Origin of the sequence: Collinsella sp. AF15-51, from assembly GCF_003462845.1 — a bacterium.
GTDB lineage: Bacteria > Actinomycetota > Coriobacteriia > Coriobacteriales > Coriobacteriaceae > Collinsella.
Genome location: NZ_QRYG01000004.1, coordinates 57,672 through 115,342, shown reverse-complemented (window position 1 = coordinate 115,342; position 57,671 = coordinate 57,672). Strand labels below are relative to the sequence as shown.

The 57,671-nt window shown below is 61.0% G+C and carries 54 protein-coding genes and 1 tRNA gene (2 of these 55 cut by a window edge); 48 read left to right on the top strand and 7 right to left on the bottom strand.

Going from position 1 to position 57,671, the window contains the following annotated elements:
• The 3 genes in view from aroB to aroF are tightly spaced (at most 36 nt apart) and all read right to left on the bottom strand, a layout consistent with a single transcriptional unit that may run on beyond the window.
• Nucleotides 1–95, bottom strand: the start of a protein-coding gene (gene aroB, locus DWW51_RS03680; RefSeq protein WP_117773554.1) for a 3-dehydroquinate synthase. 1,012 nt of this gene lie to the left of the window's left edge; 95 of the gene's 1,107 nt are visible here — the first part of the coding sequence; it begins with the start codon at nucleotides 93–95; its stop codon lies beyond the left edge, outside the window.
• A gap of 36 nt (nucleotides 96–131) precedes the next feature.
• Complete coding sequence (locus DWW51_RS03675; RefSeq protein WP_117773553.1) at nucleotides 132–1,046, bottom strand: prephenate dehydrogenase/arogenate dehydrogenase family protein; 915 nt, start codon at nucleotides 1,044–1,046, stop codon at nucleotides 132–134.
• Nucleotides 1,047–1,049: 3 nt separating this feature from the next.
• Nucleotides 1,050–2,072, bottom strand: coding sequence for a 3-deoxy-7-phosphoheptulonate synthase (aroF, locus tag DWW51_RS03670; RefSeq protein WP_117773552.1), 1,023 nt, complete (start codon nucleotides 2,070–2,072; stop codon nucleotides 1,050–1,052).
• A gap of 204 nt (nucleotides 2,073–2,276) precedes the next feature.
• Between aroF and DWW51_RS03665 the strand changes: the two genes are divergently transcribed.
• The 19 genes from DWW51_RS03665 to rsfS all read left to right on the top strand — a co-directional run bounded on the left by DWW51_RS03665 (nucleotide 2,277) and on the right by rsfS (nucleotide 22,203).
• Nucleotides 2,277–2,353, top strand: a tRNA-Arg gene (locus tag DWW51_RS03665).
• Between the two features lie 76 nt (nucleotides 2,354–2,429).
• On the top strand, nucleotides 2,430–5,144 hold the full coding sequence (locus DWW51_RS03660; RefSeq protein WP_117773551.1) for an HAD-IC family P-type ATPase: 2,715 nt from the start codon (nucleotides 2,430–2,432) through the stop codon (nucleotides 5,142–5,144).
• A 158-nt stretch (nucleotides 5,145–5,302) separates the two neighbouring features.
• Nucleotides 5,303–6,445, top strand: a complete 1,143-nt coding sequence (locus DWW51_RS03655) for a zinc ribbon domain-containing protein (RefSeq protein WP_197032157.1) — start codon at nucleotides 5,303–5,305, stop codon at nucleotides 6,443–6,445.
• Nucleotides 6,446–6,552: 107 nt separating this feature from the next.
• Nucleotides 6,553–7,095: a peptidylprolyl isomerase gene (locus tag DWW51_RS03650; RefSeq protein ID WP_117773549.1), complete on the top strand. Its 543-nt coding sequence runs from the start codon at nucleotides 6,553–6,555 to the stop codon at nucleotides 7,093–7,095.
• Nucleotides 7,096–7,106: 11 nt separating this feature from the next.
• The gene (locus DWW51_RS03645; protein WP_231501562.1) at nucleotides 7,107–8,411 is read left to right on the top strand and encodes a tetratricopeptide repeat protein; all 1,305 of its coding nucleotides are present in this window, start codon (nucleotides 7,107–7,109) and stop codon (nucleotides 8,409–8,411) included.
• Between the two features lie 127 nt (nucleotides 8,412–8,538).
• Nucleotides 8,539–9,570, top strand: a complete 1,032-nt coding sequence (locus tag DWW51_RS03640; RefSeq protein ID WP_006236061.1) for a rod shape-determining protein — start codon at nucleotides 8,539–8,541, stop codon at nucleotides 9,568–9,570.
• Nucleotides 9,571–9,648: 78 nt separating this feature from the next.
• Entirely contained in the window at nucleotides 9,649–10,590 is a 942-nt protein-coding gene (gene mreC, locus DWW51_RS03635) for a rod shape-determining protein MreC (protein WP_117773548.1), read from the top strand.
• A gap of 11 nt (nucleotides 10,591–10,601) precedes the next feature.
• Nucleotides 10,602–11,168, top strand: a complete 567-nt coding sequence (locus DWW51_RS03630; protein WP_117635284.1) for a hypothetical protein — start codon at nucleotides 10,602–10,604, stop codon at nucleotides 11,166–11,168.
• Nucleotides 11,169–11,181: 13 nt separating this feature from the next.
• Complete coding sequence (gene mrdA / locus DWW51_RS03625) at nucleotides 11,182–13,251, top strand: penicillin-binding protein 2 (RefSeq protein WP_117773547.1); 2,070 nt, start codon at nucleotides 11,182–11,184, stop codon at nucleotides 13,249–13,251.
• A gap of 9 nt (nucleotides 13,252–13,260) precedes the next feature.
• Nucleotides 13,261–14,487 (top strand): FtsW/RodA/SpoVE family cell cycle protein, encoded by a 1,227-nt coding sequence (locus DWW51_RS03620; RefSeq protein WP_055249988.1) that lies wholly within the window; start codon nucleotides 13,261–13,263, stop codon nucleotides 14,485–14,487.
• Nucleotides 14,488–14,505: 18 nt separating this feature from the next.
• On the top strand, nucleotides 14,506–15,435 hold the full coding sequence (locus tag DWW51_RS03615; protein WP_006236071.1) for a YcjF family protein: 930 nt from the start codon (nucleotides 14,506–14,508) through the stop codon (nucleotides 15,433–15,435).
• 10 nt (nucleotides 15,436–15,445) lie between these two features.
• The gene (locus DWW51_RS03610; RefSeq protein WP_117773546.1) at nucleotides 15,446–17,323 is read left to right on the top strand and encodes a TIGR03960 family B12-binding radical SAM protein; all 1,878 of its coding nucleotides are present in this window, start codon (nucleotides 15,446–15,448) and stop codon (nucleotides 17,321–17,323) included.
• Nucleotides 17,320–18,132, top strand: a complete 813-nt coding sequence (locus tag DWW51_RS03605) for a TIGR03936 family radical SAM-associated protein (RefSeq protein ID WP_117773545.1) — start codon at nucleotides 17,320–17,322, stop codon at nucleotides 18,130–18,132. The genes DWW51_RS03610 and DWW51_RS03605 overlap by 4 nt, the downstream gene beginning before the upstream one ends.
• Before the next feature lie 67 nt (nucleotides 18,133–18,199).
• The gene (rplU, locus tag DWW51_RS03600) at nucleotides 18,200–18,574 is read left to right on the top strand and encodes a 50S ribosomal protein L21 (RefSeq protein ID WP_035138585.1); all 375 of its coding nucleotides are present in this window, start codon (nucleotides 18,200–18,202) and stop codon (nucleotides 18,572–18,574) included.
• Nucleotides 18,575–18,607: 33 nt separating this feature from the next.
• The gene (gene rpmA / locus DWW51_RS03595) at nucleotides 18,608–18,865 is read left to right on the top strand and encodes a 50S ribosomal protein L27 (RefSeq protein WP_006236075.1); all 258 of its coding nucleotides are present in this window, start codon (nucleotides 18,608–18,610) and stop codon (nucleotides 18,863–18,865) included.
• 85 nt (nucleotides 18,866–18,950) lie between these two features.
• Entirely contained in the window at nucleotides 18,951–20,417 is a 1,467-nt protein-coding gene (gene obgE / locus DWW51_RS03590) for a GTPase ObgE (protein WP_197032156.1), read from the top strand.
• A 3-nt stretch (nucleotides 20,418–20,420) separates the two neighbouring features.
• Nucleotides 20,421–21,098, top strand: a complete 678-nt coding sequence (gene nadD / locus DWW51_RS03585) for a nicotinate-nucleotide adenylyltransferase (protein WP_055285119.1) — start codon at nucleotides 20,421–20,423, stop codon at nucleotides 21,096–21,098.
• Between the two features lie 87 nt (nucleotides 21,099–21,185).
• On the top strand, nucleotides 21,186–21,719 hold the full coding sequence (gene yqeK / locus DWW51_RS03580; protein WP_197032158.1) for a bis(5'-nucleosyl)-tetraphosphatase (symmetrical) YqeK: 534 nt from the start codon (nucleotides 21,186–21,188) through the stop codon (nucleotides 21,717–21,719).
• A 28-nt stretch (nucleotides 21,720–21,747) separates the two neighbouring features.
• Nucleotides 21,748–22,203, top strand: a complete 456-nt coding sequence (gene rsfS, locus DWW51_RS03575) for a ribosome silencing factor (protein ID WP_035138582.1) — start codon at nucleotides 21,748–21,750, stop codon at nucleotides 22,201–22,203.
• Between the two features lie 99 nt (nucleotides 22,204–22,302).
• On the opposite strand, the gene dinB is transcribed toward rsfS, so the two are convergent.
• Complete coding sequence (dinB, locus tag DWW51_RS03570) at nucleotides 22,303–23,556, bottom strand: DNA polymerase IV (RefSeq protein WP_197032155.1); 1,254 nt, start codon at nucleotides 23,554–23,556, stop codon at nucleotides 22,303–22,305.
• A gap of 201 nt (nucleotides 23,557–23,757) precedes the next feature.
• Between dinB and rpsP the strand changes: the two genes are divergently transcribed.
• From rpsP to DWW51_RS03440, 26 genes are all read left to right on the top strand, one after another.
• Entirely contained in the window at nucleotides 23,758–24,099 is a 342-nt protein-coding gene (gene rpsP, locus DWW51_RS03565; protein WP_022094749.1) for a 30S ribosomal protein S16, read from the top strand.
• A gap of 42 nt (nucleotides 24,100–24,141) precedes the next feature.
• Nucleotides 24,142–24,387, top strand: coding sequence for a KH domain-containing protein (locus DWW51_RS03560; RefSeq protein WP_171021534.1), 246 nt, complete (start codon nucleotides 24,142–24,144; stop codon nucleotides 24,385–24,387).
• Nucleotides 24,388–24,391: 4 nt separating this feature from the next.
• Nucleotides 24,392–24,913, top strand: coding sequence for a ribosome maturation factor RimM (rimM, locus tag DWW51_RS03555; protein WP_117773541.1), 522 nt, complete (start codon nucleotides 24,392–24,394; stop codon nucleotides 24,911–24,913).
• 10 nt (nucleotides 24,914–24,923) lie between these two features.
• Nucleotides 24,924–25,682, top strand: a complete 759-nt coding sequence (gene trmD / locus DWW51_RS03550) for a tRNA (guanosine(37)-N1)-methyltransferase TrmD (RefSeq protein ID WP_117773540.1) — start codon at nucleotides 24,924–24,926, stop codon at nucleotides 25,680–25,682.
• A gap of 2 nt (nucleotides 25,683–25,684) precedes the next feature.
• A complete protein-coding gene (gene lepB, locus DWW51_RS03545; protein ID WP_117773539.1) occupies nucleotides 25,685–26,248 on the top strand; it encodes a signal peptidase I in 564 nt (187 codons plus the stop codon).
• Between the two features lie 59 nt (nucleotides 26,249–26,307).
• A complete protein-coding gene (locus tag DWW51_RS03540; RefSeq protein ID WP_117773538.1) occupies nucleotides 26,308–27,219 on the top strand; it encodes a glycine--tRNA ligase subunit alpha in 912 nt (303 codons plus the stop codon).
• Between the two features lie 3 nt (nucleotides 27,220–27,222).
• A complete protein-coding gene (gene glyS, locus DWW51_RS03535; RefSeq protein ID WP_117773537.1) occupies nucleotides 27,223–29,319 on the top strand; it encodes a glycine--tRNA ligase subunit beta in 2,097 nt (698 codons plus the stop codon).
• A gap of 34 nt (nucleotides 29,320–29,353) precedes the next feature.
• Nucleotides 29,354–30,229: a pyruvate, water dikinase regulatory protein gene (locus tag DWW51_RS03530; protein ID WP_117773536.1), complete on the top strand. Its 876-nt coding sequence runs from the start codon at nucleotides 29,354–29,356 to the stop codon at nucleotides 30,227–30,229.
• Between the two features lie 346 nt (nucleotides 30,230–30,575).
• Nucleotides 30,576–33,326 (top strand): pyruvate, phosphate dikinase, encoded by a 2,751-nt coding sequence (ppdK, locus tag DWW51_RS03525; protein ID WP_117773535.1) that lies wholly within the window; start codon nucleotides 30,576–30,578, stop codon nucleotides 33,324–33,326.
• Nucleotides 33,327–33,535: 209 nt separating this feature from the next.
• The gene (rplS, locus tag DWW51_RS03520) at nucleotides 33,536–33,877 is read left to right on the top strand and encodes a 50S ribosomal protein L19 (RefSeq protein WP_006236098.1); all 342 of its coding nucleotides are present in this window, start codon (nucleotides 33,536–33,538) and stop codon (nucleotides 33,875–33,877) included.
• Nucleotides 33,878–33,970: 93 nt separating this feature from the next.
• Complete coding sequence (locus DWW51_RS03515; protein ID WP_117773534.1) at nucleotides 33,971–34,759, top strand: ribonuclease HII; 789 nt, start codon at nucleotides 33,971–33,973, stop codon at nucleotides 34,757–34,759.
• 189 nt (nucleotides 34,760–34,948) lie between these two features.
• The gene (locus DWW51_RS03510) at nucleotides 34,949–35,434 is read left to right on the top strand and encodes a YraN family protein (RefSeq protein ID WP_117637238.1); all 486 of its coding nucleotides are present in this window, start codon (nucleotides 34,949–34,951) and stop codon (nucleotides 35,432–35,434) included.
• Nucleotides 35,434–36,957 (top strand): YifB family Mg chelatase-like AAA ATPase, encoded by a 1,524-nt coding sequence (locus DWW51_RS03505; protein ID WP_117736672.1) that lies wholly within the window; start codon nucleotides 35,434–35,436, stop codon nucleotides 36,955–36,957. Before DWW51_RS03510 ends, DWW51_RS03505 begins: the two co-directional genes overlap by 1 nt.
• The gene (locus tag DWW51_RS03500) at nucleotides 36,957–37,889 is read left to right on the top strand and encodes a DNA-processing protein DprA (RefSeq protein ID WP_117773574.1); all 933 of its coding nucleotides are present in this window, start codon (nucleotides 36,957–36,959) and stop codon (nucleotides 37,887–37,889) included. The genes DWW51_RS03505 and DWW51_RS03500 overlap by 1 nt, the downstream gene beginning before the upstream one ends.
• 14 nt (nucleotides 37,890–37,903) lie before the next feature.
• Nucleotides 37,904–39,241 (top strand): methylenetetrahydrofolate--tRNA-(uracil(54)-C(5))-methyltransferase (FADH(2)-oxidizing) TrmFO, encoded by a 1,338-nt coding sequence (trmFO, locus tag DWW51_RS03495; protein ID WP_117773533.1) that lies wholly within the window; start codon nucleotides 37,904–37,906, stop codon nucleotides 39,239–39,241.
• Nucleotides 39,238–40,158 carry a tyrosine recombinase XerC gene (locus DWW51_RS03490; RefSeq protein WP_117773532.1) on the top strand — a complete coding sequence of 307 codons (921 nt, stop codon included), beginning with the start codon at nucleotides 39,238–39,240 and terminating at the stop codon, nucleotides 40,156–40,158. Before trmFO ends, DWW51_RS03490 begins: the two co-directional genes overlap by 4 nt.
• A gap of 219 nt (nucleotides 40,159–40,377) precedes the next feature.
• Nucleotides 40,378–41,106: a 30S ribosomal protein S2 gene (gene rpsB, locus DWW51_RS03485; RefSeq protein ID WP_006236109.1), complete on the top strand. Its 729-nt coding sequence runs from the start codon at nucleotides 40,378–40,380 to the stop codon at nucleotides 41,104–41,106.
• A gap of 45 nt (nucleotides 41,107–41,151) precedes the next feature.
• Complete coding sequence (tsf, locus tag DWW51_RS03480) at nucleotides 41,152–42,021, top strand: translation elongation factor Ts (protein WP_117736675.1); 870 nt, start codon at nucleotides 41,152–41,154, stop codon at nucleotides 42,019–42,021.
• A 117-nt stretch (nucleotides 42,022–42,138) separates the two neighbouring features.
• A complete protein-coding gene (pyrH, locus tag DWW51_RS03475) occupies nucleotides 42,139–42,861 on the top strand; it encodes a UMP kinase (RefSeq protein ID WP_117736676.1) in 723 nt (240 codons plus the stop codon).
• Between the two features lie 2 nt (nucleotides 42,862–42,863).
• Nucleotides 42,864–43,400: a ribosome recycling factor gene (gene frr, locus DWW51_RS03470; protein WP_006236112.1), complete on the top strand. Its 537-nt coding sequence runs from the start codon at nucleotides 42,864–42,866 to the stop codon at nucleotides 43,398–43,400.
• A 1-nt stretch (nucleotide 43,401) separates the two neighbouring features.
• Nucleotides 43,402–44,196: an isoprenyl transferase gene (locus DWW51_RS03465; RefSeq protein ID WP_117637242.1), complete on the top strand. Its 795-nt coding sequence runs from the start codon at nucleotides 43,402–43,404 to the stop codon at nucleotides 44,194–44,196.
• Between the two features lie 2 nt (nucleotides 44,197–44,198).
• On the top strand, nucleotides 44,199–45,113 hold the full coding sequence (locus tag DWW51_RS03460) for a phosphatidate cytidylyltransferase (RefSeq protein ID WP_231501560.1): 915 nt from the start codon (nucleotides 44,199–44,201) through the stop codon (nucleotides 45,111–45,113).
• A complete protein-coding gene (dxr, locus tag DWW51_RS03455) occupies nucleotides 45,113–46,300 on the top strand; it encodes a 1-deoxy-D-xylulose-5-phosphate reductoisomerase (RefSeq protein WP_117564265.1) in 1,188 nt (395 codons plus the stop codon). The genes DWW51_RS03460 and dxr overlap by 1 nt, the downstream gene beginning before the upstream one ends.
• Before the next feature lie 25 nt (nucleotides 46,301–46,325).
• Nucleotides 46,326–47,687, top strand: a complete 1,362-nt coding sequence (locus tag DWW51_RS03450; protein WP_117564266.1) for an RIP metalloprotease — start codon at nucleotides 46,326–46,328, stop codon at nucleotides 47,685–47,687.
• Between the two features lie 13 nt (nucleotides 47,688–47,700).
• On the top strand, nucleotides 47,701–48,783 hold the full coding sequence (ispG, locus tag DWW51_RS03445; RefSeq protein ID WP_117773531.1) for a flavodoxin-dependent (E)-4-hydroxy-3-methylbut-2-enyl-diphosphate synthase: 1,083 nt from the start codon (nucleotides 47,701–47,703) through the stop codon (nucleotides 48,781–48,783).
• The gene (locus DWW51_RS03440) at nucleotides 48,784–50,505 is read left to right on the top strand and encodes a proline--tRNA ligase (RefSeq protein ID WP_231501559.1); all 1,722 of its coding nucleotides are present in this window, start codon (nucleotides 48,784–48,786) and stop codon (nucleotides 50,503–50,505) included. It abuts the gene before it with no gap.
• 176 nt (nucleotides 50,506–50,681) lie between these two features.
• On the opposite strand, the gene DWW51_RS03435 is transcribed toward DWW51_RS03440, so the two are convergent.
• From DWW51_RS03435 to rpmB, 3 genes are all read right to left on the bottom strand, one after another.
• Complete coding sequence (locus DWW51_RS03435; protein ID WP_006236119.1) at nucleotides 50,682–51,446, bottom strand: aminoglycoside phosphotransferase family protein; 765 nt, start codon at nucleotides 51,444–51,446, stop codon at nucleotides 50,682–50,684.
• Between the two features lie 88 nt (nucleotides 51,447–51,534).
• Nucleotides 51,535–54,183 (bottom strand): bifunctional acetaldehyde-CoA/alcohol dehydrogenase, encoded by a 2,649-nt coding sequence (adhE, locus tag DWW51_RS03430; RefSeq protein WP_117773530.1) that lies wholly within the window; start codon nucleotides 54,181–54,183, stop codon nucleotides 51,535–51,537.
• Nucleotides 54,184–54,699: 516 nt separating this feature from the next.
• Entirely contained in the window at nucleotides 54,700–54,888 is a 189-nt protein-coding gene (gene rpmB, locus DWW51_RS03420; protein WP_022094725.1) for a 50S ribosomal protein L28, read from the bottom strand.
• Between the two features lie 451 nt (nucleotides 54,889–55,339).
• On the opposite strand from rpmB, the gene pyrR reads away from it, so the two are divergent.
• The 3 genes in view from pyrR to DWW51_RS03405 are tightly spaced (at most 4 nt apart) and all read left to right on the top strand, a layout consistent with a single transcriptional unit that may run on beyond the window.
• Entirely contained in the window at nucleotides 55,340–55,924 is a 585-nt protein-coding gene (pyrR, locus tag DWW51_RS03415; protein WP_006236123.1) for a bifunctional pyr operon transcriptional regulator/uracil phosphoribosyltransferase PyrR, read from the top strand.
• Between the two features lie 4 nt (nucleotides 55,925–55,928).
• Nucleotides 55,929–56,873, top strand: a complete 945-nt coding sequence (locus DWW51_RS03410) for an aspartate carbamoyltransferase catalytic subunit (protein WP_035138537.1) — start codon at nucleotides 55,929–55,931, stop codon at nucleotides 56,871–56,873.
• Nucleotides 56,857–57,671: the 5' portion of a dihydroorotase gene (locus DWW51_RS03405; protein WP_117773528.1), read on the top strand. It continues 475 nt past the right edge of the window; only the first 815 of its 1,290 coding nucleotides appear in the window; the start codon lies at nucleotides 56,857–56,859; its stop codon lies beyond the right edge, outside the window. The genes DWW51_RS03410 and DWW51_RS03405 overlap by 17 nt, the downstream gene beginning before the upstream one ends.

Below are 57,671 nucleotides of genomic sequence, written 5' to 3'. Positions count from 1 at the left end.
GTGGCGCGCACGAGCGGCCCCGCCTGCTCCAGCAAAAACGTGCCAACATGCACCTGGTAGGGGCGTGCAGTGTCGATATCGATGGTAATCGCCATAAGCTTCGGTCCTTTCGACCTGGCGTGATGGGTGGTCTAGTGGGAGGCCTCGTCGTCGAGCGCGCGCTTAATGCGGTCGCCCTCGGCAAGGAGATTCTCCAGATAGCGCTGGTCGCGGTCCTTAAGGGCGCGGCTGTAGGCGCCAAGCGATTCGATCAGATGGTCGATCTCGAAGGCGAGCGCATCGGCGTCGTCGATCATGAGCTCGGACCACATCTGAGGATTGAGGTGTGCCACGCGGGTGAGGTCGCGGTAGCTGCCGGCCGAAAAGCCGTGGTGGACCTGAGCGGTCGGGCTCTTAACATAGGCGTTGGAGACGACGTGCGCGAGCTGGCTCGTAAAGGCGATGACGCGGTCGTGCTCGGCGGCGCTCGTTACGCTGAACTTGCCAAAGCCCAGGGGGCGTACCATCTCGCGCACCTGGCCCAAAAGCTCCAGCTTGAGTGCGTCGTCCACTGCGGGCGGTACAAGCACGAGCGGTGCGTCCTGGAACAGGTCGGCGCGGGAATGCGCGTAGCCCGAGAACTGCGTGCCCGCCATGGGGTGCGCGCCCACAAAGTAAAAACCGTGCTCGCGGGCAAGCTCAAAGGCGCGCTCGCACACGATGCCCTTGACGCCTACGGTGTCGATCACCACGGGGCCCATGATGGCCTCGGTGTCGGTGGCGTCGGCGAGTGCCTGGGCGTGCGCCTCGAGCCACTCGATGCATGCCTCGGGGTAGCAGGCCAGCACGATGATGTCGCATTTGCCGAGCGTCTCGTCGTTGAGCTCGCCGGCAACGGTGCCCATACTGGCGGCCGTCATGACGTCGTCATCGGGGTCCCAGGCCAGCACGCGGACGCCCGCCTGCGCATAGCCGCGGGCAAAGCTGCCGCCAATGAGGCCCAGGCCCACGACGCCGGCGCACTTGGGGCCACCCTGGTTAACGCGCGCGTTTCTCACGGTACCCATGGGCTACTCCATGGTCTCTTGGCAGACGACCTCGCGGATGGCGTGGATGCGGCGCATGGTGTCGTCGAACTGGTCGGGGGTGAGGGCCTGAGCGCCGTCGGACCAAGCGTGGCTTGGGTCGTCGTGGACCTCGATCTCCAGACCGTTGGCGCCGCAGGCAGTCGCGGCGAGCGCCATGGGCTCAACGTAGCGGGTGTAACCGGTGGCGTGGCTGGGGTCGGCGACGACGGGCAGGTGTGACAGATGGTGCAGCACCGGCACGGCGTTAAGGTCGAAGGTGTTGCGAGTACGGGTTTCGAAGGTGCGGATGCCGCGTTCGCACAGGATAACGTTGTCGTTGCCCTCGCTCATGATGTACTCGGCTGCCATAAGCAGCTCGTCGACGGTGCCGGACATGCCGCGCTTGAGCAGGATCGGGGTCTTGGTCTTGCCGACCTCTTTGAGCAGGGGGAAGTTCTGTGCGTTGCGGGCGCCGATCTGCATGACGTCGATTTTCTTGTCCAGGAAGACCTGCACGTCGCGCGGGTCCATGATCTCGGTGACGATCGGCATGTCGAGCTCGGCAGACGCCTCGCACAGCAGGTCCAGGCCAGCAGGGCCCATGCCCTGGTAGGCGTACGGGGAAGTGCGGGGCTTGTAGGCGCCGCCGCGCAGCATCGTGGCACCGGCGGCCTTCACGCGGCGGGCGATGCGGATGAGGTTCTCGCCCTCGACGGAGCACGGGCCGGCGATGACCTGGAACTGATCGCCGCCGATCTTGACGCCGTGGCCGCAGTCGATGACGGAGTCCTCGGGGTGGAACTTGCGGTTGGCGCGCTTGAACGGCTCGGAGACGCGCTGCACGCGCTCGACGACATCCATGGACTCGAGCAGGAACGGGTCGATCTTGGTCGTATCGCCCACCAGGCCGATGATCGTCTCATTCTCGCCGCGCGAGACATCGGTCTTCAGGCCCTTTTTCTCAATCCAGCTGACGATATGGCTGACGGCCTCGTCGCTGGCGCTCTCTTTTAAAATTGCAATCATGGTGTGCCTCTCACCTCGATGGATAACCCTTGCAAAAACGGCCCGCATCGCGAGCCGTGTACATATGGTGCATGAGAGTTTATACTATCTGACTCGCTTTTGCCTTCTAAAGTGGGCCGTTGAGCCGCGTCTTCCTCGGAATTGCAAAGCTTTTTCTTTTATTTTGATAGCCCGTGGTGCACTTGGGTATAATGCCAAGCGTTGGCCCTATTAGCTCAGGGGATTAGAGCGTCTGCCTCCGGAGCAGAAGGCCGTTGGTTCGAATCCAACATGGGGCACCATCGAACGTGAGACCGTCCGAACCTCGCATGGTCCGGGCGGTTTTTCTTATACCGACGCGACGTGATGGGACGTGGTATGGCAGCAACGGATATCGAGCGCGGACTCTCGACCGCCGAGGTCGAGGAGCGCATCGCCGCCGGTAAGATCAACCGCAACATGGAGCTCAAGACCAAGTCGGTCAAGGAGCTCATCATCGAGAACCTCTGCACGCTGTTCAATTTGATCAACGTGATCTTGGCGTTCCTGGTCATTTTGACCGGTTCGTTTAAGAATCTGACGTTCCTGTTCGTGGTGTTCCTCAATACCGCTATTGGCGTCATTCAGTCCATGCGTTCCAAAAAGATGGTCGATAAGCTCACGCTGCTGACCTCCAAGAAGGCCATCGCGGTGCGCGACGGCTCCGAGGTGGAGCTCGACCTGGACCAGATCGTGCTCGACGACATCATCCGCCTGGGGCGCGGCGACCAGATCCCCGCTGACGCCGTGGTGGTTTCGGGCGAGGCTCTCGTGAACGAGAGCCTGCTGACGGGCGAGAGCGATCTTATTAAGAAACAGCCCGGTTCCGAGCTCATGAGCGGCAGCTTTATCGACTCGGGTCTGCTGCGCGCCCGCGTGATCCATGTCGGCGCCGACAACTACGTGGCCAAAATTAATAACGAGGCCAAGTACGTCAAAAAGGTCAATTCCGAGATCATGAACGCGCTTAACGCCATCGTGCGCTTTGCGAGCATCATCATGATCCCGCTCGGTTTGGCGTTGTTTGCCTCGAGCGTGAGCGAGCTGTGGGATGCCGCGGGAACCCCAGGCAATAGCGCGCTTTCGTGGTGCTTCTCCGAGCTGTTGGCTGGTCATGTGCCTTCGTCGGCGCTGCTGTCCACGGTGGGCGCCCTGCTGGGCATGATCCCGCAAGGCCTGGTGCTGCTGACCTCGTCGGTGCTCGCCATCGCCACGGTGCGCCTGGCCCGCCGCAAGGTACTCGCGCAGCAGCTCTACTGCATTGAGACGCTCGCGCGCGTCGACGTGCTGTGCCTGGACAAGACGGGCACCATCACGTCGGGCCGCATGGAGGTCGAGGGTACCTATCCGCTGCCGGTCGAGGGTATGGGTGCGGGGGAGGGCGACGCCGCCGTTCCCGTCGATACCACGGTGCTCGATTTTGCGCTGGCTAACGTCGCACGTGCGACCTCGGCCGATGCCAACGAGACCTGCCAGGCGCTGCTCAACTACTACGCCGACCGCCCGGTCGAGGTGTCTGAGCCGCTGTCGGTCATTCCGTTCTCGTCGTCCAAAAAGTGGAGCGGTGCCTCGTTTGCGCAGGGCTCCTATGTGATGGGCGCGGCGCAATTTGTGCTTTCAGAGCGCGCCTTTTCGCAGGTCGAGAACCGCGTGGCCGAACTTGCCGACACCTGCCGCGTGCTTGTGGTAGCCTGCGTGGACGGCTTTACGCCCGATGGCGATATGGTGGGCGAGGCCGAGCCCGTGGGCTTTGTGACCATTCGCGACGAGATCCGCACCTCGGCCGCCGAGACCATCGGGTACTTTAACGAGCAGGGCGTGACCCTCAACGTGATCAGTGGCGACGACCCGCGTACGGTGTCGTCGATCGCGCGCGTGGTGGGCGTGCCGGGGGCGGACGCTTATGTGGACGCCACGACGCTCGATACGCCGGCCAAGCTCGATGCCGCAGTGGACCGCTACCATGTCTTTGGTCGTGTGACCCCGCAGCAGAAGCGTGAGCTCGTGCAGGCCCTCAAGCGCCGCGAGCACACCGTGGCCATGACAGGCGACGGCGTCAACGACGTGCTGGCGCTCAAGGAGGCCGACTGCTCCGTGGCCATGGCGGCCGGCTCCGATGCCGCGCGTAACGTGGCCGAGATCGTACTTGTCGACAACGACTTTGCCTCGATGCCCGCCGTGGTGGCCGAGGGCCGTCGCTCCATCAACAACCTGCAGCGTTCGGCTTCGCTGTTCTTGACCAAGACGCTGTTCTCGATGGGCCTGGCGGCGCTGTGCATCGCGCTGCCGCCGTACCCTTTCGAGCCGATTCAGATGACGCTCATCAACTTCTTCTGCATCGGCGCGCCGGGCTTTGTGTTGGGCCTGGAGCCCAACAACGCTCGCGTGAAGGGGTCGTTCCTGACGAACGTGCTCAAGCGGGCACTGCCGGCGTCGATTGCGGTCATTTTGGCCGCGGCGCTCGATATCTTTGTGGCGCGCGTGTTTGGCTTTAGCCAGCTTACGCTGTCTACGATGTGCCTACTTACGTCGTGCGCGGCGAGCGTCAGCCTGATCTGGCGTATCTCGCAGCCCCTCACGCCCTTACGTGTGGCGCTCTTTGTGTTTGTAGTTGCCGGCATCCTGGTGGGCGTTATCGGATTCCCGAAGCTGCTGTCTATTGCCAACCTGTCGATGGGCCAGATGGTTATCTTGGCTGTCATCGTGGTCATTACCTGCTCGGTGTTCTTTAAGCTCGCCACGATGATGGATTCGCTCAAGCCGCGTCGTCGTCATGCCGCAACTGGTTTTGGCCGCGGTGTGCGCGTCCGCTTGGGTCGCGGTGGCGGCAAGGTGAGCTCGACGGGTTCGACGGCCGAGCGTTTTGCCAAGCGCGTCGTCGCCGACATGGCGCAGCGCCGCGAAGCTCGCACCGTTCGCGAGGCCGAGGCCCGCGCACTCGAGGGCGTGGCCCAGGCCCAGCCCATGAAAAAGAAGCCCACGGGCGCTAAGCGCTCCCGCGTGACCAAGTCCGCCCAAGGCATCAAAGTCTCGATGCCCAAGAAAAAGAAGTAGTCCGCGGCCTTCAGGGATGATTCTTCTGGGACGGGGATTAAAAGATCATCCCCCAAAAGACTGTCCTGCGATGTTGAATTGGTGCCTTGCTCCTGTGGGGCCGTGGCGATGTTATGCTCTAACCTCGATTGTTTGAATTGCTTCGAAAAGAGGATGCCGTGATCTGCCCGCATTGCCTTAAGACTATCGAGGACGGCGCCTCGTTCTGCCCCTACTGCAACGCCTATGTGGGTCCGGGCGATGGTCCGGAGCACACCGAGTTCGTGTTCTGTGAGGGCTGCGGTGCCCGTCTTTCTCCGCATGATCGTACGTGCCCCAAATGCGGACGCCCCGCTCCGGGTATCCTCTCCGAGGACGCGGCAGCATCCGACCTGGCAGCGGGCCGCACGGCGGGCTTTCCGCGCCTAACGCAAGAGCAGATCGATACCGAGGTGCCGCATGCGCCGGCCTCTGCCGCTGCGGTGCTCTCAGACGCCGCCGACCCCAATGAGACCTGCGTGCTGCCAGCTTTCGATAAGGATTTCGGTATCCCCAAGGTCGATATTCCCACGCCCGTTTCCCTGCATGACGATGCTCAAAAACCCAAGCGCAAGGTGCACCCCGACGAGGACGCCTATCACAAGCATAAGCGTCATATTCCTAAGCCGCTCATTATCATCGCGGTCCTTGCCGTCGTGTGCGGTGGTGCCTATTGGTTCGTGACGGCCGATCCCATGGGTGTCATGCCTGGCTTCTACGACCAGTTTGGCCAGGCCGCGCAGACGACCTTCCCCACGCGCCAAAAGGGCGAGGCCACTGAGGACGATACCAAGCAGGACGATTCTGCCGAGGTGGTCCAGGAAGAAACCGTGCTCACCGATGATCAGCTCTATACCAGGCTCGACGGTCTGTATCAGACCATCGTGTCCTACGCTGACGAGGACCAGATTGGCGAGGTCATCGATTCCTTTAACAATGGTTATCTCCGAACGCCGCTGTCCACCCGTCAGGAGCTGTCGCAGAGTGCCTACGCCCTGCGCGACCAGATCAAAAAGACGCAAGATGAGCTCAACAACCTGAAAGTACAGGACGATACGGTCTATGCGGATGACATTGCCCACTTAAAGCAGCTTGCCGAGTGGATGTATGAGCGCGTCGACGTGATTTGCCAGAGCTGGGACATCTCGCTGGCCATTCCCGATGGCGAGTCGATGAGTTCTCACCAAAGCGAGATCCTGGCGCCCATCGCACAGGGCGGCAACAGCGCACTGAACCAGTACGACGCCAACGTGGGCTCCTGGAAGCCGCAGCAGCATTCCTAAAATTAGTTCGCCATAGTCGGCATAACCTACGTGCGCAATTGATGTAAGCCCATGCTTATTGCTACAATTCGTACAAATATGCTTTAAACGCACGAGGAGGGAACCACATGTTTGGTTTTAAGAAAGAGCTCTACACGCCCGAGTATCAGCTTGCCGGCGACGAGTGCGCCGTTATCGAGACGTCGAAGGGTACCATCAAGGTCAAGTTTGACGGCGAGGGCGCTCCCATTCATGTCGCGAACTTCTGCGAGCTTTCCACGATGGGTTTCTATGATGGCCTTAAGTTCCATCGCTATGTGCCCGGCTTTGTTATCCAGGGCGGCGACCCCAATACCCGCGACATGTCCGGCACCGACGTCGCCGCCGGTCTTGAGGGCCCCGACGGCATGCCCGGTACCGGTGGCCCCGGCTACTGCATCAAGGGCGAGTTCGCCACCAATCCGCGCAACAGCCATGTCGATGGCGCCCTTGCCATGGCACGCTCCATGGACCCCGATTCCGCGGGTTCGCAGTTCTACTTCTGCCTGGGTGCCCAGCATAACCTCGATTCCGGTTACACCGTCTTTGGTACCACGGTCGAGGGTCTCGATGTGATTTCGCAACTGCGTGCCGGCGACGAGATCGTCCATGTCGAGATCGTTCACGAGTAAAGGGGACTTCCTTGAATAGCCAGCTGATCCAACAGGGCCGCGCCGCTTACCGCGCGGGTGATTTTTCTGCTGCAGCCCAGATGCTTGGGGCGGCAAAGACTCCCGATGAGATTATGGGCGAGGCCGATCACCTTCGTGGCAACGCCTTGATGCACCTGGGCATGTATGCCGAGGCCGCCGAGGCCTATGCCGCCGCCCTCAACGACGGCACCTACGGCAAGCGCGGCGCGCTGCTCACCAACCGCGGCAAGGCGCTCGCCGCCGTGGGCGACTACACGACGGCCGCCCAAGCGTTCTCAGCTGCTACGCAGGATGCTTCCTATGCCACGCCGTTCAAGGCCTATCTGGGCCTGGGCAATGCGCTGTTCCAGTCGGGCGACTATGCCAACGCGGGAACCGCCTTCCGTCAGGCTGCCATCGACGGCGCCAATCCGGCTCCTGCCGCCGCGCTCGGCGAGCTCGGTCGTTGCTTCATTAAGCTCGGCCGTCCGGCGGATGCCGTGGAGACTTACCGCACGGCTATCGACTTTGCCGGCCCCCGCGACGACACGCGTGCGCTCAACGCCGGCATGGGTCAGGCGCTTTCTGCCGCCGGCCGTCCCTCCGACGCACTCGACGCCTTTAATGCCGCTACTGCCGATGGCATCTACCAGCTCACCTCCGAGCAGGCCGATGAGCTTGCCCGCGTGCAGGATTCGCTTGCCGCGCTGTCTGCCCAGACGGCTATGGCCACGGCTCCGGCGCCCGCGATGGACGCTCCTGCCGTCGATCCGCTCGATCCTACGGGCGCGACCGGTCAGTTTATGCCTGATCCCTCGGACACCGGCTTCTTTACGCTGTCCGAGTCCGAGATGGTCCAGCAGGACCGTCAGGATCGTAAGCAGGCCAAGGTCCGTCGTCGCCATCGCCATACGGGTCTCAAAGTCTTCATCGTGCTGCTTCTGCTTATTTTGATCGCCGCGGGCGGTCTGGGCTTTGCCTACACGCGCGGCTTTGGCTTCCCGTCTCAGGAGTCTGTCGTTACCGATCTGTTCCAGGCTGCCGGCGACGGTGACACCGCAAAGGCCGAGTCTTGTCTGGCCTCGAGCCTGTCCGAGGACGCTAAGTCGATGATCATCTCCTCGATTCCGCAGGGTGCCACCGTGTCCGTCGAGGGCATGGATCAGTCCATGACCGAGACGACCGCTAAGGTGAAGGCATCGCTGTCCAAGGGCGGCGAGCAGGAGTACACCGTCAAATTCGTGCGCTCCGACAACCATATCGGCTGGGCCGTTTCTTCGCTCGATATGGATTTCTCGGCTGTTGACAACCAGTAGTGACCTTATGGGATTTAGCTTTGCCCGGCGCTTCACCGCAAGTGAGGTGTCGGGCTTGCGCTAGTATGATGAGTTAGTAGTTTTCCAGCAATCATCCAACACATCAGGAGTTGCGTTGTTTTCTTTGATGGATATGTTCTTCGGTAGCTATGCGGGCGATCTTGCCATCGACCTCGGCACCGCAAATACGCTTGTCTCCGTGCGCGGCAAGGGCATCGTCATTCGCGAGCCCTCTGTTGTCGCCATCGACAAGAACGACGAGCGCATCCTGGCGGTCGGTATCGAGGCAAAGCGCATGCTCGGCCGTACGCCCGGCAACATCGTGGCCGTTCGCCCCCTGAAGGACGGCGTCATCGCCGACTTCGATGTTACCGAGGCCATGCTTCGCTACTTTATCGACAAGGCGTCCGAGAAGCGCTACCCGTGGACTCCGCGTCCGCGTGTCGTCGTCTGCGTTCCCTCCGGTGTCACGTCGGTCGAGAAGCGCGCTGTCTTTGAGGCCACGATCCAGGCCGGTGCCCGCCAGGCCTATCTGATCGAAGAGCCTATGGCAGCCGCTATCGGCGCCGACCTGCCCGTCGAGGAACCCACCGGCTCCATGGTCATCGACATCGGCGGCGGTACCACCGAGGTTGCCGTTATCGCTATGGGCGGCATCGTCGTCTCGCAGTCCATCCGTATTGCCGGCGACGAGTTCGATCAGGCCATCCTCACGCACGTTCGCGATGCCTACAACCTGGCCATCGGCGAGCGTACGGCAGAGGACATCAAGATCAAGGTCGGCTCCGCCGTGCCGCTTAAGGACGAGCTCGACGTCGAGGTCAACGGCCGCGACGTGATTACCGGTCTGCCCAAGACCGTGCGCATCGAGAGCGAGGAGATTCGTCGCGCGCTCAACAAGCCGCTCGACGAGATGGCCAAGGCCGTCAAGGACGCACTCGACGCTACGCCTCCCGATCTTGCCTCGGACCTTATGTACTACGGCATTTTGCTGACCGGTGGCGGCGCGCTGCTGCGCGGTCTCGACGTGCGCCTGCGCGATGAGACCGGCGTTTCGGTCAACGTCAGCCCCACGGCGCTCGATAACGTTGTTAACGGCTGTGCCCGCGTGCTCGAGGCCAATGCGTTTGATGGCGGCTTCGTCCAGACCAATGCTTAATTTCCAAAAGGTGGATTCCATTTGGCACGATCTTCGGGTTTCTCCACAAATCTGAATACCAAGCGACAATCAACGGGTATGCGCCCGTTGATTGTTTTCAGCCTGATTTCGGTGTTGCTGCTCACGTTTTATATTCGTGAGGGCGAGACGGGGCCGATTCATGCCGTTCGTTCGGGCGTGACGACGATTACCTCGCCGGTGCGTTTTCTGGGCTCGACTGTGGCGGCTCCCTTCAATGCGATCGGTAACGTGTTCTCTAACCTTACGGCGTCGCAGGACACGCTTGACGAGCTTAAGAAGCAAAACGAGGAACTGACCTCTAAGGTTGCTGAGCTCTCCGAGGCTCAAAAGACCGCCGAGCGTCTGGAGGGGCTGGTCGGCCTGCAGTCGACCTATAACCTCAAATCGACCGCTGCTCGTATCGTTGGTGCCTCCGGCGATGCCTGGACCTCGACCGTTACCATCGACAAGGGCTCTGCCGACGGCCTGACCATCAACATGCCCGTGACGAGTTCTGCCGGTGTTATCGGCCAGATTATCGAGGTATCGGCCAAGACCTCTACCGTGCGCCTGATTGGCGACGAGAACTCCGGCGTATCCGCCATGGTGCAGGACACGCGCGCCCAGGGTATGCTGCAGGGTCAGGCTGACGGCACGCTGCGTCTTGAGTACGTGAGCGTCGACTCCGATGTTAAGGTTGGCGACATCATCGTGACCTCGGGCATTGGCGGTGTGTTCCCCAAGGGTCTACCGCTCGGCACCGTCTCGTCGGTTGAAAAATCCGCAAACGACGTGTACTACACCATTGTGGTGCGCGCCCAGACGACGGCCGAGAACAACGAGGAAGTGCTGGTCATCACCTCGCTGACCGACGAACAGTCGGCCTCGGATGAGGACGTGAGCACCGCTAATAGCACGCCGCAGGGAACGTCGCGCGATGCTGCGACCAAGACGAAGGACGAGAGCTCGGATGACGGTTCCGACACGTCCGAGACGACCGATTCCGGCTCGAGCGAATAGGGGGCATGTCCATGGATCTACACGAGCAGGGGATGAGCTCCCGCACGTTTGTAATCGCCGCCATCGTGTGCGTGCTGCTGCAGGCAGGCCTGGCACCGCAGATCTCCATTGCGGGCGGTCGCGTCAACTTTATGATTATCCTGGTGTGCATAAGCGTGTTCTCGGGCGACCCGACCCGTGCCGTCGTGTGCGGTTTTTGCAGCGGCTTGTTCTATGACCTTTCCGCTGCCGTGCCGGTGGGCGTTATGTCGCTCCTGCTGACCGTGGGTTCTTTTGCCCTGGTGCATAGCGCCGCCGGTCAGACGGGCGGTACCCCGAGTGCGCGCGGCATCACTGTGGGTGCCTTCGCGCTCGTCATTAATGTGATCTACAGCATCATCTTGCTGTTTATGGGTTTGGAGACGAGCTTTGTCGTGGCGATCTTCGGCCATGCGCTGCCGTCTTCGATCCTGACGGGTTTGGTTGCCATTCCGTTTTTGATGTCCGGCGTCGTGCCGCAGTCCGGTTATGGATTCTCCGCACGTGGCGGACGCCAGACGGGCATGCGCTTTAAGCCCAAGACCCGTAAGCTCAAATAGGGGAGGCTCGTAGATGTCTTCCCAGATGACGGTTATTATCGCCGGTATCGTGCTGGTTGTGGCCATCGTGGTCGCGCTGGTCATCATGCGTCGCGGCGATTCCCGTTTTACCTACGATACGCAGCATGGAACGGCCCCGCGCGCCACCGAGGGCGAGGGCAATACCGCGGCGACCGCCTTTAAGGGCCGCTTCTCCATCCTCACCACGGGTGTGGGCGCGATGTTCGCGGCGCTTGCCGTCAAGCTGTGGGGCATGCAGATGGTCTCGTCGGACTATTATGAAAAGCAGGCTAATAGTAATCAGACGCGCACCGTTACCACACCCGCTGTGCGCGGCCGCATCCTCGACCGCAATGGCGTGGCACTTGTCCAGAACCGTCCCTCACTTGCTGTCGTGGCCTACCGCGACCTTGCCGAGGATGAGGTTCTGGTTCGCCATCTTGCCAACGTGCTCGGTATGCCCTACGTGGCGGTTCTGCGCAATATTCAGGACAATTCCGAGGGCGCCCAGAGCCTGCATACCATCGCGACGGACGTCCGTCGCTCCACGGTTGCCTATATCAAGGAGCACGCCGGCGAGTTCCCGGGCGTCAAGATTGCCGAGCGTACCGAGCGCCAGTACCCGTACGGCGAGACGGCCTGTCACATTTTGGGCTATACCGGCACCATTACCTCCGAGCAGCTTGAGGCCCAGAATAAGAAAACCTCTGGCGACGATGATGCTTCTGCTGGCCGGATTACGTACCAGTCGGGCGATATCGTGGGCCAGGCGGGTGTTGAGAGCTACTACGAAAACCTGCTGCAGGGTATTCGTGGCGAGCAGACCGTCAAGGTCGATGCCTCGGGCAATGTGACCGGTCAGGCCGGCGCCGTGCCCGCCAAGGCCGGCTCCGACATTAAGCTCACGCTCGACCTCAAGATCCAACAGGCCTGTGAGACGGCGCTGGCGAGCGCCATCGAGCTTGCCAAGACCACTGGCTACAGCAATGCCGGCAACGGCGCTGTGGTGTGTCTCGATCCCAACAACGGCGAGATCCTGGGCATGGCGAGCGAGCCCAAGTTCGATCCGTCCGTCTTTATCGGCGGCGTCTCAAATGACGTGTGGACCGAGCTCAATGATGACAAGGGTTCGCACCCGCTGCTCAACCGCGCCATTAGCGGACAGTACATGTCGGCCTCGACCATCAAGCCGCTCTCGGCACTGGCCGGTCTTGAGTTTGGAACCTACACTTCAACGCAGACAACCAACTGCACGGGCTATTGGACGGGCTTGGGCAAGGCTTGGGGCAAGCGCTGCTGGCTGACGTCTGGACACGGCACCATGACGCTGCAGTCGGGTATTGCCAACTCGTGCGACCCCGTCTTCTACGATATGGGCAAGGCGTTCTTTTATGACGAGCAACATTCCGAGGGCCTGCAGGAGGTCTTTCGTCGCTGGGGCCTAGGCAAGACCTGCGGTATCGATTTGCCGAGTGAGGGCGCGGGCCGTATTCCCGATGCCGAGTGGAAAGAGTCGTACTTTACCGACGCCTCTGCCGAGGACCGCAAGTGGAATGCCGGCGATATGACCAACATTGCCATCGGCCAGGGCGACATTTTGGTGACGCCTCTGCAGATGGCATGCGCCTACATGGGCCTTGCCAACGGCGGTAAGCAGTACGTGCCTCACGTGTTTTTGTCTGCCGTGTCGCGCGATGGCGACGGCGATGCCTATAAGTACAACGGCAAAGGCAAGAAGAAGCGCTTGGAGGCCAAGATCAACAGCGATTCGGATTTGGCTCTTGTTCGCAACGGCATGCACGACGTGATTTACACGGCATCGACGTCCCTGGCGGCTCACTTTGGCACCCTGACGCCGCAGGTATACGGCAAGTCGGGCACGGGCGAGAAAAGCGGCGAGGACGAATACGCGTGGTTCTGCGCCTATGCGCCGGCCGATGATCCCAAGTATGTCATCGCTACTGTCCTGGAGCAGGGCGGCGGTGGCTCAGATACCGCGATGCATGTCGTGCGCGACGTGCTCGGCGCGATTTATGACGAGCCCGATACCTCTTCGGCCTCGGGCGATTCTTCGGTTCGATAGGAGGTTGCGATGGATTTTTCTCCGGCGGATCTGTTCCGTTCAACCAAGACCGGCTCTCGCAGCAGCCTGGACCGCGTCAACAAGCAACTTTCGGCCTCGCGCGGTACGTTTCGCCAAAAGGTGCATATCGGTGTGCTGCTGGCTACCGTCGCGCTCGTTGCCTATGGCGCCATCATTATTTGGTCGGCGTCACAGTTTAAGGCCGACGCCTCATTCTCGCGCCACCTGCTGGGCATTGGCATTGGCGCGGTGCTTGCGGTGCTCGTCTGGCGTACCGATCTGCGCGGTATTTCCAATTTTTCGACGGCGTTGCTCGTCATCGACCTGATCGTGATCTTCTCGCCCAAGATTCCGGGTCTGTCCTATACGGGCGGTCTGGGCATGACAGGCTGGATCAAGATTCCCGGTATCGGCTTGACATTCCAGCCGGTCGAGCTTGCCAAGCTCATCACCATCTTCTTTATCGCCACGCTTGGCTCGCAGTATAACGGCCGCATCGATACCGTTCGCGACTACGTCAAGCTCTGCGGCATGCTGTCCATCCCGTTTTTGGCCGTCGTTGCCATGGGCGACCTGGGCTCGGGCCTGGTCGTGCTGGTCTCGGGCGCCATCGTCATCTGCATGAGCGGTGCGCGCCGCGAATGGGTGCTGTCGACCCTGGCCCTGCTTGTGGGCCTGGTGGCCCTCGTCCTGGCGCTCGATTCGGTCTTTGATTCGTTGCTCGGCCACGATGTGCTCATCAAGCAGTATCAGATGAACCGCCTGACGGTCTTTATCGACCCCGATAATGCCGATTCGGACGATGCCTACAACCTGCAGCAGTCGCTTATCGCCGTTGGCTCGGGCGGCTTCTTTGGTAAGGGTTTGGGCCATGCGACGCAGTCGGCCGGCGGCTTTCTTCCTGAGTTCCACACCGACTTTGTCTTCGCCTTCCTATCCGAGACCTTTGGCTTTTGCGGTTCCTTTTTGCTCCTGTGCCTCTACGTGCTGCTGATCTTTTCGACGATTCGCGTCGCCTTTAAGTGTGAGTCGCTGTTCTTGCGCCTATCGTGTGTGGGCATCGTTGGCATGTGGGCGTTCCAGACCTTCGAAAACATCGGCATGTGCATTGGCATGATGCCGATTACCGGTATTCCGCTACCGTTTATTAGCTTCGGTTCGTCTTCGATGATGATTCAGCTGCTGACGGTGGGTATCGTACAATCCATATGGCGGCATCGTTCGGGCGCCGCGTAACCGCTGGAGGGGTTTGCTATGAAAATTCCCGTAGATAAGCTGACCCGCGCTTTTAAGATGGGCGCGTCCGTTAAGAAGGATTCCGATACGCCGGTGCGCGTCTCGGTCTATTTGGATTCGTCCGCCTCGCGCTTTCTGGCCGAGACGGTGCGTGACGCCTTTGTGCCGCAGACGACCTCGGGCATTGTGCGCGTCGAGCGTCTGGGGGAGGAGCGAATTGCTCCAAAGACCGATACCGATGTGGTGCTGGTGCTCTCGTGCGGCTCCGACCGCTTGGAGAGTGCCGTGCAGGAGCTCGTGATCGCCGGCGCCCCCGTGTGCGTGCTTGCCGAGTCTGCTGTGGAGGTGCCGTTTATCGAGGAATCCACGCCCATGCTCGGCGTGGTGGCGGCAACCGATAAGACGTATCTGCTCGAGACGCTTGCCCGCTGGATTCTCGATCGCACCGACAAGGAAACGGCTTTTGCGGCGAATTTTGCCTTTATGCGCATCGCGGCAGCTAATCGTATCATCACCTCGTGCGCGCTCACCAATATGGCGACCGGTGCGCTGGTGTTTTTGCCGGGCGCCGATTATCCCGTTATGGCGCTGGCGCAGGTGGGCATGCTCTTTGAGCTCGCTGCCGTCTTTGGACGCGGCATTAAGCCTGAGCGCGGCTACGAGGTCGCGGGCGTGCTTGCCGGCGGTCTTGTGATCCGCGCGGTCACCCGCGCGCTCGTCAAGCAGACGCCGCATATTGGGTTTGCCGTCAAGGCGCTCACTGCTGCCGCGGGCACCTATGGCATGGGCCGTGCGCTCGTTTCGCTCTACGAGCGCGATGTCGACTACAGCCGTGCCAACGAGGTGGTCACTGCCACGTTCTCCCGCGTTCGCGATCTGGTGACCACGGTCGCGGGTGCTACCCGTCCTATGGCGTCCTACCAAGACGCATCCGATCTCGCTGCTTAGGGGTTTTCCGTTGCGCGTTCCGTATCAAGACTGCTTTCATTTAATTGAGCCGCTGCTCGCCAAGGTCGAGAAGCCGAGTCGCTATATCGATCACGAGTGGGGCACGCTTTCCAAGGCCGATGCCGACTACCGTTGCTGCCTGATCTACCCGGATGTGTACGAGGTTGGTCTGCCCAACCAGGGTATCGCCATCCTCTACAACATCCTTAACCAGGCCGAGGGCATCTCCTGCGAGCGTGGCTATGTGCCGTGGCCCGATATGGGTGACGCTATGCGCGAGGCAGGCATTCCGCTGCTCTCGCTCGAGGGTGCAGCGCCGGTCGCTTCGTTTGATATCGTCGGCCTGCATGTGCCGCACGAGATGGCGGTGACGAACTTCCTCGAGGCACTCGACCTCGCTGGCATTCCGCTGTTAGCGGCCGACCGAGGTGAAGACGACCCCATCATCATCGCCGGCGGCCCCTCGGTGTACAACCCCGAGCCGTACGCGGCCTTCTTCGATGCCATCCTCATCGGCGAGGGCGAGGAATCGCTGCTCGAGACCTGCCAGCTGCATCGCCGCCTGCGCGACGAAGGAGTTCCGCGCGCGCAGATTGTTGAGCAGCTTGCATCCATTGCCGGCAACTACGTGCCGTCGCTCTATGAGGTTCGTCACGACGAGCCCTGTTCGCCGCATGGCTACACCGTGCCGCGTGAAGGCAAGAATGCGCCGACCGTGGTCTACAAGCGCGTCGTCGAGGATTTCGGCGCCACGAATCCGCTGTCGCAGTCGTGCGTACCCTATGCGCAGCTGGTCCACGACCGCCTGTCTATCGAGATCCTGCGCGGCTGCGCCCGCGGCTGTCGTTTTTGCCAGGCCGGCATGACGTATCGCCCAGTGCGCGAGCGCTCGGCCGACCAGATCGTCTCGTCGGTGATTCAGGGTCTGGAAAAGACCGGCTATGACGAGGTGTCGCTGACCTCGCTCTCCACGACTGACCACTCCTGCATTCGCGACGTGCTCGGCAGGCTCAACCGTCGCCTGGAGGATACGGGTATTCGCGTATCTATTCCGTCGCAGCGCCTGGATTCGTTTGGCGTGGATATGGCCGAGTCGGTCGCCGGCGAAAAGAAGGGCGGCCTGACGTTCGCGCCCGAGGCCGGCAGTCAGCGCATGCGTGACATCATTAACAAGAACGTGACCGAGGAGGACCTGGACCGTGCGGCCAAGGCGGCCTTCGAGGCCGGCTGGAACCGCATGAAGCTCTACTTTATGATGGGCCTTCCCGGTGAGCGCGACGAGGACATCGTAGCCATTGCCAATCTGGCCGATCACGTGCTGGAGCTCGGTCGTTCCGTGGTGCCCAAGGCTCGTCGCGGCTCGATTTCGGTATCCATCTCGGTTTCGGTCTTTATCCCCAAGGCTGCCACGCCGTTCCAGTGGTGCCCGCAGCTCGACTACGACGACGTCAAGCGTCGCCAGAAGCTGCTTATCACGAGCGTTCGCAACCGTGCCGTCCGCGTGCATTACCACGATGCCGAGACCTCGCTCATCGAGGCCGCGCTGTCCCGCGCCGGTCGTGACATGACGCCCGTCATCATCGATGCTTGGCGCTCGGGCTCTCGCTTTGACGCCTGGGTAGAGCATTTCTCGCTCGATAACTGGAAGGAAGCTGCTGCCAAAAACTGCATCGACCTCAATGAGCTCGTGCACCTGCCCTACGAGTTGGACTGGCGCCTGCCGTGGGAGCACGTGAGTCCCGGCTGCACGCGCGGCTTCCTCGAGCGCGAGTACCGTCGCTCGCTCGAGGGCGTCACGACTCCCGACTGCACCCGCACGTCGTGCACCGGCTGCGGGATCTGCCCCACGCTCCACGTCAAGAATGTATTGATGGGTGATCGCGCATGAGTGAGCGCCTGACCGACAACCCCATGCTCTTTAGACTTCGTGTTCGCTATGGCAAGCGCGACCGCCTTAAGTACCTGGGCCATCTCGAAGTAATCCATACCATTGAGCGCATCGTGCGCCGTGCGGGACTTCCCTATGCCGTCACGCAGGGCTTCTCTCCGCACATGCGCGTGGGCTTCTCTTCGGCGCTACCGGTTGGTACGTCGTCGACCTGCGAGTGGTATGACCTGTTTATGACCGAGTTCGTGGCGCTCGACGAGGCGTTTGGGCGCCTGGCTGCGGCGTCTCCGGCCGATCTGGCGCCCATCGAGGCGGCGTACATCGACGTGCGCACGCCGGCGTTGACGGCGCAGCTCACGCGTCTGTCGTATCGCATCGACCTGCACTTGGATCCCGAGGCGCCCGTAAGCCCCGACGAGGTGCGTCGTGCGATCGACACGCTGCGCGCGGACCATGGCATCGACTACGCGCGCGGCAAAAAGAGCAAGCGCTTGGATTTGGATCACACACTCGTGGGCTATGAGCTCACGGCGGGGGAGCGCCCGGACCATCTGGTGCTCATGCTCGACACCCATGCCGACAACGAGGGCTCCATGCGTCCGGAAATTTTGCTTTCCGCTGCTGATGTTTTGTTGCAGGGCTTGACCCCGGGCGTGGATGCACCTATTGTTTCCACCGGTATGCAAGACCTCGTGACCATCTGCTCCTACGATGTCGAGCGTCAGAATCAAGCATGCGAGGACGACGAGGGCCGACTCGTCAGCCCCATACCTGTGCGAACTTGTGGATTTGCTCCACATACTCGTTGACGGGGGTATTTTCGCCTGCTACTATATTCGGCTGTTGCACTAACTGATGCATGAAGGGCAAGTAAACATGTACGCAATCGTTAACACGGGCGGCAAGCAGTACAAGGTCGCCACCGACGATGTCATCACCGTCGAGAAGATCGAGGGCAATGAGGGCGACAAGGTCACCCTGCCGGTTATCTTCCTCAACGATGGTAAGAAGATCGTCACCGATCCCGACAAGCTGGCCAAGGCCAAGGTTACCGCTCAGATCGTTGAGCAGTTCAAGGGCGAGAAGCAGCTGGTCTTCAAGTTCCACAAGCGTAAGCGCTATCGTCGTCTGAAGGGTCACCGTCAGCAGCTCACCAAGCTGAAGATCGTGAAGGTCCAGGCTACGTCCCGCGCCAAGAAGGCTGTCAAGGCAGAGGCCGAGGCTGTTGCCGAGGCTCCCGTCGCCGAGTAGATTACACTCGTAACGAAAGAGTAGGTATACACAATGGCACACAAAAAAGGACTCGGTTCCTCCCGTAATGGCCGTGACTCCCGCGGTCAGCGCCTTGGCACGAAGCGCTATGCCGGCCAGACGGTAACCACGGGCACGATTCTCGTCCGTCAGCACGGCACTCACATCCACCCGGGTGAGAACGTTGGCCGTGGCAAGGACGACACGCTGTTCGCGCTGGTCGACGGTACCGTTGAGTTCCACAAGGGTATCAAGCACAGGGTCAGCGTACGCCCGCTCGCGAACGCGTAATTCACCCTTCATAGAGCACATATGTGGGAGGCACTTGAGTTTTAGGATTCAAGGGTCTCCCTCTTTTTTGTAGGAGGCGATTCTGTTGTCACAGTTCACCGATATCAGCCGCATTAACGTGTGCGGCGGCGACGGCGGAGCCGGATGCATGTCGTTTAGGCGTGAGGCATTTGTCCCCAAGGGCGGCCCCGATGGCGGCGACGGCGGTCGTGGCGGCAATGTCGTCATCCAGGCCGATGCTCAGCTGTCTTCGCTGATCGATTACCGCTTTAAGCATCACTTCCGCGCCGAGCGCGGCACGCACGGGCAGGGTGCCCGTCGTAACGGTAAGAGCGGCGAGGACCTGATTCTCAAGGTCCCTATGGGTACCGTGGTGCGCGAGCTCGACCCCGAGACGCAGACCCCGATGTTCGAGATTGCCGATCTGGTGCACGATGGCGAGCGCGTTGTCGTGGCCCCTGGTGGCGCCGGCGGCTTGGGCAACACGCACTTTGTGACGTCGGTGCGCCGCGCGCCCGCGTTTGCTCAGCTGGGCGAACCGGCAGAGGAGCACTGGATTGAGCTCGAGATGAAGCTTATGGCCGATGCCGCACTCGTGGGCTTTCCCTCGGTGGGTAAGTCATCGCTCATTGCGCGCATGAGTGCCGCCCGCCCCAAGATTGCTGACTACCCGTTTACCACGCTCGTGCCCAATCTGGGCATGGTGCGTGCCGGCGAATATTCTTATGTCGTTGCCGACGTCCCCGGTCTTATCGAGGGCGCGAGCGAAGGCAAGGGCCTGGGTCACCAGTTCTTGCGCCACATTGAGCGTACGGCCCTGATCATGCATGTCGTCGACATGACGGGCGGTTTTGAGGATCGCGATCCGGTTGAGGACTATCGCATCATCAACCGCGAGCTCGAGCAGTATGGCGCCGAGCTTTCGGAGCGTCCGCAGATCGTTGTCGCCAACAAGTGCGACGCGCCGGGCACGGCCGATAAGATTGCCGACCTCAAGCGCGCAGCGCTCGACGATGGACATATGTTCTTTGCCGTGTCTGCCGTGACGGGCGCCGGTCTCAATACGTTGATGCTTGCCGTAGGTGAGCAGGTGGCCAAGCTCCGCGCCGAGCTGGCGGTCTCCGATGAACCGGTCGACCTGCGCGACGATGAGTGGGAGCGCCGCCGCCTGCAGCGTGAGAAGCGTTTCCGCATTGTCCAGGAAGAGCCCGGTGCCTTCCGCGTGGTCGGTCGTGCCATCGAGCGCATGGTCATCCAGACCGACTGGGAAAACGAGGAAGCCGTTATTTACCTGCAGCATAAGTTTGCGCGTATGGGTGTTGACGACGCGCTCGAGAAGGCTGGTTGCCGTGCGGGCGACGAGGTCCGCATTTGCCAGCGCGCCTTTGACTTTGAGGGCGCCGAGGACTTCTCGGAGTACGAGGAGCTCGAGGATGCTGACGAGGACGTTGCCGTTGAGGCCATTGACGTGGCCGATGCTGCGGATGAGGGCGTCGAGGTTGTTGATGCGGCGGATGCCGCGGACGATGCCGAGACCTCGGAGAGCGAGTAAGCCATGTCGCTGCGCGGTGGAATCGGTTTGCCCGAGCTTCCTCTAGAGGACGGGCAGGAGTTTAGGCTTGGCATTATGGGTGGCACCTTTGATCCCATCCATTACGGGCACCTGGTGACCGCCGAGCAGGCGCGCGAGTCGCTCGACTTGGACGCTGTGCTCTTTATGCCGGCGGGCTCTCCTGCCTTTAAGCTTGACAAGCCGGTGACGCCTGCCGAGGACCGTTACGCCATGACGGTCCTCGCCACCGCCGCGAACCCGGCCTTTTTGGCGAGCCGGTTCGAGATCGACCGTCCGGGCGTAACCTATACGGCCGATACGCTTCATGCCCTTCGCGACTTTTACCCGCCGCAGGTAAAGCTCTACTTTATTACGGGCGCCGACGCGATTATCGATATTGTGACCTGGCATGATGCCGAACGAATCGCTGAGCTTGCTACCTTTATTGCGGCGACACGACCGGGCTTTGATATCGATACGGCGCGTGCCCGAATCAAAGAGTCGGGGCTGCCGTTCGACGTGCGCTATATTCAGATTCCGGCGCTGGCGATCAGCTCGACGAACATTCGCAAGCGAGTTGCCCGCGGTATGAGCGTGCGCTATCTTACGAGCGAGTCCGTGCTCGGCTACATTCGCAAACGCAGGCTATATGCCGATTTGGGCCAAGAAGATTTTGAGTGATGGGGGTCTACGTTGTCGGTAGAGGATCAGTTTGAGGGCGATGAGCACGCGCTGCTCAAGCGCATTCAAGAGCTGCTCGATGTTCGAATGAAGGATAAGCGCAAGCGCTATGTGCATTCGCTGGGTGTTGCCGAGACCGCACTTCATCTGGCCGAGGTCTACGGCGTTGACCGCTTTGATGCCGCTGCTGCCGGTCTGATCCACGACTGGGACAAAGTGCTCTCCGACGACGAGCTGGTTACGCGCGCTCTGCATTACGGCATTAAGATTGCCGGCTCTCCTTCCGCCGCGACGCTGCTTTTGCATGGTCCTGTTGCCGCCTATGAGCTTCCGCAGCTTTTCCCCGAGTTGTCGCCTGCTGTTTTCCAGGCTGTCGACCGTCACACCGTGGGTGCCTGCGACATGACGCCGCTCGATATGGTGGTCTTTGTGGCAGATGCCATCGAGCCCAACCGTCACGGCGACTATGCCCATGCGCTGCGCAAGATGGTGGGGGAGTCGACGCTTGACGAGTTGTTCTTCTCCTGTTTTGCGCAGGGTCTGGTCTATGTGATCCAGTCCGGGCGCTATCTTTATCCCACGGCTATTACGATTTACAACCATTACGCCCAGCTGCGCTAGCTCGGGTGTGTCTAGAAAGAGGTATTCCATGGCCGACGAGACCATGACTGACGAGCAGATTCTTGAAGGTGTGGAGCACAAGAGTTTCGTTGCCACGTCCGACCGCACCGCCGCCTCGCTGTCCGCGAGCGGTGTCGCCGCCGAGGATGTCGCCCGCGCCGCCGCGCAGGCCGCCTACGACAAGAAGGGCGAGGACGTGCAGGTGCTCGACCTGACCGAGCTTTCCGACGTGTGCGACTACTTTGTGCTTGCCACCGGTACCAACAACCGCCAGGTCGATTCGATCGTCGACGAGATCGAGGAGAAGGTCGCCGAGGCTTGCGGCGAGCATCCGTTCTCCATCGAGGGCCGCGAGCAGAAGACCTGGATGCTCATGGACTACGGCTCGGTTGTCGTCCACGTCTTCACTCCCGAAGCCCGCGACTTCTACCGCCTAGAAAAGCTCTGGGGTGACGCCCCCCAGCTCCCCCTCAATCTCCTCTAGTAGATCATTTGATACGGGGCTTTTTAGCTAGCTTCGCGCATTTCGCCGGGCAGTTGCGGTTTTCCGCACTTGCCCGGCTTTCTTTTTGCCTAAAGGCGGTTAATCGTTGAAGCGGGATTGGCGGCCGAAAGATAGGGCGGTGTCGCCGAACTTGTCTCGGACGGCGTCGATAGCGACCGAGAGGTCGCGACGGTCGCTTGATTGGGCTCCGCGGTCGTCGACTTCGCAGAACAGGTCGGTCTGGATGCCGCCCTGATGGTCAAAGTCGCTCATCCCGATACCCGCCAGACGCACATGCATGCCTTCCTGCCAGATGTTGTCGAGCAGTTCGAGCGCAACCGCCACAAAGATGTTCTCATCGTCGGTGGGGTGGGGAAGCCGCCGCTGCGCCGTGCGTCCGCTGCCATACGAATACTTAAGCTTGAGCGTTACCGTGCCGCCCGTCAGTCCCTGACGGCGCAGGCGGCGTCCAACCGACTCTCCCAACAGCGCAATCGCCGCTTCGATGTCCCCACGCTCAGTCAAATCTTTCGCAAAGGTGCGCTCATTGCTCACGGATTTAACCTCGCGTTCCTCATCGAGGCTTGTTACTTCGGATATTTCGAGTCCCAGCGCACGCTGGCGCATGCGTTCGCCGTTGACGCCAAAAATAGAGGCCAAGGTTGATTCCGGTGAACGTGACAGCTCGCCGAGCGTGTAGATGCGCATGCGGCGCAGTCGCTCCTCGGCCGAGCGCCCGATGCCGCTCATGGCAGATACCGGCAGCGCGGCCAAAAAGCGCTGCTCGGTTCCGGGGCGCACGATGGTCAGCCCAAACGGCTTATCCCGCTCGCTTGCGATCTTTGCGACCGTCTTGTTGCAGCCCACGCCAATGGAGCAGGTCACTCCCAGCGCTGCCACGCGGTCGCTTATACGCCGCGCAACCAGTAGCGGGTCTTCGGGCGCAAAGCGACCCGGTGTGATATCGATAAAGGCTTCGTCGATGGATACGCGCTCAACGCGCGGCGTCTCCTCGGCAAGAATCGCCATGACCTGCGCGCTCACCTCGCGGTAGCGATCAAAGTGCCCGTGCGTCCAAATGGCTTGTGGGCACAAGCGCCGCGCCTCGGCCGAGGCCATGGCAGAGTGCACGCCAAAGCGACGTGCCTCATACGAACACGTGGACACGACGCCACGCGAATCGGCGTCTCCGCCCACGATGAGCGGCTTTCCGCGCCATTCGGGATGATCGAGCATCTCCACGCTCGCAAAAAACGCATCGAGGTCCATGAGGCCCACCGCCGGACCCGTCCAGGGCGGCGGCGTGACGCCCATGGCATCCTCATAACCGTATGTATGTTCGCGTCTTTCCATGTCATGAGTATACCGCGCAGCTCATGTGGGGTGCGTGTATGTGCTTGCAAATCCCGAATTCTTGTCTAAGATATGGATTTGCCCTCGACTACACCGAAGAAGTTGGTCTCACGGACTTCACCTGCCCGCGTCGATGGCGTATTATGTTCAACTGTTTGTTTGTAGTTGCAGCCTAAAGCTGCTTGGTTGGAGGAGTTTCCTTTGGCAGTCAAGATTCGCCTTGCTCGTCACGGCGCTAAGAAGCGTCCGTACTACCGTGTCGTCGTCGCCGATTCCCGCGCCCCGCGTGACGGTCGTATCATCGAGGAGGTTGGCCGCTACAACCCGATGACCGCCCCCAAGACCATCAATCTCGACCTCGAGAAGATCGCCGACTGGCAGTCCAAGGGCGCTCAGCTCACCGACGCCGTCGCCGCTCTGGTCAAGGCCGCCAACGAGGGCGAGAAGACCGAGACCGTCGTCAAGAAGTCCAAGAAGCAGCTCGCCAAAGAGGCCGAGGCCGCTAAGGCTGCCGCTGAGGCCGCTGAGGGCGCCGAGGAGTAAATCGTGCCTGAGGTTGACGCTGCACAGCTCGAGGGTGAGGCAATGCTCTCAGATCGCATCGCCGATCTCGTCGAATATCTCGTTGTTCAGATCGTCGACGACCCGGATTCCGTGAGCCTTGAGGTCATCGATGGTGACGACGCCTCCACGATTGAGGTTTCGGTCGCCGAGGATGACGTCGCTAAGGTCATCGGCCGTCGTGGCCGTACCATCAAGGCCATTCGCACGCTCGCCCGTGCACTGGCCGCTCGCCTCGACACTGCTGTCGAGGTAGAGGTTCTGGGCTAGGACCTTGAGGTCCCAGTACAAAAACATCGCCCGTGTGGTCAAGCCGCACGGAAGGAAGGGGGAGGTCCTCGCGCAGCCGCTGCGGGGGCTTCCTTCTGTATTAGAGCCGGGTATGCGCGTCGCCCTGACGCCGCCGGCGCTCAAGCGCGACCGCTTTTGCACGGTCGTGTCCGTCACCGATACGGGCGATGGCGATCTGGTCTCGTTTGAGGGCATTGACGACTTGACGGCCGCCGAGGGCATCACGGGATGCTATGTGTTGGCAAATCGTGACGATTTTGAGCTCGATTCACTCGACGCCGCCTATTCCGACCTGATGGGTCGCGAGGTGGTCGACGAGCGCTTCGGTTCACTCGGTACGCTCGTCGAGATCATGTCGACGCCCGCTAACGATGTTTGGGTTGTCGAGGGCGATCGGTACGGCGAGGTACTGATTCCCGTGATCGAGCAGGTTGTGCTCGATCTTCCCGACACAGGAACAATTTCCGTCCACGTTATGGACGGCCTGATCGATATGGACAAGTAGGGAGGACAACATGCTGATTGAGACCCTTTCGGTCTTTCCCGAGATGTTTGAGCCCGTCATGTCCACATCGATTTTGGGCCGCGCCCGCAAGGCCGGCCTTTTTGATTTTAAGGCGTATAACCTGCGCGACTGGACGCACGACCGCCATCGTACCGTCGATGACGAGCCGTACGGCGGCGGGCAGGGCATGCTCATGAAGGTCGAGCCTATTGCCGAGGCCATCGAGGCTATTAGCTCCGAGGGCCCTAAGCCCACCGTGGTGTTTTTTACCCCCTGTGGCGAGCCCTTTACACAGCATGTGGCCGAGCGCCTGCTCAAAAGCGAGCGCTTGCTGTTTGTGTGCAGCCGTTACGAGGGTGTCGACGAGCGTGCCTATGCGTATGCCGACGAGCGCCTGTCGATCGGCGATTACGTGCTCACGGGCGGCGAGCTTCCCGCTATGGTCGTTGCCGATGCCGTCGTACGCCTGATTCCCGGCGCCCTTGGTGACGAGATGAGCAACGTCGACGAGTCGTTCTCGACCGCCGAGGACGGAGGCCTGCTCGAGTATGCGCAGTACACTCGCCCTGCTGAATTCAACGGCGAGGGCGTGCCGCCGGTGCTCGTGAGCGGTGACCATGCCAAGGTTGACGCCTGGCGCCGTAAGAATGCCATCGAGCGCACCTGCCGCTGGCGTCCCGACCTGATCGAGACGGCACGGCTTTCGCCCCAGGAGCGCGCATACGCGCAGGAGATTCTGGACGCTTCGTATTCGCAGAGCGAGGAGTGAGAATGGTTCCATTGCAGCATTCCGCGTTGAGGGGCGCTTTTGAGTGGGTCGCGGTCATCGCGATCGCGCTCGTGGCCACCTTCCTGATCCGCACCTTTGTGGTCGAGCCCTTTGTGGTACCCACCGGCTCCATGGAGGACACGATCGAGATTGGCGACCAGATCCTGGCACAAAAGGTGAGCCTCGAGCTCGGTCAGCCCGTCAAACAGGGTGATATCGTGGTGTTCCACAACCCCGATGCCACTTCCGAGCATGATGTTCTTGTCAAGCGTGTTATTGCCACGGCCGGCCAGACGGTCGACCTGCAGGACGGCAAGGTGGTCGTTGACGGCCAAGCGCTCGACGAGGACTATACGACGGGCATGAGCTGGCCGCTTTCGGTCCAAGCGCCTGGCGCCCAGGTGAGTTATCCCTACACCGTTCCCGACGGGTGCGTGTGGGTGATGGGCGACAACCGCGAAAACTCTGCCGACTCGCGCTACTTTGGTCCCGTCGATCGCTCTGATTTGATCGCTGTGGCGCTTGTGCGCTACTGGCCGCTCAACCGCATCGGCGCTATCGACTAAAAACCGCTATAGTACAGTACCTAACCGTGTAATCGTTTCGACGAGGGGATATTAGAGGCATGAACGCTTCATCGCTTTCCTTCCAAGACATCATCCTGCGCCTCCAGCAGTACTGGGGCGAGCAGGGCTGCGTCATTATGCAGCCCTATGACTCCGAGGTCGGTGCCGGTACCTTCCATACCGCGACCACGCTGCGCTCGCTCGGTCCCGCCGAATGGCGCACCTGCTATGCGCAGCCCTGCCGCCGTCCCGCCGACGGCCGCTACGGCGAGAACCCTAACCGCATGCAGCACTACTATCAGTTCCAGGTGCTCATTAAGCCCTCTCCGGTTAATGCTCAGGAGCTTTACCTGGGGTCTCTTGCTGCCATTGGCCTGGACCCCAACGACCATGACGTCCGTTTTGTCGAGGACGACTGGGAGAGCCCGACGCTGGGCGCCTGGGGCCTTGGCTGGGAGGTCTGGCTCAACGGCATGGAGGTCACGCAGTTTACGTACTTCCAGCAGGTGGGCGGTATCGAGGTCGACCCCGTGCCCGTCGAGATCACCTATGGCCTGGAGCGTATCGCCATGTATGCTCAGGGCGTCAACTCGGTCTACGATCTGGTGTGGAGCTATCTGTCCGACGGCACGCCCATGACCTACGGCGACGTGTTCCTCGAGAACGAGCGCGAGTTCAGTGCCTATAACTTTGAGGTCGCCAACGTCGAGATGATGCGTCAGAAGTTTGACGACTACGAGGCCGAGTGCCATTCCTGCCTGGAGCGCAAGCTGCCGTTGCCGGCGTACGACTGTGTCATGAAGTGCAGCCACGCCTTCAACCTGCTCGATGCCCGTGGCGCCCTGTCCGCAGTCGAGCGTGCCAACTACATCCTGCGCGTCCGCGCCGTCGCCAAGGCGTGCTGCGAGGCCTATATGGCCGAGGTCGCCGGAGTCAACGAGAATGCCGATCAGGAAGGCGAGGTGGCGTAAGCCATGGCAGACGCTAAGGATTTCCTGTTTGAGATCGGTACGGAGGAGATGCCCTCCGCGCCGCTGAACAATGCCGTCAAGCAGCTCGGCACCATGATCGTCAAGGGTTTGGACGATGCCGGCCTGGCCCACGGCGAGGTCCGTGTGATCTCGAGCCCGCGTCGCCTGGCTGTGCTCGTTGCCGACGTCGCCACCGCGACCGATGAGGTTCACGAGGTCAAGCGTGGCCCCGCGGCCAACATTGCCTTCGACGCTGACGGTAACGCCACCAAGGCCGCCCAGGGCTTCGCTCGCAAGTGCGGTGTGGCTGCCGAGGATCTGGTCCGTCGCGAGGACACCGACGGCCGTGAGTACGTCTTTGCTGAGAAGAACATTCCCTCCGCACCGGCTACGCCGATTCTGACCGCTCTGTGCGAGAAGACCATCACCGGCCTGCAGTGGCCCAACTACCGCTCCCAGCGCTGGGGTCACGAGCACGCGACGTTCGTGCGTCCGGTCCGCTGGATTTGCTGCCTTCTGGGCGAGGATGTTGTGCCCGTGTCGTTTGCCGACGTGACGAGCGGCAACACCACGCGCGGTCATCGCGTACTTGGCCCTGGTGACCATGTGGTTGCCAGCCCCGCCGTCTACGAGCAGGTGCTCGAGGATGCCGGCGTGCTTTCTGCCGAGCGTCGTCGTGAGGCCATCCTCGCCGGTATCGCCGAGGTCGAGGCTGCCCGTCCCGGCTGCCATGTCGATACGCCCAAGAAGGTCTTCGAAGAGGTCATCAACCTCTGCGAGTGGCCGACGGTGCTCGTCGGTACCTTCGACGAGGAGTTCCTCAAGGTCCCGCACGAGATCATCTGCGAGTCCATGCTCACCAACCAGCGCTACTTCCCGATCTATGACGGCGAGGGCAAGCTGACGCGTGAGTTCGTGGTCGTCTCCAACAGCAAGCCCGAGAACGCCGAGCGCGTGATCGACGGCAACGAGCGCGTCGTGCGCGCCCGTCTGGACGACGCTAAGTTCTTCTACGAGGAGGACCTGAAGATCTCCCTCGACGAGTTCCGTGAGCGCCTGGCCAAGGTCGCCTTCCAGGAGAAGCTCGGTAGCGTGCTCGCCAAGTCCGAGCGTATTGAGCAGCTCGCGCTCGCTATTGCCCGCGAGGCCCATCTGGGCGCCCATCTGGCTGCCGATGCCGCTCGCGCCGCGCACCTGTGCAAGGCCGACCTGGTGTCCAACGCCGTCATCGAGTTCACGAGCCAGCAGGGCGTGATGGGCGGTTACTACGCCTGCGCGATGGGGGAGAACGACGAGGTCGCTCATGCCATTCGCGATCACTATCGTCCCCGCTTTGCCGGTGACGAGCTGCCCGAGGGCACCGCTGGCTGCATCGTGGCCTGCGCCGACAAGCTCGATACCATCGCCGGTATCTTTGCCATCGGCGAGCCCCCGACCGGCTCCTCCGACCCCTACGCGCTGCGTCGTGCCGCTATCGGCATCATCAACATCCTGCGCGACCGTCTGCCGATCGATCCCACGTCGCTGATCGACTTCGCCCTTGAGCTCTACAGTGAGCAGGGCATTGAGTTCGACGCCGCCGAGGTCGCCCAGCAGGTTCGCGACTTCTTCCATGGCCGCCTGGTGAGCATGGCCCGCGACGAGAAGATCCCGGCCGATACCGTTGCCGCCGTCTCCGCGGTGCACATCATTGCCCCGTCCGTCTTCTTCGCCCGCTGCGCCGCCCTCGACGAGGCCCGCAAGAACGACGCCGAGACCTTCGATAACCTGGCCACCGCCTATGCCCGCGCCGCGCATATCTCCAAGCCCGAGCTGGGTGCGGAGTACGACCGTAGCCTGATGGGCGATGCCGAGCTTGCTCTCGCCGACGCCTCCGAGGCCGCTCAGACTGCCGTCGACGCCGCCCTTGCTGCCGAGGACTACCCGGCCGCATTTGCCGCCCTCGCCGCCCTGCGCGCGCCCATCGACCGTTTCTTCGATGAGGTCATGGTCATGGACAAGGACGAGCAGCTTCGCGATAATCGCCTTAAGCTGCTCAACCGCTTCGAGGCCGTTTTCTCCGGCATTGCCAACATCGGTGAGCTTGCCCGCAAAAAGTAAGCCAGCCTGCGCATAAGCGCAAAAGGAGCCCCGCATGGATTGCCCGGTCACCGCTCGTCCCACCGTTATCGTTATCTCCGACTCGCTCGGCGATACCGCTTGTGAGGTGGTGCTTGCGGCGTCCGGGCAATTTGATGAAGGGGCTTTTCGCGTTTTGCGCCTGCCCAAGGTGACCTCCGTGGAGCAGGTCAAGTCATTTGTGGGGCCGCGCGTCGATGCCGACCATCGCGATGTCGCCGTGTTCCATACCATTGTCGATCCGGCGCTTCGCGCCCGCGTGCTCGATTACCTGGGTATGCTGCATATCCGTTCGGTCGACCTGATCGGCCCGACGCTTGCCGTGCTGTCGTCGCTCATCGGTGTGCCGCCCAAGTGCGTTGCGGGCGTGATTCACAAGACCGATGACCGCTATTTCCATCGTATCGAGGCCATGGAGTATTTCGTTGAGCACGATGACGGTCGTGGTTGCGACGATCTGTCGGGTGCCGATATCGTGCTGCTGGGTGTGTCGCGTACATCCAAGACGCCGCTGTCGATGTATTTAGCCTATCAGGGCTACAAGGTCGCCAATGTCCCACTGGCGCATGGCATGGAGCCGCCCAAGTCGATTTACGAGGTTGACCCGATGCACCTGTTCGGCCTGATTTCGACCGTCGATGTGATTTCCGAAATTCGCGATAGCCGCTTGGGCGATGACTACGCCCGTGCCGTTGCCGGCTCCTATGCCGAGCCCGAGAGCGTGCGCGGCGAGCTTGAGGAAGCTCGTGCTCTCATGAAGCGCTTAGGCTGCTTTGTTGTGCGTACCGACGGCAAAGCCATCGAGGAAAGCGCTGCCGAGATCATTAGCCACTTGGAGGAAATCCAAGATGCCCGCGCCCGCCGAGCCGCCCGCCGCGTCCAACAGCAGTAGTCCTTTCTGCGATGATTTTTCTGGGACGGGGATAAAAAAATCATTGAGTACCTAATGATTTTTAAATCCCCGTCCCAGAAAAATCATCGGAGTGGCTAAATAGCCTGAATTGATAAAGCGATTTAGCAAAAACATCGCATCCGACCTGCACTTTCCTTGTAGTGGTATCTTCATAAGGTAGCCACCTTTACCTACCGTTTACCGCCGGTTTTAGCACGTTTACCAAACCGCGCACCCTCTGCTCAAGCCTGTCCAAAACCCGCCGTATAGTTCCCTCACGGCCCGCATCCGGCGGGTCGATTCGTTACCACGGTCGTGCGCGTAAGCGCATGGAAGGGGAAGTATCGTGAGCGATTGCAAGAGGGTTTACCGTTTTGGAACCGACGCCCAGGGCACCTGTGTCACTGAGGGCGACAAATCCATGAACTTCGTGCTTGGCGGCAAAGGCGCAAACCTTGCCGAGATGAGCCGCATCGGTCTGCCGGTTCCCGGTGGCTTTACCATTACCTGCCAGACCTGTGTCGAGTACTCCGGTGCCGGCAACGTCTGGCCCGAGGGCGCACTCGATGAGATCGTTGCCGCCGAGGCGGACCTCGAGGCCCGTTGCGGCAAGAAACTCGGCGATGCCTCCGATCCGCTGCTCGTGTCGGTTCGCTCGGGCGCTCCGTTCTCCATGCCCGGCATGATGGACACGGTCCTCAACCTGGGCCTCAACGACGATTCCGTCCAGGGCCTTATCGCGCAGACGCAGAACCCGCGCTTTGCCTGGGACAGCTACCGTCGCTTTATCCAGATGTTCTCCAACGTCGTCATGGGCGTCGACGCCGACCTATTCGAGAACGCTCTGACCCAGGCCCGCCTGGTCGCCGGCGTTCGTGTCGATTCCGAGCTTTCGGCCGAGGACCTGCAGGAGCTCGTCGAGACCTTTAAGGGCATCTTCTCCGAGAACGTCGAGGCGACCCTGTATCCCGAGCTCGAGGTCGCCGACGGTAAGCCCGTTTTCCCGCACGATCCGGAGCTCCAGCTGCGCCTTGCCATCCAGGCTGTCTTTGGCAGCTGGATGAACGAGCGCGCCTGCATCTACCGCAAGCAGCACGGCATTTCCGACGAGCTCGGCACCGCCGTCAACGTCCAGGCCATGGCCTTTGGCAACAAGGGCGAGACCTCTGCGACCGGCGTCGCCTTTACGCGCAACCCGGCCGACGGCACCAAGGAGTTCTATGGCGACTTTTTGGTGAATGCCCAGGGCGAGGACGTCGTCGCCGGCATCCGAAACACCGAGCCCATCGCCGACCTCAAGACCACCCCGGGCCTCGAGTCCGCAGGCGAGGAGCTCGAGCGCGTGTTCCTGACGCTCGAGGATCATTACCGCGATATGTGCGATATCGAGTTTACCATCGAGCAGGGCAAGCTCTGGATGCTCCAGACCCGCGTGGGCAAGCGCACCGCCACTGCCGCCCTGCGCATTGCTATCGAAATGGTCGAGGAGGGCCTCATCACCCGCGAGGAGGCTGTGAGCCGCATCGATCCCGCGCAGCTCGACCAGCTCCTGCACCCGCAGTTCGACGCTTCCAAGAAGTACGAGGCCCTGGCCAGCGGCCTTAACGCCAGCCCTGGTGCCGCCGTGGGCGAGGTCGTGTTCTCGAGTGATGACGCCGTCGCGCGCGCCAACGAGGGCCACAAGGTCATTCTGGTCCGCTGGGAGACCAACCCCGACGACCTGAAGGGCATGGTCGCCGCCGAGGGCATCCTGACCAGCCACGGTGGCAAGACGAGCCATGCCGCCGTTATCGCCCGCGGCATGGGTACGCCCTGCGTTTGCGGCGTTGAGCGCTTCCACATTGACGCGGCAGAGAAGGTCGTGCGCATCGAGGGCAGCGACCGCGTGCTGCGCGAGGGCGATGTCATCTCCATCGACGGCACCCAGGGTATCGTCGTCGACGGCGCGGTCGACCTGGTCTCTGCAGAGCTCACCGGCGACCTGGACACCATCCTGTCCTGGGCCGATGAGATCCGTTTGGACGAGACCTGCGGCCACGCCAACCACGTGCGCGTCAACGCCGACAACCCCGAGGATGCCGAGCTCGCGCTCGAGTTTGGCGCCGAGGCCATCGGTCTGTGCCGCACCGAGCACATGTTCCTGGGCGATCGCAAGAACATCATCCAGAGCTTTATCCTGTCTGACGATGAGGCCGTGAAGCAGCAGGCCCTGGCCGACTTGCTCAAGGTTCAGACCGAGGACTTCCTGGCGATGTTCAAGACCATGTCCGGTCGCGATGTGGTCGTCCGCCTGCTCGATCCGCCGCTTCATGAGTTCCTGGATAATCCTCGCGAGCTCGAGGTCGCCATCACCAAGAAGGAGGCCGCCGGCGCTCCCGAGGAGGAGCTCACTGCCCTGCGCGCCCGCCTGCGTCGCATTGACGGCATGGTCGAGTCCAACCCCATGCTGGGCTTGCGCGGCGTGCGCCTGTCCGTCGTCTTTGGCGATCTGCCGCTCATGCAGGTTCGCGCCGTCGCCACGGCCGCTGCCCGCCTTATCAAGGAGGGTGTCGACCCGCGCCCCGAGATCATGGTTCCGCTCGTTTCCATCACGGCCGAGCATGTCCAGACCCGCGAGGTTATCGAGTGCGTGATCGCCGAGGTTTCCGCCGAGGAAGGCGTCGAGCTCAATATTCCCGTGGGCACGATGCTCGAGCTGCCGCGTGCCTGCATGGTCGCTGACGAGATCGCCCATCATGCCGACTTCTTCTGCTTTGGCACCAACGACCTCACCCAGACGACCTTTGGCTTCTCGCGCGATGACGCCGAGGCCAAGTTCATCCCGCTGTACATGCATAAAAAGATCCTGAAAGACAACCCCTTCGAGACCATCGACGCGGCGGTGCTGGAGCTCGTGCGCTTGGCCGTCGAGAAGGGCCGTGCCACCAATCCCGACATGCACTTTGGCGTGTGCGGCGAGCACGGCGGCGACCCCAAGTCCATCAAGGGCCTGTTTAACGTGGCCGACGTGGACTACGTGTCCTGCTCGCCCTATCGCGTGCCCCTCGCGCGCCTGGCTGCCGCTCAGGCCAAGCTCGAGGCCAAGCGTTCCGCCTAACGTTTTGGGTTTAGACGCCTAGCGTAGCCCCCTTCATGCCGCCCGTCTCATTCTTGAGACGGGCGGTTATCATGTGCGGGTTTTGTCTTTTTGTCTGCGTGAAAAAATGTTCTTGCAGCAGAAACCCGCGCGTGTATACTCGAATACGTTTGTTCAACTACGTGCCGGCCAAGGTGGTACGGCACCTCTAGAAGAGTAAGGAATTGCACATGGATTACATCCGCGCAATCGAGCGTCAGCAGATCCGCGAGGACATTCCTCAGGTTCGCGTCGCCGACAACGTCAAGGTTCACTACCGCATTAAGGAAGGCGACCGCGAGCGCATTCAGGTCTTCCAGGGCGACGTCATCCGCATGGCCGGCGCCGGTGCCCGCGAGACCTTCACCGTCCGCAAGATGTCCTTCGGTGTCGGTGTTGAGCGTACCTTCCCGCTTCACAGCCCCAAGATCGCCAAGCTCGAGGTCGTTCGTCATGGTCGCGTCCGTCGCGCCAAGCTGTACTACCTCCGCGACAAGGTGGGCAAGGCTGCTCGCATCCCCGAGAAGCGCTAAGAAGATCGAAGCGTCTGTCCACTCGTTTGGACACAAGGGTCACCTTCGGGTGGCCCTTCTTTTTATCTGATTTGCATGCAAGGAGGGCCTGGTATGGCCAATATGACGAGCTCGGTTTCGGCATCGCAGGTTGCCGGTGAGTTGGCGAGCGCTACGTTTGAGGAGATCCCCGCCCTCGTGGAGCATTATCGCGAGGACCCGCGCCAGCAGGTGATCAAGGCTTGCGAGCGTGCTCTTAAGCGCCATGCCAAGGAACTTGCCGAGCGCGAGCGCGTCAATGACATGTACGAGCTTATGCATGAGCTTGGCGGCGATGGGGTAGTCGTTGGTGTCGACGAGGTGGGTCGCGGATCGGTGGCCGGTCCTTTGACGGTATGCGCCGTCTGCCTTCCTATGGAGCCGCGCGTCTGGGGCATCAACGATTCCAAAAAGCTCACGCCGGCGCGCCGCGAGTTGCTCTCAGTGAAGATTGCCGAGGTGGCGACGGCAATTGGTTTTTGGCATATCGCGCCTAAGGATATCGATGAGATGGGCATGGCCCGCGCCATTCGAGCCGCTGTCGCGGGCGCCGTGGCCGATACGGGGCTCGAGCCCGATTGCGTGCTTATGGACGGTAACCCCTTGGGCGCCGTTCCCAACGAGCGCGACGTGGTGAAGGGCGATGCAAAGATCGCCTGTATCGCCGCGGCGTCCATCATGGCCAAGGTCACGCGTGATGAGATGATGGTCGAGTACGATGCCGAGTATCCCGAGTACCATTTGGCCGAATCGAAAGGCTACGCAAGCCCCGAGCACATCGAGGCCATTCGCAAACATGGACTTTGTCCACTGCACCGCGTGAGCTTTTGCGGAAACTTTCTGCAGACTGAGCGCCTTTTCTAGGTCAATTGTGGAGACAGGGACCTCAGGGGTTTTATAAACCTGCTGGTAGCGGGCCGTATGCAACAGCATTGCTGCGTACGGCCCGTTTTTTGACGGCATTTGGTCAGCTTTTGGTTTGCTTCCGGTACTTACCCGCATGAAAGGTGCCCTCATCATCGGGGCAATGCAGTGTGCGGGAAAGGAGACCCCATGAGTGCCGCAAGCAAAAAGAGCAAGACGCAGCAGCTCAAGGAGCGTTGGGAAAACGGCGAGCTCGACTGCGGGGCGATGACGCCCGAGTTTATCAAGGGACTCAGTCCCCGCGAGCTGGGCATGCTGGGCGAGCTGATCACCATCGACTACTTTAACGAGCGCGGCTACACCTTGCTGGAGCAGGGTTATCGTTGCTCCGAGGGCGAGGCCGATCTGGTGCTGCTCGATGAGCTCGACGATGTCGTGGTGATGGCCGAGGTCAAGACCAGACGCGTCGCACTGGATTGCAGCACGCGGGTCTTTCCCGAGGAGGCCGTGGACGCCCAAAAGCAACGCCGCTACCGCCGCATCGCAAGTTGCTATCTCATGGAGCATTATCCGCTCAAGGCGATTCGCTTCGATGCCGTGGGCGTCACCATTCGCGGCGGGCATATCGCCGAGATCGAGCACCAGTACAACGCGTTCGATTGGCAGGTGTCGTGATGGCGTTCGAGACGTTTGCCGTTCACGCGGCCTGCATTCGCGGCGTCGAGGCGATTCACGTCACGGTCGAGGTCTCGCTTGCCGGCGGCGTTCCGGGCATCCAGATGCTCGGCATTCCGAGTATGGAGGTGATGGAGTCGCGCGGGCGTATCCGGTGCGCCATGCGCTCGGCCGGCTTTGAGATCCCGCGCTCGGGCATTACCGTTAACCTGGCACCCGGCGATATCCGCAAGACCGGTAGCGGCTTTGACCTGCCCATCGCCATCGCGGTTCTAGCGGCCGATGGTCAGATTCCCCGTGACAACCTCGATCGCTGCCTTATCGCCGGCGAGCTTGGCTTGGACGGTACGGTGCTTCCTGTCAAGGGCGAGGTGGCGTTTCAGCTATTGGCTCGCGACATGGGGCTGTCCTTTATCGCCGGCAGGTCCGATCAGCATGTGCCGCTTGCGGGCGTTGATTGCGGCTTTATCGATCATCTGTCTCAGCTTGCTCGCGGCATGGGCGATGCCGTGCGTCATTATCTGGATTCCGAGGGTGTTGAGGCGACCTTTGAGCCCGAACTCGACTATGCCGACGTGCTGGGGCAGGAAGTCGCTAAACGCGGCATGGCGCTGGCGGCGGCAGGAGAACTCGGCTTGCTCATGATCGGGTCCCCGGGATCGGGCAAGACGATGCTCGCGCGTCGTATGACCGGCATCCTGCCCGAGCTTTCCGTTGAGGATCAACAGGAGGCGCTGTGCATCCATTCGGTTTTGGGTGAGAACATCGATGGCTTGTTGGCGGGGCACCGGCCCTTCCGCAGTCCCCACCACAGTATTTCGACCGCAGGTCTTATCGGCGGCGGGCGCCCGGTGCACCCGGGTGAGATCAGCCTTGCTCATGGCGGCGTGCTCTTTTTGGACGAGCTTGCTGAGTTTCCCACGGGTGTGCTGCAGACGCTGCGTCAGCCCATCGAACGCGGCTATGTGAGGATCGTGCGCGTCGACGGGGCCTTTACCTTCCCGTCGCGCTTTCAGCTGCTGGCTGCGAGCAATCCCTGCCCCTGCGGTTTTTTGGGCGATCGCGAGGTACCGTGTCGCTGCTCAGCGGCGATGGTCGAGCGCTATCGGTCTAAACTGCGCGGTCCTTTGGCCGACCGTATCGACATGATGATCGATGTGACCCGTCCCGACCCCCAAGTGATTATCGAGGGTGCGGAGGGTATGTCGTCTGCCGAGTTACGTGACTACGTTGTGCGCGGTCGCGCTTTTCGCGCCTGGCGCGAATCCCGTATGGACGATGCGGATGCCGAGGCCGAAGATGACGAGACACGGTCCATTGACGGCGTCGTTTCGACCTTTGAGCTCGATGATGCGGCGGAGAAGTGTGTGCTCGGCCTGTCGAAGCGCACACATCTCACGGGTCGCGGCATCGTGCGCCTGGTGCGTATCGCGCGTACCATCGCCGACGTCGCCGAGAGCGAGCAAGTGACGCAGGACCACGTGCTCGAGGCAGCGATGTACCAGGGAAGGAGGGACCAATGATGGCCGAGGGGACCTACGAGCTGCATCCAGGTGATGCGTTGTATCCCGAGACCGTTTTGGAGCTTTCTGATGTACCCCAGACGCTCTATGTGCGCGGCAACCCCGAGGTGCTTTCGACGCCCGCGCTCTCCATCATCGGCGCGCGCAAGGCCTCGCCGTATGGTCTTGCCGTGGCAGAGCTTGCGGCAAAGGTGGCGGTCGAGGCGGGAGTGACGGTAGTTTCGGGCGGCGCGGTCGGTTGTGACCAGGCCTCGGGTTGGGCTGCGGTCAACGCCGGCGGCAAACACGTCGTGGTGCTGGGGACGGGCGCCGACGTGGTCTACCCGCGCTCGAGCGCGGGGCTTATTATGCGCACGCTCGATACGGGTGGCGCGGTCGTGTCGATCTCTCCGTGGGGCATGGGTCCGCGCAAGTTTGCCTTTCCGCGCCGCAATCGCGTGATCGCGGCCCTGTCGCAAGCCCTCTTTGTTTCCGAGGCGGGTATGCCTTCCGGGACGTTTTCTACAGCCGAGGCTGCTATGGATTTGGGGCGCGAACTTCTTGTCGTGCCGGGGTCGATCCTATCGCCCGAGTCGCGTGGCACGAATTACCTCATTGCGAACGGTGCCTGCTGCATCATCGACGAGGAATCTATCGAGATGGCTATCTCACGCATCTACGGCACCCTGCGCTACTCGCGCCCCGATGCTCCCGGCATTGCCGACCTGGATCCAACACAGCAGACCGTGATGCATGCGCTCATCGCCTCTCCGCTCAAGGTCGACGACATCGCGGCGCTTGTCTCGCTCGATGCTGTCGGCGTACTCAAACTCTTGGGTTCGCTTGAACTCGAGGGTCTTATCGAGCGCATGATGGATGGAAGGTATGCGCCCTCCAAGTTTGCCCTTCACGCCCAGACGCCCTTCGGTCACAATGGAAAACGTGTCAATTAGAAAGGTGTTTGCAGATGCAGTTCGATCAGGTGACGGTTATCGGTGGCGGTCTGGCGGGTTCGGAATGCGCGATCCAGCTGGCAGACCGCGGTTTTGCCGTAAAGCTGTGCGAGATGCGCCCCCAGGTTAGCTCCCCGGCTCACCATACCGATCACTTGGCAGAGCTCGTCTGCTCCAATTCGTTTAAGTCGACCCGTCCGGATTCCGCGGCTGGTTTGCTGAAGGCCGAGCTTAAGCGCATGGGTTCAGTCCTGCTCGATTGCGCCCATCGCGCGGCTGTTCCCGCCGGCGGTGCCCTGGCGGTCGACCGCGTCAAGTTTTCCGAGCTTGTCGAGGCCGAGGTTGCCGCCCGTCCCAATATCGAGGTCGCGCACGGCGAGGTCACGCAGATTCCCGAGGGCCACGTGGTCATTGCCGCGGGCCCGCTGTGTTCACCGGCGCTGAGCGAAGAGGTCATGAAGCTCGTCGGTGGCGACGCCCTTGCGTTCTTCGATGCCGCGGCGCCGATCGTCGATGCCTCCACGCTCGATATGGACGTGCTGTTTTCGCAGTCGCGCTACGAGGAGCAGGGGAGCGGCGACTATCTCAACGCTCCGCTCAACAAGGAGGAGTACGAGGCCTTTATCGAGGCACTTACCACGGCCGACCGCGTGGTGCTCAAAGACTTTGAGGGCGGCGATCTGTTCCAGGCCTGCCAGCCTGCCGAGGAAGTTGCGCGCACCGGCAAGGACGCCATTCGCTTTGGCGCCATGAAGCCCGTCGGCCTCACCGACCCGCGAACCGGTCGTCGTCCCTGGGCGGCGATTCAGCTGCGTGCCGAGAACAAGGAGAAGACCGCCTATAACCTGGTGGGCTTCCAGACCAACCTGACCTTTGGCGAGCAGAAGCGCGTCTTCCATATGGTGCCGGGCCTGGAGAACGCTGAGTTCTTCCGCTACGGTGTCATGCACCGCAATACCTTTGTCGACGCCCCGCACGTGCTCGATGGCACCTTTGCCGTGCCCGGTACCGGCGTGCGCCTGGCCGGTCAGATCACCGGCACCGAGGGGTACATGGAAGCCGTGGCGACAGGTCTGCTCGCGGCGCTCAACACCTATGCCGAGGCTATCGGTGCCGCGGGCGTCGAGTTGCCGCGCGTGGGCGCCCTGGGTGCGCTCGTGGGCTATGCTACCGATCCTGCCACCGTGGGCTATCAGCCTATGCATGTCAACTTTGGCCTGGTGCCGCCACTCGAGGATGGTAAGCGCCGCAGCAAGCGCGATCGTTACCAGGCTTACGCGGACCGTGCGCTCGAGGCCCTTGATGCCTATCTGGCCACTCGCCCCGATTTGTTTGGAGGCGACCGGTCATAGCCTTTGACCTGTACGACACCGTCGACTCGTTTATCGCCTATATCTCACGTGTCGAGGGACTTTCTCCCAACACGGTGACGGCCTATGGCTCGAGGCTGGAGCGTTTTGCTGCCTGGTGCGAGCGTGAGGATATAGATGCTTTCGCTGCCGACGTGCGCACCATTCGTCGCTATCTTGCCGAACTTTCGCGTGAGCAGGTGGCTCCCCGAACGCTTGCGGCGCATCTGTCGGCTATCCGATCGCTCTATCGATGGATGGCTGCCGAGGGGGTCGTGGAGGGCGATGCAGTCTCGGCGATCGCATCGCCCAAGCTGCCGCGTGACCTGCCGGGCGTCCTTACGACCAAGCAGGTCGAGGCGCTGCTCAAGACGCCTGATACCTCAACACCCGCGGGACTGCGCGATGCGGCGATGCTCGAGCTGCTCTATGCCTCGGGCGCCCGTATCTCTGAGCTCGCAGCACTCAATGTGGAGTCCATTGCGTGGTCCGAACGCACGCTGCGCCTGTGGGGCAAGGGGAGCAAAGAACGTATCGTCCCTCTGTATCGTCGCGCGCTCGAGGCGACGCGTCTCTATATTGAGGAGGGACGGCCGGAGTTGCTCGCTCAGGCAAAGCGTCGTGACCCCGTTACCGGGCCGCATCCGCTGCTTATATCGGCGCGCGGTAATCGCATGAGTGCCGCCATGCTCAGGCGGCGGTTTCATACGCTGGCGACGCTCGCCGGCATGCCTGCCGACATCGCCCCGCATGCGATGCGCCATACCTTTGCGACCGACTTGCTCGAGGGCGGTGCGGACCTGCGCTCGGTTCAAGAGCTGCTGGGCCATGCGAGCCTGTCCACGACGCAGATCTACACGCATCTCACACCCGATCGGCTTAAGCGGGCTGTGGCTCAAGCCCATCCCCGCGGCGAATAGTGGCTGGGACGTCCCGCGCCGCGCTCAGGTGTGTGGTTTTGATTGCGGGTTGGCAGGAAGATGCATTCCTGCTATCATTCATCGGGTTGCTTCACGGCAACAGGTTTTTATCACGCACGCGCGGCTACTTCATACCGTGGTGCCCGGGCTTTGGTAGCACATGTCCGGGTTGGTTTTGGAGGATGACCCCGCGCGGAGGCAAACCACAGGAGGTTTAACATGGCTACCAAGATTAATATCCGCACCCTGCTCGAGGCCGGCTGCCACTTCGGTCACCAGACCCGTCGCTGGAACCCCAAGATGAAGCCGTTCATCTTCGGTGAGCGCAACGGCATCTACATCCTCGACCTTAAGCAGACCATCCTTGACGCCGACCAGGCCTACACCTTCGTCAAGAACGTCGCCAAGGGCGGCAACGTGCTGTTCGTCGGCACCAAGAAGCAGGCTCAGGAGGCCGTCAAGAACGCTGCTGAGCGCGCTAATATGCCCTACATCAACCAGCGTTGGCTCGGCGGTATGCTGACCAACTTCGTCACCATCCGCTCCCGCATCAACCGCATGGAGGAGCTCGAGGCCATGGTCGAGGACGGCCGCATGGCAGTGCTCCCCAAGAAGGAGCAGGCTGTGCTCGGCAAGGAGCTCACCAAGCTCCAGACCAACCTCGGTGGCGCCCGCGACATGAAGGGTCTGCCCCAGGCTCTCTTCGTCATCGACACTAAGCGCGAGGAGAACGCCATCAAGGAGGCTCAGCGCCTGAACATCCCCGTCGTCGCTCTGATCGACACCAACTCCGATCCCGACGAGGTCGAGTACGGCATCCCCTGCAACGATGACGCTATCTCCGCTGTCACCCTTATGTGCGAGCTCATGGCTGACGCCTGCCTCGCTGGCTCCGGTAAGGAGCAGGTCTCCGAGGCCGAGATGGCCGCTGAGCCCAAGGCCGAGTAAATCAGTCTTAGTTAATTCTTTTTCATCTCTTTGAAAGGAACCACAATGGCCCAGATTACCGCCGCTATGGTCAAGCAGCTCCGCGAGATGACCGACTCCCCGATGATGGAGTGCAAGAAGGCTCTCGTCGAGGCTGACGGCGACATGGACGCCGCTGTCGACGTTCTGCGTAAGAACGGCCTTGCCAAGGCTGCCAAGAAGGCTGGCCGTGAGACCAACGAGGGCGCTGTCGCCGCGTTCGTCTCCGAGGATGGCAAGACCGGCGCTCTGCTCGAGCTCTCCTGCGAGACCGACTTCGTTGGCTCCAACGCCAAGTTCACCGGCTTTGCTTCTAAGGTCGCTGAGGTTGTCGCTACCACCGAGCCTGCTGACGTCGATGCTCTGCTCGAGAAGCCGATGGGCGAGGAGACCGTTTCCTCCGAGCTCACCGAGATGATTCACATCATGGGCGAGAACATGAAGATCTCCCGCTTCGCTGCCCGCAAGGCCGAGAACGGCGCGCTCGCTTCTTACATCCACATGGGTGGTAAGATCGGCGTCCTCGTCGAGTTCGCCTTCGAGAAGGCCGTGACCGCTCAGGCTGAGTCCTTCAAGACCTTCGCTCACGACGTTGCCCTTCAGGTTGCCGCCGTCGCCCCGATCTGCGCTACCCGCGATCAGGTTCCGGCCGAGACCGTCGAGCACGAGAAGCAGATCTACATGGCCCAGGCTGCCGAGTCCGGCAAGCCCGAGGCTATCCAGGAGAAGATGGCTGTTGGCCGTCTGGAGAAGTTCTACAAGCAGTCCGTGCTCACCGAGCAGGAGTTCATCAAGGACAGCTCCCTCACCATCAAGAAGTACGCTGAGCAGGTCTCCAAGGAGCTCGGCGACACCATTACCGTCGTTGCCTTTGACCGTCTGGTCCGTGGCGAGTAAATAAGCTCTTGTAGCTGGTAATGAGCAGGCTGTGGGTTTTACTCACAGCCTGCTTTTTCATGGCTCTTATCAGAGCCTTTGATATCATATTGAGAGTCTAATTAAAGGAGGATCGCTTTGTCCGACATCCGATATAAACGCGTGCTTCTTAAGCTTTCCGGCGAAGCACTGATGGGCGACGGCCAATATGGCATCGACCCCAAGGTTACCGATCATCTTGCCAAGCAGGTCAAGGAGCTGCTCGCCGTTGACCATGAGGTCGGCGTCGTTGTCGGCGGCGGCAATATTTTCCGCGGCATGGCAGGCGCTGCCGGTGGCATGGAGCGTGCTCAGGCCGACTACATGGGGATGCTGGCAACCGTTATGAACGCGCTCGCCCTGCAGGATGCCTTCGAGCACAACGATGTTCCTTGCCGCGTGATGAGCGCTATCCAGATGAACGAGATCTGCGAGCCCTATATTCGTCGCCGCGCTATCAACCATCTGTCCAAGGGCAACGTCGTCATCTTCGCTGCCGGTTCGGGCAATCCGTACTTTACGACCGACACCGCCGCGGCTCTTCGTGCGTGCGAGATCGGCGCCGAGATTCTGATTAAAGCCACCAAGGTTGACGGCATCTACGACAAGGATCCCGTCAAGTGCGCCGATGCCGTCCGTTTTGACAAGATTACCTATCACGAGGTTCTCGTCCGCGGTCTGCAGGTTATGGATTCCACGGCTACGGCACTGTGCCAGGATAACCGTATGCCGATTTTGGTCCTCAACATCGATGGCGAGGACACCGTCAAGCGCGCGCTCGCGGGTGAGCCCGTCGGCACGCTCGTCTATCAGGAGGATTAAGCATGGCAGAGAACATCACCGCCCATATGGACAAGTCGCTCGAGTCCCTCAAGCATAACTTCTCCAAGGTCCGTACCGGTCGCGCCAACGCCAACATTCTGTCCGACATCACCGTCGATTATTACGGTGTCCCCACGCCGGTCACGCAGGTTGCCGCCGTCAAGACCCCCGAGGCTCACATGCTGCTCATCGAGCCGTGGGACAAGGCCCTCATCAACGCTATCGTCAAGGCCATCGGCGCTTCCGATCTGGGTATTACCCCCAACTCCGATGGCACCGTCGTTCGTCTTCCGTTCCCGGCTCCCACTGAGGAGCGCCGTCGCGAGCTTGTCAAGGAGTGCCGCGAGTACGCCGAGCAGGCCAAGGTGTCTATCCGTAACATCCGTCGCGACTTCAACAACAAGCTCGAGCGCGATGAGGAGCTCACCGAGGACGATGTCCGTCGCGAGCAGGCCAAGGTCCAGAAGCACACCGATGAGTATGTCGCCAAGGTTGAGGAGCTTCTGAAGGAAAAAGAAGCCGAGGTCATGGAGATCTAAGGTGCAATACGACGAGCATAAACTGGTCGAGTACTTTGCCGACGCCCCTGCGGGCGTCGGTTTTTCCGACCTTGACCTCAATAACATTCCGCACCATATCTCGTGCATCATGGACGGCAACGGTCGTTGGGCCACGTCGCGCGGTCTTGCACGCACCGAGGGCCACAAGGCGGGTATCGTCTCGCTGCGCGAGATCATTACCGCCTGCGTGCGCCTGGGCGTCGACGTGCTTTCGGCCTATGCATTTTCGACCGAAAACTGGAATCGACCGCAGCACGAAGTCAACGTTCTGATGCACCTGTTTGCCAAGACGTTTATCGACGAGCTGCCGCTTCTGAAGCGCGAAAATGTGCGCGTAGTCTTTTTGGGTGACATTTCCGCGCTGCCCAAGAAGACTCGCGACGTTTTTGAGCGCGGTCTTGCCGAGTGCGCCGATCACACCGGTATGACGCTGGCGCTTGCCGTCAACTACGGCGCGCGTGCCGAGATTACCCGCGCTGTCCGTCAGATCGCATCCGACGCTGCCGCCGGTAAGATCGATCCTGCCGCAATTGATGACGACATGGTGGCTTCCCACCTCTATACCGCCGGTCTTCCCGATCCCGAACTTGTGATTCGCACCTCTGGTGAGCTGCGCCTTTCGAACTATCTGCTGTGGCAGGTGGCTTATTCCGAATTCTACGTCACCGATACCTATTGGCCCGACTTTGATCGTTGGGGCCTTGTCGACGCCATTTTGGCCTATCAGGGCCGTGACCGTAGGTTTGGTGGACTGAGCAAGACCGAGGAGGCTTAATCATGTCCGATCGTCCCAAGGCATCTGCTCCCAAGACGCCAGTTTCCGCGGCGCCTGCGCGAAAGGCTGCCACTGCGGGAGCGCCTGCAGCGAAGAACGGCACCGGTTCGTGGTTGGCGGGCTTTATTACCCGTGCCGCCGCCGGTATCGTCTACGCCGTTGTCTTTATCCTGTGCCTGGTTTTGGGTATCGTGCCCACGGCCATCTTTGTTTCTGTCATGAGCGGTCTGTGCTGCTATGAGTTTTTCCGTATGACAAGGCTCGATGGCAAGATGGCTAACGAGCGCATGGGTATCGCTGCCGCCGTACTCTTTCCGCTGTCGGCGTTGGGCGATTCGATGTTGCTGAATGCCCTGCTTTTTGCCTTGATGCTCGCTGTGGGCATTTGGTATGTCTGGTCGCCGCGTACCCGCATCTCCGATGTGGCCGTGACGCTCATGGGTCCCATCTACACTGGCTTTATGCTGTCGGCTATCGTGTTGCTGCGCGATGCCGTGCCCGGTTTTGCCGGCGCCCTGCTTTCAGTGGGCGTTTGCGCGTCCCTTTGGGTCTCCGATTCGTTTGCCTACATCGTGGGCAGCCGTATCGGCAAGCACAAGATGGTTCCCAAGATCTCCCCCAAAAAGAGCTGGGAGGGGTTTGCCGGCGGCATCTTGGGCTCGGTTTTGATTTGGCTCATCCTGTGGGCGACGCACTTCTACAAGCTCAGCCTGCCCTATGCGATGCTGTGCGGCGTGGTCGTGTCCATTCTGGGCGTTATCGGCGACCTTATCGAGTCGCGCATCAAGCGCGGTGTGGGCGTCAAGGATTCCGGCAACCTTATCCCGGGCCACGGCGGAATGCTCGATCGTAGCGATTCGCTTATCTTCGGTTGCATCACCGCACAGCTGTTGCTGATGATTGGAGGCGTGCTGTAATGTCCTTCCAGACGACGTATGGCCCCGATGGACGCCTTCGCGTTGCCATCCTGGGTTGTACGGGCTCTATCGGCACCCAGGCGCTCGATGTGTGCCGCCAGCATGCCGATCGCCTGCAGGTGACGGCGCTGTCCGTTAATTCCAGCACCTCGGAGCTCGTTGCCGCTGCCCGCGAGTTCTCGGTTCCGGCGGTTGCCGTTGCCGATGTCGCTCATGGCGATGACGCCGTGCTGCAGGAGTTGCCCGAGGGCACACAGCTCGGCGTTGGCGCGCAGGCGGTTTGCGAGCTCGCGCGTCGCGACGATGTCGACTGCGTGCTCGTCGCTATTGTGGGCGCCGCCGGTCTCGAGGCGAGCCATGCGGCCTTGACCTCGAATAAGCGCCTTGCCCTTGCCAACAAGGAGTCCCTCGTCGTCGGTGGCGACTTGCTTATGCCGTTGGCGCAACCGGGCCAGCTTATTCCGGTCGACTCTGAGCATTCCGCCATCTACCAGTGCTATCTGGGGGAGAACCCGCGCGAGGCCCACTGCATTTGGCTCACCTGCTCGGGCGGTCCGTTCTTTGGCCGCACGCGCGACGAGCTCGATCGCGTGACGCGTGCCGATGCCCTCGCGCATCCCACGTGGGCCATGGGTGCCAAGATCACCATTGACTCCGCCACCCTCATGAACAAGGGCCTGGAGCGCATTGAGGCCATGCATCTGTTTAACTGCGACCTCGATTTCATTAACGTGGTCGTGCAGCGTCAGTCCAAGATTCACTCTATGGTCGAGTTCGCCGACGGCTCCGTGATGGCGCATCTCGGTGCATCCGACATGCGTATTCCCATCCAGTTCGCGTTCTCGTATCCCGAGCGTTGGGATACTCCGGCGCCTCGTATCGATTTCCGCGAGCTGGGGCAGCTCACGTTTGATGCTGCCGACATGGATACCTTCCGCTGTCTGGCACTGGCCGAGCGTGCCGGCAAGACGGGTGGCACCATGCCGTGCGTGCTCAATGCCGCCAACGAGGTCGCCGTCGATGCCTTCCTGCACGATGGCTGCAGCTTTACCGATATCGATCGCATTGTGGAATCCTGCATGGACGCCCACGATATGCAGGTGGTCGATTCGTTTGAGCAGCTTCGCGACATCGATGCGTGGGCGCGTGAAAAGGCTGCGCAGGTGCTCGCCGCAACCCGTTCCTAACCCATAAGGATTGCTTTTTCGTTTTATGGATACTGTTCTGAGCGTTCTCTCATCGGTCTTTTGGGGCCTGCTGATGCTTTCCGTCCTCGTGTTTTTGCACGAGGGCGGCCACTTTTTGGCGGCGCGCGCCTGCGGCGTCCGTGTGACCGAGTTCTTTTTGGGTCTGCCGTGCCGCTTTGACATCCATTACACGTCGCGTCGCATTGGAACCAAGTTTGGCGTGACCCCGCTGCTGCTGGGTGGCTACGCTGCCATCTGCGGTATGGATCCGACCGATGTTTCGTGCGCCGACCGCGTGCTCGCGGCTATCTATCGTCATGGTCGCGTGACCGTGGCCGACCTTGCTGTCGAGCTCGAGCTTTCCGAGGAGGATGTGCTCGAGGCATGCGCCCTTTTGCTGGGCTGGGGCTCCATCGCGCCCTGGTATGAGGAAGGGGAGAAGCCCTCGCCGAGCTACTATCCCACCAAATATCAGACGTTGCCGCGAGACAAGGCAGGCTATACCACCTTTGATGGTCGCCGTTTCGATCGCGAACATGCGACTGCCGAGGGCGATGTGTGGGAGCTGCCGTGCGGCGAGGCCGAGTTCCTTGCGCAAGAGCGCTCGCACACCTATCTTGGCCAAGGCTTTCTCAAGCGCGCCTTTATGCTGCTCGCGGGCATTATCGTCAATATCTTGACGGGTTTTTTGCTCCTTATGAGCATCTATTCCATTGCGGGTGTCACCGTGCCGATGGATACCAACGTGATCGGTCAGGTTGACGAGGGGTCTATTGCCGCCAAGGCGGGTATCGAGGGCGGTGACGCGATCCTTTCGGTTGACGGTGTCTCATGTTCCACTTGGATGGATGTCTACGATGCCATCGGCAAGGCTGCCGGTAAGGACGATATCGCCATCGAGTACGAGCGTGACGGCAAGCAGCATTCGACCACGGTTGCGCTCAAAGAGGACGAGCGCCTAGGTGTGTATGCCTCTACGCAGGTGGTCCGTTTAGACCCCATCACGTCGGCTCGCCTGTCGTTCTCCTATGTCGTGCAGACAGCGGATGGCGTGATGCGCCTGCTCCAGCCGCAGCATACGATGGAGATTCTCGATCAGTCTTCTTCGATCGTGGGTATTAGCGTTATGTCCTCACAGGCCGCTGCTGCCGGCCCTGCCACGTTCCTTTCCTTTGCCGCCCTCATTTCGTTCTCGCTTGGCTTTATGAACCTGCTGCCCATCCCACCGCTCGATGGCGGCAAGCTGGTCATCGAGATCATTCAAAAGATTGCGGGCCGCGAGCTGCCGCTCAAAGTGCAGACAATCGTCAGCTATGTCGGCATCGCGCTCTTTGCACTGCTGTTTGTCTATATGCTTCGTTCCGACATCCTTCGATTTATTCTGTAGGGGAGTGTTTGGATTGTCTTTATCCCATCCTTTGCCTCGCGAGTTGACGCGCCCCGTGCATGTGGGCGGCGTGCAGATCGGTGGTGGCGCTCCGGTCGTGGTTCAGTCTATGACCTGCACCGATACTGCTGATGCCCAGGCAACGCTTGCGCAAGTGTGCGCGTTGGCGCAGGCTGGCTGCGATATCGTGCGCGTGAGCGTGCCTACCGAGGCTGCGCTCGAGGGCTTTCGCACGATTTGTGCCGAGTCTCCGGTGCCAATCGTCGCCGATATCCATTTTAACCATAAGCTTGCCATTGGCGCTGTCGAGGCTGGTGCCTCTAAGCTGCGCATCAACCCCGGCAATATCGGCGATTGGGCCAAGGTTGACGCTGTCATCGATGCCGCGGGTGCCGCGGGCTGCGCGATTCGCATTGGCGTGAACGCGGGCTCGCTTGAGCAAGATATTGCCGAGCGCGACGACCTCACGCAGCCCGAAAAGCTCGTGATGTCGAGCGAACGCTTTGTGCGGCACTTTGAGGACCGTGGGTTTACCAACATCGTGCTATCCGCCAAGGCCCATAGCGTACAGACGACGCTTGATACCTATCGCGCCCTGTCGCGCGAGATACCGCATGTTCCGCTCCACCTGGGCGTGACGGAGGCGGGGACCAAGCTTCAGGGCACCATCAAGAGCTCTGTAGGCTTGGGTATCTTGCTTTCCGAAGGCATCGGTGACACCATGCGTGTGTCGCTCACGGCCGATCCGGTTGAGGAGCCGCCGGTCGCCTGGGGAATTTTGCAGTCACTGGGCCTGCGTCGCCGTGGTCCCGAGATTGTCTCTTGCCCCACGTGCGCCCGCTGCCAGGTTAACCTGATTCCCATCGCCGAGGAAGTAACCGAGCGGCTTAAGAACTATGCCGCGCCGCTTTCGATTGCCGTCATGGGATGTGCCGTTAATGGCCCCGGTGAGGCTTCTGATGCCGACCTGGGCGTTGCTTGCGGACGTGGTCAGGCCTTGCTCTTTTCGCATGGCCAGATCATTGGTAAAGTAGCTGAGGATCAAATTGTCGACGCGCTTATGGCCGAGGTCGACAAGCTTATTGAGGAGAAGTAAATGACTCGAGCAATGTATATGTCTAAGCTCTATGCGCCGACGCTTAAAGAGGATCCGGCGGACGCTGAGCTCGCCAGCCACCGCCTGTTGCTCCGTGCCGGCATGATCCGCAAGGAGGCCGCCGGCCTGTATTCCTATCTGCCGCTTGCTTGGCGCTCGATCCGCAAGATTGAGAACATCGTGCGCGACGAGATGGACGCTGCCGGCGCCCAGGAGCTTATGATGCCCATCATGGTCGATGCCGAGCTGTGGCGTGAGTCCGGCCGTATCGATGCCTATGGCAAGGAGCTTGTGCGCTTTGATGACCGCCACGGCCGCGAGTTTGTGCTCGGACCCACGCACGAGGAGACCGTGACTGCCCTGGTGCGCAATGAGTTGCGTTCCTACAAGCAGCTGCCAGTGAACCTCTATCACATCCAGGACAAGTTCCGCGATGAGTTCCGTCCCCGCTTTGGCCTGATGCGCGGCCGCGAGTTCATCATGAAGGACGCCTACAGCTTCTCCGCCACGCAGGAGAGCCTGCAGGAGGAGTACGACAAGATGAAGCAGGCCTATGCCAACATTTGCGAGCGCTGCTACATCAAGGCTCTGCCCGTTGTCGCCGACTCCGGCGAGATCGGTGGCGATACCTCCGTCGAGTACATGGCTTTGGCCGACGCTGGCGAGGCTTCGCTCGTCTACTGCGACGATTGCGGCTTCGCTGCCGACGATGAGGCCGCAAGCACCAAGGTCGTTGTGACCGAGGGTCCTGGCGACGGTACGCTTACCAAGGTCGAGACTCCGGGCATGGGCACCATCGAGGCCGTTGCAAAGTTCTTCGGCTTCCCCGAGAACGGCACGCGCAAGTCTCTGGCACTCCTCGACGCCGAGGGCAAGCCCGTCGTGGCCATTGTTCCGGGCGACCACGAGCTCAACGATTGCAAGGCCGAGCATGTCTTTGGCAAGGGCTATCGTATGATGACTGATGAGGAGCTCCAGACCTACGGTCTGCATAAGGGCTTTATCGGACCGGTTAACCTGCCCGAGGGCATTCGCCTGGTGTGCGACGAGAGCCTGCGCGAGTCCAAGCAGTGGGCCTGCGGTGCCAACGAGGTCGATTATCACTTTACCGGTGCCTGCCCCGAGCGCGACTTTACCGTCGACGAGTGGGCCGACTTGGTAACCGTCGTTGCCGGCGATCCCTGCCCGCACTGCGGCAAGCTGCTCTCTGCTGCTCGCGGCATCGAGGTCTCGCAGGTCTTCCAGCTGGGTACCAAGTATTCCGAGGCCATGGGCGCCACCTTTATGGACGAGGACGGCAAGGAGAAGCCGCTTATCATGGGTTGCTACGGCGTGGGCGTGTCCCGCTCGCTTGCTGCCGTCGTGGAGCAGCACAACGACGAGCACGGTATCGTCTGGCCGGTTTCCGTTGCCCCGTACGAGGTCGCTGTGATTCCGCTCGATCCCAAGAAGGAGGAGTGCGCAACCGTCTGCGACCAAATCGTCGAGGGCTTGTGCGCCGAGGGTATCGAGGTCGTCGTCGACGACCGTGACGAGCGTCCCGGCTTTAAGTTTGCCGATAACGACCTTATGGGATTCCCGTATCAGGTGGTGCTTGGCAAGCGTGGCCTTAAGAATGGCACCGTTGAGCTCAAGGACCGTGCCACGGGCGAGCGCGAGGACGTGGCGATTGACGAGGTCGTCGCCAAGGTTGCCGAGCTTGTTAAGGCGGCCCGCCGTTAATCGACGTTTCTGCTATTAGATGTAATTGCGGGGCTGCTCCGTATCTCTCTTAGGATGAGATACGGAGCAGTCTATTTTGTTGCGTGAATAAACTCGATGGGTAAAGGAAAACCCCACAGCCCATATGAGCTGCGGGGTTTTCTTGTGCCTCCGATGCGAAATAAATCGCTCAGATATTACTGATAATCGACGACATCGATCCAGTTCTTCAGGAACTCATCGTTCACGTTGCGCTTACGAGCGAGCTCGGAAGCGGCGACGATGCTCGTCCACTGACGCACGACCTGCATGGGCATGTCGGCGCGGTCGCAGTAGAGCTCCAAGTAGGCCTCAGCCTGGTCCTTGCTGTTGAGGGCGAAGAGCAGGTAGGTGGTGGCAACGTCGGCAGCAGGGGAGCCCTGGGTGGCGTGTGCCCAGTCGCACACATAGAGCTGGCCGTCGTCGCCGACGATGACGTTGGAGGGGTTGAAGTCGCCGTGGCAGACCTTGAACTCCTTGGTCATGCCGTCCAGACGCTCCTGAAGGTTGTAGCGCGTGGTGGCATTGAGCTGATCAAGGCTGTCGATCATGCGGGCGAACTTGTCGCGCTGACGGTTGAGCAGCGGGGAGGTATAGCCGTGGATCTCGATCTGGAGGTCGACGAACATCTCGAGATACTCACCAAAGCGCTGGGGCTCAGCAGTCATCTTCTCGGCAAGGGTGGTGCCCGGAACCTTCTCGGTCACGAGCGCCCAGCCGTTGGCGTTCTCGAGCTGGGAAACCTCGAGAGCCTTGGGGCTGCGGATGCCGCACTCATTGATGCGGGCAAGATTCAAAGCCTCGTTGAACACGTCGGAGACAGGCTTGGTCTCGTTAAAGACCTTGACGATCTTGTCGCCCAGGTCGTAAACGACCTTGTTGCCACGGCGGACGAGCTCGGTCTTGGAATCGGGTAGCAGCATGGTTGCATCCTTTCATCGATGCGATAGAAGCGACGGCGGGGGTGTGTGAAACACCCGTGCACCCCCGCCGTTAAAAACCGTGCTAAAACTAGCAGACGGCGTAGTCCTGAGGCTCGCGGCCGTAGTAGGCGTCCAGGTAGAGCTCCTTGATCTCGCTCATGAGCGGGTAGCGCGGGTTTGCGCCGGTGCACTGGTCGTTGAATGCCTGCTCGGTCATCTCGTCGAGGGTGTCGAGGAAGTACTGCTCGTCAACACCGTAGTCGGCGATGGTCTTCTTGACGCCGATGAAGTCCTTGAGTTCCTCGAGCTTCGTGATGAAGTTCTCGAAAACCTCCTTGTCGTCCTTGCCCTCGATGCCGCAGTACTTGGCCATCTCGGCGTAGTTGTGCAGCGCGTTGGGGTAAGGATACTGGGAGAAGGTACCCATCTTGACGGGAGCCTCGGCGGCGTTGTAGCGCATAACGCGGGTCAGGATGACAGCGTTTGCGAGGCCGTGGGGCAGGTGATGGAAAGCGCCGAGCTTGTGAGCCATGGAGTGGTTGAGGCCCAGGAAGGCGTTGGCGAAGGCCATACCGGCCATGCAAGAGGCGTTGTGCATCTCCTCGCGGGCATGCGGGTCCTTGGCGCCGTTCGTGAAGCTGGAGGGCAGGTTCTCGAAGACGAGCTTAGCAGCGCGCTCGGAGAGGCCCTTGGTGTAGTCGGAAGCCATGATGGAGACGTAGGACTCGATGGCGTGGGTCATGACGTCGATGCCGGAGGCAGCGGTCAGGCCGCGCGGGGCGGTCATGCAGTTGTCGGCGTCGACGATAGCCATGTTGGGGAGCAGCGCGTAGTCGGCGAGCGGCCACTTGATGCCGGTCTCCTTGTCGGTGATGATGGCGAACGGCGTGCACTCGGAGCCGGTACCCGAAGAGGTCGGGACGGCGACGAAGTAGGCCTTCTTGCCCATCTCGGGGAAAGTGAAGATACGCTTGCGGATGTCCATGAAGTCCATGGCCATGTCCTCAAACTTGCACTCGGGGTGCTCGTACATCATCCACATGATCTTGCCGGCGTCCATAGCGGAGCCACCGCCGACGGCGATGATCACGTCAGGCTCAAAGAGAGCCATCTGCTTGGCGCCGCGACGTGCGCACTGCAGCGACGGATCGGGCTCGACGTCGTAGAAGCAGTCGTGGGCGATGCCCATCTCGTCGAGCTTGGCCTCGATGGCGCGGGTGTTGCCATTCTTGAAGAGGAACTGGTCGGTGACGATGAAGGCGCGCTTCTTGCCCATGACGGTACCGAGCTCGTCGAGGGCGACGGGCGTGGAACCCTTCTTGAAGTAGACCTTCTCGGGAGCGCGGAACCACAGCATGTTCTCACGGCGCTCGGCCACAGTCTTAACGTTGATCAAGTGCTTCACCCCAACGTTCTCGGAGACGGAGTTGCCGCCCCAGGAGCCGCAGCCCAGGGTCAGAGACGGCTTCATGCCAAAGTTGTATAGATCACCGATGCCGCCGTGCGAGGACGGGGTGTTGATGACGATACGGCAGGCCTTCATGACGTGCTCGAACAGGCTGATCTTCTCGGCCTGGGCGGGGTGCACGTACAGAGAGGCGGTGTGGCCCGGGCCACCGGCGAGCACCAGGTGCTCGGCCTTGTCGACGGCCTCCTGGAAGTCCTTGGCGTGATACATGGCCAGGACCGGGGAGAGCTTCTCGTGGGAGAACTCCTCCTTGGCGGGGTCGGTGGAGTTGACCTCGGCGATCAGGATCTTGGTCTTGGCAGGAACCTCGATGCCGGCGAGCTCGGCGATCTTGGCGGCAGCCATGCCGGGAATGCGGTGATCGAGAGCGCCGTTCTTGAACATGGCGGCACGCAGGGCCTCCATCTCGGCACCCTGCTTGACGAAGTAGCAGCCGCGCTTCTGGAACTCGGCTTTGACCTGGTCATAGATGGTGTCGATGACGGTCACGGACTGCTCGGAAGCGCAGATCATGCCGTTGTCGAAGGTCTTGGAGTGGATGATGGAGTTGACGGCGAGCAGCACGTCGGCGGTGTCGTCGATGATGACCGGGGTGTTACCGGCGCCAACGCCCAGGGCGGGCTTGCCCGAGGAGTAGGCGGCCTTGACCATGCCCGGGCCACCGGTGGCGAGGATGATGTCGACGTCACGCATGACCATGTTGGTCAGCTCGATGGAGGGGACATCGACCCAGCCGATGATGCCCTCGGGGGCGCCGGCCTTGACGGCGGCGTCAAGCACGAGCTTGGCGGCGGCGATGGTGCACTTGGCGGCTGCCGGGTGCGGGGAGATGATGATGCCGTTGCGGGTCTTCAGGCTGATCAGCGTCTTGAAGATCGCGGTGGAGGTGGGGTTGGTCGTCGGGATGACGGCGCCCACGATGCCGATGGGCTCGGCGATCTTGGTGATGCCGTAAGCCTCGTCGCGCTCCAGAACGCCACAGGTCTTGGTGTTCTTGTAAGCGTTGTAGATGTACTCTGCGGCGTAGTGGTTCTTGATGACCTTGTCCTCAAGAACGCCGCGGCCGGTCTCCTCGATGGCCATCTTTGCCAACGGGATACGAGCCTTGTTGGCGGCCATGGCGGCCTCATAGAAGATCTTGTCGACCTGCTCCTGCGTGTACGTAGCAAAAAGCGCCTGGGCCTCTCGCATCTGAGCGAGCTTAGCCTCAAGCGCCTCTACGTTGTCCACAATTGCGGGAGTAGTGTTTTCCGGTGACTTTTTCACCATTTGTGTCTCCTTGCGATCGGAGATTTACCCTACGCCTTGCATGATAGCAATAAATAATTCGGTAAACGGTAAGATTCCCGTAAAAGGCATACTAAAACGTTTCAATCAAATGAACCGTTTCAACTTAATCCATCAGCCCAATGCATCGCCCCTCTCATTGGGGACAGACATACATGAGTATTTCAATGGGAAAACGGGGAGAACGGGGCACCTGTTTGACAATCGCTATTCGCGGGTCGCGGTCGAGTCGGACACGCAGGCGGTCCAGTTGCTCGATTATATCCATCTCAATCCTGTGAAAGGCGCGCTCGACTCGCTCGATGCGTACCGCTGGTCAAGCTTCAAGGCATATCAGCTGGGCTATGATTCCTTTGACATCTGCAAACACTCATGTAAGTCTGTCCCCAATGAGTGCAAAAAGGCGCCCTCCGTGGGGGAGGACGCCTTTGGTAAGTTCTATACGAACGCGAGGTCTTTGACCCGGAGAGTCCGAGGTACTTGTTGGTAAGACCTTATTTAGGAGCGCGCAACCTTGCCGGACTTGAGGCAGGTGGAGCAAACGTTCATCTTGCGACGGTGACCATCGACGACGACGTAAACGCGCTGGATGTTGGGGCGGAACTTACGGTTGGTGACGCGGTGAGAGTGGCTGATGGAGCGACCGGCAACGGGGTGCTTACCGCAAACTTCGCAAACTTTGGACATAACTGACCCTCCTTGGGCGACAAACGAACATGTCGCGTTAACAAACAAGCCTGAACTATAGCACAGAAGCAGCTCCCTGTGCGTAATCTACACAGAGATATTCCTCTTTTGGCGATAGTGCTCACGCCACGGCCCTGGACGTAGATCCGATTTGCGTGCAGCAGAGGGGATTATGCCAGCTCGTGCGTGCGTTTTCAAGCTCGTCCCACAAATATATATAGGTTTATGGAGCGCCTGCGCCCGTTTACGGATTGTTCTGTATTTATGCTCGCAATTAAGCTCGAGGTTGGCTACACTATCCCTTGACCATTAAAGGGGTACGAGATACCCACATGGAATTACATAGCTGCCAAAGAGCAGCCCTTCCTGTGGGTGTCTGGTCCGCTTTAAGCGGTCGGGCATCTATTTTTTTGACTGTGTCAGCAGTCAAGACATGTGAGGAAGGAGATCGATGGGCACGACTTCCCCCAAGGCGGTCATCATGGACGAGACCGCCGTCAATCGAGCGATGACCCGCATCGCGCACGAGATTCTCGAGCGCAACGAGGGCTGTGAAGACCTCGCTCTGGTCGGCATCGTCACGCGCGGCGACCTTCTGGCAAAGAAGCTCGCCGAGGAGATCAAGGAGATCGAGGGCGTCGACGTTCCGCTCGGCAGCCTGGACATCAGCTTCTACCGCGATGACTATGCGACCAATTTCGCTCCCGCGATCCACGCTACCAACATTCCCTTCAGCGTCGACGGCAAGCGCGTCGTGCTGGTGGACGACATCCTGTATACGGGCCGTACTATCCGCGCCGCTCTGGATGCCGTCATGGACCTGGGCCGTCCGAGCCGCATCGAGCTGGCAGTTCTCGTTGACCGCGGTCACCGTGAGCTCCCCATCTCGCCGGACTTTGTCGGCAAGAACGTTCCCTCGTCGCATGAGGAGAACGTGCACCTATATATGAAGGAAGTCGACGGCCACACCGCCGTCGAGATTAACGACGTTGCGCCGGGTTCCCACGTGGGCTCTGCGCCGCTGGGAGGTGAGTAGTACCGTGGCGTTCAACCATAAGCACCTGATCGACATTACCGAGTACTCCGAAGAGGACATCAAGCTCATCCTCGAGACCGCCAAGGCGTTCTCTGAGGTCAACGAGCGTGCGATCAAGAAGGTCCCCACGCTCAAGGGCAAGACCATCGTCAACATGTTCAACGAGCCCTCGACGCGCACCCGCAGCTCCTTCGAGCTCGCCGAGAAGCGCCTTTCGGCCGACAGCCTCAACTTTGGCGGCTCCTCGACCTCCACGGTCAAGGGCGAGAGCCTCGTCGACACCGTCGAGACCCTCAACGCCTACAAGATTGATTGCATCGTCGTTCGCGATAAGCACGCCGGTGCTCCCTACATCGTCACGCAGAACTCGCCCGCGAGCGTCATCTGCGCCGGCGACGGCAAGCACAACCACCCCACGCAGGCCCTGCTCGACCTGTACACCATCTGGGAGCACAAGGGTGACTTCCACGGTCTGAAGGTCGCCGTCGTCGGCGATATCGCGCACTCCCGCGTGTGCGGCTCGCTGATCCCCGCCCTTAAGATCATGGGCTGCGAGACCTACGCTGTCGCCCCCGGCACGCTGCTGCCGCCGGCGCCCGAGGTTCTGGGTTGCGACCATGTGACGAGCGACCTCGATTCCGTCCTGCCCGAGCTGGACGTCGTCTACATGTTGCGCGTGCAGCAGGAGCGCCTCGAGGGCGCACCGTTCCCCACGATTCGTGAGTACCACAAGCTCTTCGGTCTGACCAAGGACCGCGAGAAGCTCATGAAGCCCGATGCGATTATCTGCCACCCGGGCCCCATCAACCGCGGCGTTGAGTTCGACTCCTATATGGCCGACCACCCGCAACGCTCCGTCATCCTGGAGCAGGTCTACGCCGGTATCTGCGTGCGTATGGCTATCCTGTATCTGCTGCTTGGAGGTGCCGATAATGGCCTTGCTTCTTAAGAATGCCCACGTCGTCGATCCGTCCGTCGAGCTTGACGGTGTCGTCGACGTCCTGATCGACGGTGACAAGATCGCCGAGGTCGGCGAGAACCTCGCCGCCGAGGGAGCCGAGGTCCGCGACCTTTCCGGCAAGTATCTCGTCCCCGGCCTGGTGGATATGCACGTGCATCTGCGCGAGCCTGGCTACGAGGTCAAAGAGGACATCGAGAGCGGCACCCGCGCTGCTGCCAAGGGCGGCTTCACCGGCGTGTGCGCCATGCCCAACACCGATCCCGTCACCGATAACGGCACCGTCGTGGAGTTCGTCAAGTCCCGCGCTGCCGAGGTCGGCCACTGCCGCGTCTATCCGTCGGGCGCCATGACCCGCGGTCTTAAGGGCGAGGCCATGTCCGAGATGGGCGATATGGTCGCCCACGGCGCCGTCGCCTTCACCGACGACGGTCGCGGCGTGCAGGGCGCGGGCATGCTCCGTCGCTGCATGGACTACGGCAAGATGTTCGGCAAGGTCTTTATGAGCCACTGCCAGGACGAGGATCTGGTCGGCCACGGCCAGATCAACGAGGGCAAGGTCTCGACCCGTCTGGCCCTCGAGGGTTGGCCGGCCGCCGGCGAGGAGCTTCAGATTGCCCGCGACATCGAGATTGCCAAGCTGACCGGTGCCAAGCTGCACATCCAGCACATCTCCACCGCTCATGGCCTGGAGCTCGTGCGTGCCGGTAAGGCTGCCGGTGTCCAGGTGACCTGCGAGGCCACCCCGCACCACATGTTCCTGACCGAGAACGACCTGGACGAGACCTA

Coding starts and splice junctions, on each gene's coding strand:
- DWW51_RS03675 (WP_117773553.1), bottom strand. CDS start 1,046: ATGGGTACCGTGAGAAACGCGCGCGTTAACCAGGGTGGCCCCAAGTGC.
- aroF (WP_117773552.1), bottom strand. CDS start 2,072: ATGATTGCAATTTTAAAAGAGAGCGCCAGCGACGAGGCCGTCAGCCAT.
- DWW51_RS03660 (WP_117773551.1), top strand. CDS start 2,430: ATGGCAGCAACGGATATCGAGCGCGGACTCTCGACCGCCGAGGTCGAG.
- DWW51_RS03650 (WP_117773549.1), top strand. CDS start 6,553: ATGTTTGGTTTTAAGAAAGAGCTCTACACGCCCGAGTATCAGCTTGCC.
- DWW51_RS03640 (WP_006236061.1), top strand. CDS start 8,539: ATGGATATGTTCTTCGGTAGCTATGCGGGCGATCTTGCCATCGACCTC.
- mreC (WP_117773548.1), top strand. CDS start 9,649: ATGCGCCCGTTGATTGTTTTCAGCCTGATTTCGGTGTTGCTGCTCACG.
- DWW51_RS03630 (WP_117635284.1), top strand. CDS start 10,602: ATGGATCTACACGAGCAGGGGATGAGCTCCCGCACGTTTGTAATCGCC.
- mrdA (WP_117773547.1), top strand. CDS start 11,182: ATGTCTTCCCAGATGACGGTTATTATCGCCGGTATCGTGCTGGTTGTG.
- DWW51_RS03620 (WP_055249988.1), top strand. CDS start 13,261: ATGGATTTTTCTCCGGCGGATCTGTTCCGTTCAACCAAGACCGGCTCT.
- DWW51_RS03615 (WP_006236071.1), top strand. CDS start 14,506: ATGAAAATTCCCGTAGATAAGCTGACCCGCGCTTTTAAGATGGGCGCG.
- DWW51_RS03605 (WP_117773545.1), top strand. CDS start 17,320: ATGAGTGAGCGCCTGACCGACAACCCCATGCTCTTTAGACTTCGTGTT.
- rplU (WP_035138585.1), top strand. CDS start 18,200: ATGTACGCAATCGTTAACACGGGCGGCAAGCAGTACAAGGTCGCCACC.
- rpmA (WP_006236075.1), top strand. CDS start 18,608: ATGGCACACAAAAAAGGACTCGGTTCCTCCCGTAATGGCCGTGACTCC.
- nadD (WP_055285119.1), top strand. CDS start 20,421: ATGTCGCTGCGCGGTGGAATCGGTTTGCCCGAGCTTCCTCTAGAGGAC.
- yqeK (WP_197032158.1), top strand. CDS start 21,186: ATGAAGGATAAGCGCAAGCGCTATGTGCATTCGCTGGGTGTTGCCGAG.
- rsfS (WP_035138582.1), top strand. CDS start 21,748: ATGGCCGACGAGACCATGACTGACGAGCAGATTCTTGAAGGTGTGGAG.
- dinB (WP_197032155.1), bottom strand. CDS start 23,556: ATGGAAAGACGCGAACATACATACGGTTATGAGGATGCCATGGGCGTC.
- DWW51_RS03560 (WP_171021534.1), top strand. CDS start 24,142: ATGCTCTCAGATCGCATCGCCGATCTCGTCGAATATCTCGTTGTTCAG.
- trmD (WP_117773540.1), top strand. CDS start 24,924: ATGCTGATTGAGACCCTTTCGGTCTTTCCCGAGATGTTTGAGCCCGTC.
- lepB (WP_117773539.1), top strand. CDS start 25,685: ATGGTTCCATTGCAGCATTCCGCGTTGAGGGGCGCTTTTGAGTGGGTC.
- DWW51_RS03540 (WP_117773538.1), top strand. CDS start 26,308: ATGAACGCTTCATCGCTTTCCTTCCAAGACATCATCCTGCGCCTCCAG.
- glyS (WP_117773537.1), top strand. CDS start 27,223: ATGGCAGACGCTAAGGATTTCCTGTTTGAGATCGGTACGGAGGAGATG.
- DWW51_RS03530 (WP_117773536.1), top strand. CDS start 29,354: ATGGATTGCCCGGTCACCGCTCGTCCCACCGTTATCGTTATCTCCGAC.
- rplS (WP_006236098.1), top strand. CDS start 33,536: ATGGATTACATCCGCGCAATCGAGCGTCAGCAGATCCGCGAGGACATT.
- DWW51_RS03515 (WP_117773534.1), top strand. CDS start 33,971: ATGGCCAATATGACGAGCTCGGTTTCGGCATCGCAGGTTGCCGGTGAG.
- DWW51_RS03510 (WP_117637238.1), top strand. CDS start 34,949: ATGAGTGCCGCAAGCAAAAAGAGCAAGACGCAGCAGCTCAAGGAGCGT.
- DWW51_RS03505 (WP_117736672.1), top strand. CDS start 35,434: ATGGCGTTCGAGACGTTTGCCGTTCACGCGGCCTGCATTCGCGGCGTC.
- DWW51_RS03500 (WP_117773574.1), top strand. CDS start 36,957: ATGGCCGAGGGGACCTACGAGCTGCATCCAGGTGATGCGTTGTATCCC.
- trmFO (WP_117773533.1), top strand. CDS start 37,904: ATGCAGTTCGATCAGGTGACGGTTATCGGTGGCGGTCTGGCGGGTTCG.
- rpsB (WP_006236109.1), top strand. CDS start 40,378: ATGGCTACCAAGATTAATATCCGCACCCTGCTCGAGGCCGGCTGCCAC.
- tsf (WP_117736675.1), top strand. CDS start 41,152: ATGGCCCAGATTACCGCCGCTATGGTCAAGCAGCTCCGCGAGATGACC.
- frr (WP_006236112.1), top strand. CDS start 42,864: ATGGCAGAGAACATCACCGCCCATATGGACAAGTCGCTCGAGTCCCTC.
- DWW51_RS03460 (WP_231501560.1), top strand. CDS start 44,199: ATGTCCGATCGTCCCAAGGCATCTGCTCCCAAGACGCCAGTTTCCGCG.
- dxr (WP_117564265.1), top strand. CDS start 45,113: ATGTCCTTCCAGACGACGTATGGCCCCGATGGACGCCTTCGCGTTGCC.
- DWW51_RS03450 (WP_117564266.1), top strand. CDS start 46,326: ATGGATACTGTTCTGAGCGTTCTCTCATCGGTCTTTTGGGGCCTGCTG.
- DWW51_RS03440 (WP_231501559.1), top strand. CDS start 48,784: ATGACTCGAGCAATGTATATGTCTAAGCTCTATGCGCCGACGCTTAAA.
- DWW51_RS03435 (WP_006236119.1), bottom strand. CDS start 51,446: ATGCTGCTACCCGATTCCAAGACCGAGCTCGTCCGCCGTGGCAACAAG.
- adhE (WP_117773530.1), bottom strand. CDS start 54,183: ATGGTGAAAAAGTCACCGGAAAACACTACTCCCGCAATTGTGGACAAC.
- rpmB (WP_022094725.1), bottom strand. CDS start 54,888: ATGTCCAAAGTTTGCGAAGTTTGCGGTAAGCACCCCGTTGCCGGTCGC.
- pyrR (WP_006236123.1), top strand. CDS start 55,340: ATGGGCACGACTTCCCCCAAGGCGGTCATCATGGACGAGACCGCCGTC.